General features: G+C 52.3%; 63 protein-coding genes, 5 tRNA genes and 1 pseudogene (1 of these 69 cut by a window edge). 44 read left to right on the top strand and 25 right to left on the bottom strand.

The window, feature by feature from the left end:
• From rplB to oxyR, 29 genes are all read left to right on the top strand, one after another.
• A protein-coding gene (gene rplB / locus RDY34_RS07440) for a 50S ribosomal protein L2 (protein WP_003742892.1) crosses the window boundary here: on the top strand, positions 1-281 show its end. It extends 553 nt beyond the left edge of the window; only the last 281 of its 834 coding nucleotides appear in the window; the start codon falls outside the window, past its left edge; it ends in the stop codon at positions 279-281.
• Positions 282-286: 5 nt separating this feature from the next.
• Entirely contained in the window at positions 287-565 is a 279-nt protein-coding gene (gene rpsS / locus RDY34_RS07435; protein WP_002215422.1) for a 30S ribosomal protein S19, read from the top strand.
• A gap of 8 nt (positions 566-573) precedes the next feature.
• Positions 574-903, top strand: coding sequence for a 50S ribosomal protein L22 (rplV, locus tag RDY34_RS07430; protein ID WP_002215424.1), 330 nt, complete (start codon positions 574-576; stop codon positions 901-903).
• A gap of 9 nt (positions 904-912) precedes the next feature.
• Positions 913-1,605: a 30S ribosomal protein S3 gene (gene rpsC / locus RDY34_RS07425; protein ID WP_003749800.1), complete on the top strand. Its 693-nt coding sequence runs from the start codon at positions 913-915 to the stop codon at positions 1,603-1,605.
• Positions 1,589-2,005, top strand: coding sequence for a 50S ribosomal protein L16 (gene rplP / locus RDY34_RS07420; RefSeq protein ID WP_003749802.1), 417 nt, complete (start codon positions 1,589-1,591; stop codon positions 2,003-2,005). Before rpsC ends, rplP begins: the two co-directional genes overlap by 17 nt.
• The gene (rpmC, locus tag RDY34_RS07415) at positions 2,005-2,196 is read left to right on the top strand and encodes a 50S ribosomal protein L29 (protein WP_002215432.1); all 192 of its coding nucleotides are present in this window, start codon (positions 2,005-2,007) and stop codon (positions 2,194-2,196) included. The genes rplP and rpmC overlap by 1 nt, the downstream gene beginning before the upstream one ends.
• Positions 2,196-2,459 (top strand): 30S ribosomal protein S17, encoded by a 264-nt coding sequence (rpsQ, locus tag RDY34_RS07410; protein WP_002215433.1) that lies wholly within the window; start codon positions 2,196-2,198, stop codon positions 2,457-2,459. Before rpmC ends, rpsQ begins: the two co-directional genes overlap by 1 nt.
• 221 nt (positions 2,460-2,680) lie before the next feature.
• On the top strand, positions 2,681-3,049 hold the full coding sequence (rplN, locus tag RDY34_RS07405) for a 50S ribosomal protein L14 (protein WP_003749804.1): 369 nt from the start codon (positions 2,681-2,683) through the stop codon (positions 3,047-3,049).
• 11 nt (positions 3,050-3,060) lie between these two features.
• Positions 3,061-3,384 (top strand): 50S ribosomal protein L24, encoded by a 324-nt coding sequence (rplX, locus tag RDY34_RS07400; protein ID WP_003749805.1) that lies wholly within the window; start codon positions 3,061-3,063, stop codon positions 3,382-3,384.
• Between the two features lie 9 nt (positions 3,385-3,393).
• A complete protein-coding gene (rplE, locus tag RDY34_RS07395; protein ID WP_003749807.1) occupies positions 3,394-3,933 on the top strand; it encodes a 50S ribosomal protein L5 in 540 nt (179 codons plus the stop codon).
• A gap of 2 nt (positions 3,934-3,935) precedes the next feature.
• Complete coding sequence (rpsN, locus tag RDY34_RS07390) at positions 3,936-4,241, top strand: 30S ribosomal protein S14 (RefSeq protein ID WP_002216244.1); 306 nt, start codon at positions 3,936-3,938, stop codon at positions 4,239-4,241.
• Positions 4,242-4,256: 15 nt separating this feature from the next.
• Entirely contained in the window at positions 4,257-4,649 is a 393-nt protein-coding gene (gene rpsH, locus RDY34_RS07385; RefSeq protein WP_003749810.1) for a 30S ribosomal protein S8, read from the top strand.
• Positions 4,650-4,662: 13 nt separating this feature from the next.
• Entirely contained in the window at positions 4,663-5,196 is a 534-nt protein-coding gene (rplF, locus tag RDY34_RS07380) for a 50S ribosomal protein L6 (protein WP_003749812.1), read from the top strand.
• 13 nt (positions 5,197-5,209) lie between these two features.
• A complete protein-coding gene (rplR, locus tag RDY34_RS07375; protein WP_002215441.1) occupies positions 5,210-5,563 on the top strand; it encodes a 50S ribosomal protein L18 in 354 nt (117 codons plus the stop codon).
• 18 nt (positions 5,564-5,581) lie between these two features.
• Positions 5,582-6,100, top strand: a complete 519-nt coding sequence (gene rpsE, locus RDY34_RS07370) for a 30S ribosomal protein S5 (protein WP_002215445.1) — start codon at positions 5,582-5,584, stop codon at positions 6,098-6,100.
• Positions 6,093-6,278, top strand: coding sequence for a 50S ribosomal protein L30 (rpmD, locus tag RDY34_RS07365; protein ID WP_025456591.1), 186 nt, complete (start codon positions 6,093-6,095; stop codon positions 6,276-6,278). Before rpsE ends, rpmD begins: the two co-directional genes overlap by 8 nt.
• A 1-nt stretch (position 6,279) precedes the next feature.
• Positions 6,280-6,714, top strand: coding sequence for a 50S ribosomal protein L15 (gene rplO, locus RDY34_RS07360; protein WP_003749814.1), 435 nt, complete (start codon positions 6,280-6,282; stop codon positions 6,712-6,714).
• An 11-nt stretch (positions 6,715-6,725) separates the two neighbouring features.
• The gene (gene secY, locus RDY34_RS07355; RefSeq protein ID WP_308073685.1) at positions 6,726-8,036 is read left to right on the top strand and encodes a preprotein translocase subunit SecY; all 1,311 of its coding nucleotides are present in this window, start codon (positions 6,726-6,728) and stop codon (positions 8,034-8,036) included.
• 4 nt (positions 8,037-8,040) lie between these two features.
• A complete protein-coding gene (gene infA / locus RDY34_RS07350) occupies positions 8,041-8,259 on the top strand; it encodes a translation initiation factor IF-1 (protein WP_002215452.1) in 219 nt (72 codons plus the stop codon).
• Positions 8,260-8,279: 20 nt separating this feature from the next.
• A complete protein-coding gene (gene rpmJ / locus RDY34_RS07345) occupies positions 8,280-8,393 on the top strand; it encodes a 50S ribosomal protein L36 (protein WP_003697674.1) in 114 nt (37 codons plus the stop codon).
• Between the two features lie 65 nt (positions 8,394-8,458).
• Positions 8,459-8,821, top strand: coding sequence for a 30S ribosomal protein S13 (gene rpsM / locus RDY34_RS07340; protein WP_002215453.1), 363 nt, complete (start codon positions 8,459-8,461; stop codon positions 8,819-8,821).
• Between the two features lie 19 nt (positions 8,822-8,840).
• Positions 8,841-9,236 (top strand): 30S ribosomal protein S11, encoded by a 396-nt coding sequence (gene rpsK, locus RDY34_RS07335; protein WP_002216249.1) that lies wholly within the window; start codon positions 8,841-8,843, stop codon positions 9,234-9,236.
• 19 nt (positions 9,237-9,255) lie between these two features.
• Positions 9,256-9,876: a 30S ribosomal protein S4 gene (gene rpsD / locus RDY34_RS07330; RefSeq protein WP_003749818.1), complete on the top strand. Its 621-nt coding sequence runs from the start codon at positions 9,256-9,258 to the stop codon at positions 9,874-9,876.
• 25 nt (positions 9,877-9,901) lie between these two features.
• Entirely contained in the window at positions 9,902-10,888 is a 987-nt protein-coding gene (locus RDY34_RS07325; RefSeq protein ID WP_002215457.1) for a DNA-directed RNA polymerase subunit alpha, read from the top strand.
• Between the two features lie 23 nt (positions 10,889-10,911).
• The gene (gene rplQ / locus RDY34_RS07320) at positions 10,912-11,280 is read left to right on the top strand and encodes a 50S ribosomal protein L17 (protein WP_002216251.1); all 369 of its coding nucleotides are present in this window, start codon (positions 10,912-10,914) and stop codon (positions 11,278-11,280) included.
• A 146-nt stretch (positions 11,281-11,426) separates the two neighbouring features.
• Entirely contained in the window at positions 11,427-12,140 is a 714-nt protein-coding gene (minC, locus tag RDY34_RS07315) for a septum site-determining protein MinC (protein WP_025457699.1), read from the top strand.
• Between the two features lie 28 nt (positions 12,141-12,168).
• Positions 12,169-12,984, top strand: coding sequence for a septum site-determining protein MinD (gene minD / locus RDY34_RS07310; protein WP_003690053.1), 816 nt, complete (start codon positions 12,169-12,171; stop codon positions 12,982-12,984).
• 3 nt (positions 12,985-12,987) lie between these two features.
• Positions 12,988-13,251, top strand: coding sequence for a cell division topological specificity factor MinE (gene minE, locus RDY34_RS07305; protein WP_003749826.1), 264 nt, complete (start codon positions 12,988-12,990; stop codon positions 13,249-13,251).
• A gap of 3 nt (positions 13,252-13,254) precedes the next feature.
• Positions 13,255-14,175 (top strand): LysR family transcriptional regulator OxyR, encoded by a 921-nt coding sequence (oxyR, locus tag RDY34_RS07300; protein WP_003749828.1) that lies wholly within the window; start codon positions 13,255-13,257, stop codon positions 14,173-14,175.
• A gap of 90 nt (positions 14,176-14,265) precedes the next feature.
• On the opposite strand, the gene RDY34_RS07295 is transcribed toward oxyR, so the two are convergent.
• The 15 genes from RDY34_RS07295 to RDY34_RS07225 all read right to left on the bottom strand — a co-directional run bounded on the left by RDY34_RS07295 (position 14,266) and on the right by RDY34_RS07225 (position 29,670).
• Positions 14,266-14,730: a hypothetical protein gene (locus RDY34_RS07295; RefSeq protein ID WP_308073680.1), complete on the bottom strand. Its 465-nt coding sequence runs from the start codon at positions 14,728-14,730 to the stop codon at positions 14,266-14,268.
• A gap of 17 nt (positions 14,731-14,747) precedes the next feature.
• A complete protein-coding gene (locus tag RDY34_RS07290) occupies positions 14,748-14,975 on the bottom strand; it encodes an enterochelin ABC transporter (RefSeq protein WP_118846958.1) in 228 nt (75 codons plus the stop codon).
• A gap of 74 nt (positions 14,976-15,049) precedes the next feature.
• A complete protein-coding gene (locus RDY34_RS07285; RefSeq protein ID WP_308184512.1) occupies positions 15,050-17,887 on the bottom strand; it encodes a valine--tRNA ligase in 2,838 nt (945 codons plus the stop codon).
• Positions 17,888-17,987: 100 nt separating this feature from the next.
• Positions 17,988-18,764 (bottom strand): acyl-ACP--UDP-N-acetylglucosamine O-acyltransferase, encoded by a 777-nt coding sequence (gene lpxA, locus RDY34_RS07280; RefSeq protein ID WP_308184509.1) that lies wholly within the window; start codon positions 18,762-18,764, stop codon positions 17,988-17,990.
• A gap of 67 nt (positions 18,765-18,831) precedes the next feature.
• Complete coding sequence (gene fabZ, locus RDY34_RS07275) at positions 18,832-19,281, bottom strand: 3-hydroxyacyl-ACP dehydratase FabZ (protein ID WP_003707203.1); 450 nt, start codon at positions 19,279-19,281, stop codon at positions 18,832-18,834.
• A gap of 34 nt (positions 19,282-19,315) precedes the next feature.
• On the bottom strand, positions 19,316-20,359 hold the full coding sequence (gene lpxD / locus RDY34_RS07270; RefSeq protein ID WP_114935884.1) for a UDP-3-O-(3-hydroxymyristoyl)glucosamine N-acyltransferase: 1,044 nt from the start codon (positions 20,357-20,359) through the stop codon (positions 19,316-19,318).
• 32 nt (positions 20,360-20,391) lie between these two features.
• Positions 20,392-20,892 (bottom strand): OmpH/Skp family outer membrane protein, encoded by a 501-nt coding sequence (locus tag RDY34_RS07265; RefSeq protein ID WP_003707207.1) that lies wholly within the window; start codon positions 20,890-20,892, stop codon positions 20,392-20,394.
• 63 nt (positions 20,893-20,955) lie between these two features.
• Positions 20,956-23,382 carry an outer membrane protein assembly factor BamA gene (bamA, locus tag RDY34_RS07260; RefSeq protein WP_308073676.1) on the bottom strand — a complete coding sequence of 809 codons (2,427 nt, stop codon included), beginning with the start codon at positions 23,380-23,382 and terminating at the stop codon, positions 20,956-20,958.
• Between the two features lie 56 nt (positions 23,383-23,438).
• Positions 23,439-24,779 carry an RIP metalloprotease RseP gene (gene rseP, locus RDY34_RS07255; protein WP_308073674.1) on the bottom strand — a complete coding sequence of 447 codons (1,341 nt, stop codon included), beginning with the start codon at positions 24,777-24,779 and terminating at the stop codon, positions 23,439-23,441.
• A 34-nt stretch (positions 24,780-24,813) separates the two neighbouring features.
• Positions 24,814-26,049 (bottom strand): 1-deoxy-D-xylulose-5-phosphate reductoisomerase, encoded by a 1,236-nt coding sequence (gene ispC / locus RDY34_RS07250; RefSeq protein ID WP_308074730.1) that lies wholly within the window; start codon positions 26,047-26,049, stop codon positions 24,814-24,816.
• Positions 26,050-26,053: 4 nt separating this feature from the next.
• Positions 26,054-26,851, bottom strand: a complete 798-nt coding sequence (locus tag RDY34_RS07245; protein WP_308073670.1) for a phosphatidate cytidylyltransferase — start codon at positions 26,849-26,851, stop codon at positions 26,054-26,056.
• A gap of 2 nt (positions 26,852-26,853) precedes the next feature.
• Entirely contained in the window at positions 26,854-27,600 is a 747-nt protein-coding gene (gene uppS, locus RDY34_RS07240; RefSeq protein ID WP_002242252.1) for an undecaprenyl pyrophosphate synthase, read from the bottom strand.
• A gap of 55 nt (positions 27,601-27,655) precedes the next feature.
• Entirely contained in the window at positions 27,656-28,213 is a 558-nt protein-coding gene (gene frr / locus RDY34_RS07235) for a ribosome recycling factor (RefSeq protein WP_002244379.1), read from the bottom strand.
• A 180-nt stretch (positions 28,214-28,393) separates the two neighbouring features.
• On the bottom strand, positions 28,394-29,521 hold the full coding sequence (locus RDY34_RS07230; protein WP_308074729.1) for an FUSC family protein: 1,128 nt from the start codon (positions 29,519-29,521) through the stop codon (positions 28,394-28,396).
• A 73-nt stretch (positions 29,522-29,594) separates the two neighbouring features.
• A tRNA-Thr gene (locus tag RDY34_RS07225) sits at positions 29,595-29,670 on the bottom strand.
• Positions 29,671-29,774: 104 nt separating this feature from the next.
• Between RDY34_RS07225 and RDY34_RS07220 the strand changes: the two genes are divergently transcribed.
• The 3 genes from RDY34_RS07220 to RDY34_RS07210 all read left to right on the top strand — a co-directional run bounded on the left by RDY34_RS07220 (position 29,775) and on the right by RDY34_RS07210 (position 31,851).
• A complete protein-coding gene (locus tag RDY34_RS07220) occupies positions 29,775-30,260 on the top strand; it encodes a hypothetical protein (protein ID WP_308074728.1) in 486 nt (161 codons plus the stop codon).
• A gap of 95 nt (positions 30,261-30,355) precedes the next feature.
• Positions 30,356-30,979, top strand: a complete 624-nt coding sequence (rsmG, locus tag RDY34_RS07215) for a 16S rRNA (guanine(527)-N(7))-methyltransferase RsmG (RefSeq protein ID WP_308074727.1) — start codon at positions 30,356-30,358, stop codon at positions 30,977-30,979.
• A 98-nt stretch (positions 30,980-31,077) separates the two neighbouring features.
• The gene (locus tag RDY34_RS07210; protein WP_308074726.1) at positions 31,078-31,851 is read left to right on the top strand and encodes a ParA family protein; all 774 of its coding nucleotides are present in this window, start codon (positions 31,078-31,080) and stop codon (positions 31,849-31,851) included.
• Between the two features lie 791 nt (positions 31,852-32,642).
• On the opposite strand, the gene rnhB is transcribed toward RDY34_RS07210, so the two are convergent.
• The 3 genes from rnhB to RDY34_RS07195 all read right to left on the bottom strand — a co-directional run bounded on the left by rnhB (position 32,643) and on the right by RDY34_RS07195 (position 36,791).
• Positions 32,643-33,227, bottom strand: a complete 585-nt coding sequence (gene rnhB, locus RDY34_RS07205; protein ID WP_308074725.1) for a ribonuclease HII — start codon at positions 33,225-33,227, stop codon at positions 32,643-32,645.
• A gap of 68 nt (positions 33,228-33,295) precedes the next feature.
• Positions 33,296-35,191 (bottom strand): tRNA uridine-5-carboxymethylaminomethyl(34) synthesis enzyme MnmG, encoded by a 1,896-nt coding sequence (mnmG, locus tag RDY34_RS07200; protein ID WP_308074732.1) that lies wholly within the window; start codon positions 35,189-35,191, stop codon positions 33,296-33,298.
• 172 nt (positions 35,192-35,363) lie between these two features.
• Positions 35,364-36,791 (bottom strand): alanine/glycine:cation symporter family protein, encoded by a 1,428-nt coding sequence (locus tag RDY34_RS07195; protein WP_013448252.1) that lies wholly within the window; start codon positions 36,789-36,791, stop codon positions 35,364-35,366.
• A gap of 159 nt (positions 36,792-36,950) precedes the next feature.
• Between RDY34_RS07195 and pdxA the strand changes: the two genes are divergently transcribed.
• Positions 36,951-37,940 (top strand): 4-hydroxythreonine-4-phosphate dehydrogenase PdxA, encoded by a 990-nt coding sequence (pdxA, locus tag RDY34_RS07190; protein ID WP_211709669.1) that lies wholly within the window; start codon positions 36,951-36,953, stop codon positions 37,938-37,940.
• A 787-nt stretch (positions 37,941-38,727) separates the two neighbouring features.
• On the opposite strand, the gene RDY34_RS07185 is transcribed toward pdxA, so the two are convergent.
• The gene (locus RDY34_RS07185) at positions 38,728-41,487 is read right to left on the bottom strand and encodes an Rne/Rng family ribonuclease (protein ID WP_308074724.1); all 2,760 of its coding nucleotides are present in this window, start codon (positions 41,485-41,487) and stop codon (positions 38,728-38,730) included.
• A 493-nt stretch (positions 41,488-41,980) separates the two neighbouring features.
• Here RDY34_RS07185 and RDY34_RS07180 point away from each other — a divergent pair, with 493 nt between their 5' ends.
• The 4 genes from RDY34_RS07180 (at position 41,981) to RDY34_RS07165 (ending at position 45,011) form a co-directional block, all read left to right on the top strand.
• The gene (locus tag RDY34_RS07180) at positions 41,981-42,973 is read left to right on the top strand and encodes an RluA family pseudouridine synthase (RefSeq protein WP_308184508.1); all 993 of its coding nucleotides are present in this window, start codon (positions 41,981-41,983) and stop codon (positions 42,971-42,973) included.
• A gap of 200 nt (positions 42,974-43,173) precedes the next feature.
• Positions 43,174-44,346 carry a lipid-A-disaccharide synthase gene (gene lpxB, locus RDY34_RS07175; protein ID WP_308184511.1) on the top strand — a complete coding sequence of 391 codons (1,173 nt, stop codon included), beginning with the start codon at positions 43,174-43,176 and terminating at the stop codon, positions 44,344-44,346.
• Positions 44,347-44,353: 7 nt separating this feature from the next.
• Complete coding sequence (locus RDY34_RS07170) at positions 44,354-44,599, top strand: hypothetical protein (RefSeq protein ID WP_118779547.1); 246 nt, start codon at positions 44,354-44,356, stop codon at positions 44,597-44,599.
• 1 nt (position 44,600) lies between these two features.
• On the top strand, positions 44,601-45,011 hold the full coding sequence (locus tag RDY34_RS07165; protein WP_308184507.1) for a hypothetical protein: 411 nt from the start codon (positions 44,601-44,603) through the stop codon (positions 45,009-45,011).
• Between the two features lie 24 nt (positions 45,012-45,035).
• Here the strand turns inward: RDY34_RS07165 and RDY34_RS07160 are convergent.
• From RDY34_RS07160 to RDY34_RS07150, 3 genes and pseudogenes are all read right to left on the bottom strand, one after another.
• A pseudogene (locus tag RDY34_RS07160) lies at positions 45,036-45,146 on the bottom strand (IS5/IS1182 family transposase); the annotation flags it as partial.
• An 82-nt stretch (positions 45,147-45,228) separates the two neighbouring features.
• Positions 45,229-46,038: a 4-hydroxy-tetrahydrodipicolinate reductase gene (gene dapB, locus RDY34_RS07155; RefSeq protein WP_003749648.1), complete on the bottom strand. Its 810-nt coding sequence runs from the start codon at positions 46,036-46,038 to the stop codon at positions 45,229-45,231.
• 9 nt (positions 46,039-46,047) lie between these two features.
• On the bottom strand, positions 46,048-46,425 hold the full coding sequence (locus RDY34_RS07150) for an outer membrane protein assembly factor BamE (RefSeq protein ID WP_003675993.1): 378 nt from the start codon (positions 46,423-46,425) through the stop codon (positions 46,048-46,050).
• A 157-nt stretch (positions 46,426-46,582) separates the two neighbouring features.
• Between RDY34_RS07150 and fur the strand changes: the two genes are divergently transcribed.
• Both fur and aat read left to right on the top strand, forming a co-directional pair.
• The gene (gene fur / locus RDY34_RS07145; protein WP_003675995.1) at positions 46,583-47,086 is read left to right on the top strand and encodes a ferric iron uptake transcriptional regulator; all 504 of its coding nucleotides are present in this window, start codon (positions 46,583-46,585) and stop codon (positions 47,084-47,086) included.
• 71 nt (positions 47,087-47,157) lie between these two features.
• Positions 47,158-47,886, top strand: a complete 729-nt coding sequence (gene aat / locus RDY34_RS07140) for a leucyl/phenylalanyl-tRNA--protein transferase (RefSeq protein ID WP_308073656.1) — start codon at positions 47,158-47,160, stop codon at positions 47,884-47,886.
• Positions 47,887-47,956: 70 nt separating this feature from the next.
• Here aat and gap read toward each other — a convergent pair whose 3' ends face one another.
• On the bottom strand, positions 47,957-48,988 hold the full coding sequence (gap, locus tag RDY34_RS07135; RefSeq protein WP_003749653.1) for a type I glyceraldehyde-3-phosphate dehydrogenase: 1,032 nt from the start codon (positions 48,986-48,988) through the stop codon (positions 47,957-47,959).
• 199 nt (positions 48,989-49,187) lie between these two features.
• Entirely contained in the window at positions 49,188-50,027 is an 840-nt protein-coding gene (locus tag RDY34_RS07130; RefSeq protein WP_003749654.1) for an RnfABCDGE type electron transport complex subunit B, read from the bottom strand.
• 148 nt (positions 50,028-50,175) lie between these two features.
• Between RDY34_RS07130 and RDY34_RS07125 the strand changes: the two genes are divergently transcribed.
• From RDY34_RS07125 to RDY34_RS07105, 5 genes are all read left to right on the top strand, one after another.
• Positions 50,176-52,158, top strand: a complete 1,983-nt coding sequence (locus RDY34_RS07125; RefSeq protein WP_025456581.1) for a monovalent cation:proton antiporter family protein — start codon at positions 50,176-50,178, stop codon at positions 52,156-52,158.
• 69 nt (positions 52,159-52,227) lie between these two features.
• Positions 52,228-52,303: transfer RNA gene (locus tag RDY34_RS07120), tRNA-Val, on the top strand.
• 32 nt (positions 52,304-52,335) lie between these two features.
• Positions 52,336-52,412: transfer RNA gene (locus RDY34_RS07115), tRNA-Asp, on the top strand.
• A 39-nt stretch (positions 52,413-52,451) separates the two neighbouring features.
• Positions 52,452-52,527 (top strand) — tRNA-Val (locus RDY34_RS07110).
• A 32-nt stretch (positions 52,528-52,559) separates the two neighbouring features.
• Positions 52,560-52,636, top strand: a tRNA-Asp gene (locus RDY34_RS07105).
• A gap of 312 nt (positions 52,637-52,948) precedes the next feature.
• Here the strand turns inward: RDY34_RS07105 and RDY34_RS07100 are convergent.
• Positions 52,949-54,163 carry an MFS transporter gene (locus RDY34_RS07100; RefSeq protein WP_308074721.1) on the bottom strand — a complete coding sequence of 405 codons (1,215 nt, stop codon included), beginning with the start codon at positions 54,161-54,163 and terminating at the stop codon, positions 52,949-52,951.
• Between the last annotated feature and the right edge of the window lie 405 nt (positions 54,164-54,568).

Here is a 54,568-nt window from a genome sequence, read left to right as displayed (position 1 = left end):
ACGTAGATTGCCGTGCAACCATCGGTGAAGTCGGTAACGAAGAGCAAAGCCTGAAGAAAATCGGTAAAGCCGGTGCCAATCGTTGGCGCGGTATTCGTCCGACCGTTCGTGGTGTTGTCATGAACCCCGTCGATCACCCGCATGGTGGTGGTGAAGGCCGTACGGGCGAAGCTCGCGAACCGGTCAGCCCATGGGGTACTCCTGCTAAAGGCTACCGCACTCGTAATAACAAACGCACGGATAATATGATTGTTCGTCGCCGTTACTCAAATAAAGGTTAATTAGTATGGCTCGTTCATTGAAAAAAGGCCCATATGTAGACCTGCATTTGCTGAAAAAAGTAGATGCTGCTCGCGCAAGCAACGACAAACGCCCGATTAAAACTTGGTCTCGTCGTTCTACCATTCTGCCTGATTTTATCGGTCTGACCATTGCCGTGCACAACGGCCGCACCCATGTGCCTGTGTTTATCAGCGACAATATGGTTGGTCATAAATTAGGCGAATTCTCATTGACCCGTACCTTTAAAGGCCACTTGGCCGATAAAAAGGCTAAAAAGAAATAAGGTGAATCATGAGAGTAAATGCACAACATAAAAATGCCCGTATCTCTGCTCAAAAGGCTCGTTTGGTAGCTGATTTGATTCGTGGTAAAGACGTTGCCCAAGCTTTGAATATTTTGGCTTTCAGTCCTAAAAAAGGTGCCGAGCTGATCAAAAAAGTATTGGAGTCAGCTATTGCTAATGCCGAGCACAATAACGGTGCGGACATTGATGAACTGAAAGTGGTAACTATCTTTGTTGACAAAGGCCCAAGCTTGAAACGTTTTCAAGCTCGCGCCAAGGGTCGCGGTAACCGCATCGAAAAACAAACTTGTCATATCAATGTGACAGTGGGTAACTAAGGAAAAGCTATGGGACAAAAGATTAACCCTACAGGCTTTCGCCTGGCGGTAACTAAAGACTGGGCTTCAAAATGGTTTGCTAAAAGCACCGACTTTTCTACTGTTTTGAAGCAGGATATCGATGTTCGCAATTATTTGCGTCAAAAATTGGCCAATGCTTCGGTTGGTCGAGTAGTTATTGAACGCCCTGCAAAATCTGCACGCATTACCATTCACTCCGCTCGTCCGGGTGTGGTTATCGGTAAAAAAGGTGAGGATATCGAAGTTTTGAAACGTGACTTGCAAGCCTTGATGGGTGTGCCTGTTCATGTAAATATTGAAGAGATCCGCCGTCCTGAGTTGGATGCTCAAATTATTGCTGACGGAATTGCCCAGCAGTTGGAAAAACGCGTTCAATTCCGTCGTGCTATGAAACGAGCAATGCAAAATGCAATGCGTTCTGGTGCTAAAGGCATTAAGATTATGACTTCAGGCCGTCTGAATGGTGCGGATATTGCCCGTAGCGAATGGTATCGTGAAGGTCGCGTGCCACTGCATACTTTACGTGCAAATGTAGATTATGCAACCAGCGAAGCGCACACCACATATGGTGTATTGGGTCTGAAAGTTTGGGTTTATACGGAAGGCAATATTAAATCTTCCAAACCTGAACATGAGAGTAAACAAAGAAAGGCAGGTAGACGTAATGCTGCAGCCAACTAGACTGAAATACCGTAAGCAACAAAAGGGTCGTAATACCGGCATCGCTACTCGCGGTAATAAGGTAAGTTTCGGTGAGTTCGGCTTGAAAGCCGTAGGTCGTGGTCGTTTGACTGCCCGTCAAATCGAAGCTGCTCGTCGTACAATGACCCGTCACATCAAACGTGGTGGTCGTATTTGGATTCGTGTATTCCCTGATAAACCGATTACTGAAAAGCCTATTCAAGTTCGTATGGGTGGCGGTAAAGGTAACGTGGAATATTACATTGCCGAAATTAAACCAGGTAAAGTGTTGTATGAAATGGATGGCGTTCCAGAGGAGCTGGCTCGTGAAGCATTCGAGTTGGCTGCTGCCAAATTGCCTATTCCTACAACCTTTGTAGTAAGACAGGTGGGTCAATAATGAAAGCAAATGAATTGAAAGACAAATCCGTTGAGCAGTTGAATGCAGATTTGTTGGACTTGTTGAAAGCTCAGTTTGGCTTACGTATGCAAAACGCTACTGGTCAATTAGGCAAACCAAGTGAATTGAAACGTGTACGTCGCGATATTGCTCGTATTAAAACCGTTTTAACTGAAAAAGGTGCTAAGTAATGAGCGAAACTAAAAATGTTCGTACTTTGCAAGGCAAAGTAGTAAGCGACAAAATGGATAAAACCGTAACAGTATTGGTTGAGCGTAAAGTAAAACATCCGCTGTATGGTAAGATTATTCGATTATCTACTAAAATCCATGCCCATGATGAAAATAATCAATATGGAATTGGTGATGTGGTTGTTATATCGGAATCTCGTCCATTGTCAAAAACTAAATCTTGGGTTGTCAGTGAGCTGGTTGAGAAAGCACGTTCTATTTAAGAATTAAAGCAACGTGCTTGGAATGGGAAACGAAGTATTGCAGCAAATCTAATTTGCGTGTAAACTTCGTTTCCTGTCTTTCAGTTTCTTCTGGAAGTTTCTTCCCTTTCGGGGTCCAAGACTGGTTTACTTGAACCGCAAGGTTTCATTTAATAAGCAGCGGCTTTGCTGTAAGTTATCTGAAAGTGGTAAATTAAGTTGGTTAATTTAAAGGTAATAACATGATTCAAATGCAGACCATCTTAGATGTGGCTGATAACTCTGGTGCGCGTAGAGTAATGTGTATCAAGGTATTGGGTGGGTCTAAGCGTCGCTATGCTTCGGTTGGCGATATTATTAAAGTTGCAATTAAAGATGCGGCTCCGCGTGGTCGTGTCAAGAAGGGCGATGTTTATAATGCTGTCGTTGTTCGTACTGCAAAAGGTGTTCGTCGTCCTGATGGAGCTTTGATTAAGTTTGATAACAATGCTGCTGTGTTGTTGAATAATAAGCTCGAACCTCTGGGTACTCGTATTTTTGGTCCTGTAACTCGTGAGCTGCGTACTGAGCGATTTATGAAAATCGTTTCATTGGCTCCTGAAGTATTGTAAGGGGTGGTGGAATGAATAAGATTGTTAAAGGCGATCAAGTTGTTGTTATCGCAGGTAAAGACAAGGGTAAGCGGGGTCAGGTCATCCGCGTGCTTGGTGGGAAGGTAATTGTTTCTGGTGTAAATGCTGTTAAGCGTCATCAGAAGTCGAATCCAATGCGCGGAGTTGAGGGTGGTATTATTGTAAAAGAAATGCCTTTGGATATTTCTAATGTTGCAATTCTGAATCCCGAGACAAACAAAGCAGACCGTGTTGGTATTAAATTGATTGAAACTGAAGGCAAAATTAAGCGCGTTCGTTTCTTCAAATCTAATGGCTCTATCATTGGAGCATAAGGAGATAACATGGCTCGTTTGAGAGAGTTTTATAAAAGTACTGTTGTCCCTGAGTTGGTTAAACAGTTTGGTTACAAATCGGTTATGGAAGTGCCCCGTATTGAAAAGATTACTTTAAATATGGGTGTTGGCGAAGCGGTTGCTGATAAGAAAGTAATGGAACACGCTGTGTCTGATTTGGAAAAAATTGCCGGTCAGAAACCTGTTGTAACTGTAGCCCGTAAATCTATTGCTGGTTTTAAAATTCGTGACAACTACCCTGTCGGTTGTAAAGTTACTTTGCGCCGTGATCAAATGTTTGAATTTTTGGACCGTTTGATTACTATTGCATTGCCTCGTGTTCGAGATTTTCGTGGTGTAAGCGGTAAGTCATTTGATGGTCGCGGTAATTACAATATGGGTGTTCGCGAACAAATTATTTTTCCGGAAATTGAGTACGATAAAATTGATGCTTTGCGTGGTTTGAATATTACTATTACTACTACAGCAAAAACCGATGAGGAAGCGAAAGCTTTATTGTCATTGTTTAAATTTCCGTTCAAAGGATAATCATGGCTAAGAAAGCACTTATTAATCGTGATCTGAAACGTCAAGCTTTGGCTAAAAAATATGCGGCTAAACGCGCGGCAATTAAAGCGGTAATCAATGATTCGAATGCAACTGAGGAAGAGCGTTTTGAAGCTCGTTTGAGGTTTCAATCCATTCCTCGTAATGCAGCACCTGTGCGTCAACGTCGTCGTTGTGCTTTGACAGGTCGCCCTCGTGGTACTTTCCGTAAATTTGGTTTGGGTCGTATTAAAATCCGTGAAATCGCCATGCGTGGCGAAATTCCGGGTGTTGTTAAAGCCAGCTGGTAATAGGAGTAATTAAGAATGAGTATGCATGATCCTATTTCCGATATGTTGACTCGTATCCGCAATGCGCAACGTGCTAATAAAGCAGCAGTTGCAATGCCTTCTTCAAAATTAAAGTGTGCTATTGCAAAGGTATTGAAAGAAGAGGGATATATTGAGGACTTCACAGTTTCATCTGACGTAAAGTCTATATTGGAAATTCAATTAAAATACTATGCAGGTCGTCCTGTAATTGAACAAATCAAGCGTGTATCTCGCCCTGGTTTGCGTATTTATAAAGCGTCTAGTGAGATTCCAAGTGTTATGAATGGCTTGGGTATTGCTATTGTTAGTACTTCTAAAGGTGTAATGACTGATCGTAAAGCACGTTCTCAAGGTGTTGGTGGTGAGTTGTTATGCATTGTAGCCTAGTGGAGGAAAAGAAATGTCACGTGTCGCAAAAAACCCAGTGACTGTTCCCGCTGGTGTAGAAGTAAAATTTGGAACAGAGGCATTAGTTATTAAGGGTAAGAACGGTGAATTATCTTTTCCTTTGCATTCTGATGTAGCCATTGAATTTAATGATGGCAAATTGACTTTTGTTGCGAATAACAGCAGTAAACAAGCAAATGCAATGTCTGGTACTGCTCGCGCATTAGTCAGCAATATGGTCAAAGGTGTTTCAGAAGGTTTTGAGAAGAAATTACAATTGATAGGCGTAGGTTATCGTGCTCAAGCACAAGGTAAAATCTTGAATCTGTCTTTGGGTTTTTCTCATCCAATCGTATATGAAATGCCTGAAGGTGTCTCCGTTCAAACTCCTAGCCAAACAGAGATTGTTTTAACCGGCTCGGATAAACAAGTTGTTGGTCAAGTTGCTGCTGAGATTCGTGCGTTCCGAGCTCCTGAGCCTTATAAAGGTAAAGGTGTTCGCTATGTAGGCGAAGTAGTGGTAATGAAAGAAGCCAAGAAAAAATAATTGAGGTTCACTAATGGATAAACATACAACCCGACTCCGTCGTGCACGCAAAACCCGTGCTCGTATTGCGGACTTGAAAATGGTAAGATTATGTGTGTTCCGAAGCAATAATCATATTTATGCTCAAGTAATTAGTGCTGAAGGTGATAAAGTATTGGCCCAAGCCTCTACATTGGAAGCTGAGGTGCGCGGTAGTCTGAAATCTGGAAGCAATGTTGAAGCAGCTGCAATAGTTGGTAAACGTATTGCTGAGAAGGCTAAAGCAGCAGGTGTAGAAAAGGTTGCTTTTGATCGTTCAGGTTTCCAATATCACGGTCGTGTGAAGGCTTTGGCTGAAGCTGCTCGTGAAAATGGTTTGAGCTTCTAAATATTTGGAGACTTTCAGATGGCAAAACATGAAATTGAAGAACGCGGTGACGGTCTGATTGAAAAGATGGTCGCAGTTAACCGTGTAACCAAAGTAGTTAAAGGTGGTCGCATTATGGCTTTCTCTGCGCTAACTGTTGTTGGTGATGGAGATGGTCGTATTGGTATGGGTAAAGGTAAGTCAAAAGAGGTGCCTGTTGCAGTCCAAAAGGCGATGGATCAAGCACGACGCTCTATGATTAAGGTACCATTAAAAAATGGTACGATTCATCATGAGGTTATTGGTCGACATGGTGCTACTAAAGTATTTATGCAGCCTGCTAAAGAGGGTAGCGGCGTAAAAGCCGGTGGACCTATGCGTTTGGTTTTTGATGCTATGGGCATTCATAATATCTCCGCCAAAGTGCACGGATCTACTAACCCATATAATATCGTACGTGCAACATTAGATGGTTTGTCTAAGTTGCATACTCCTGCTGATATCGCAGCCAAACGTGGCTTGACAGTGGAAGACATTTTGGGAGTTAACCATGGCTGAACAAAAAAAGATTAGGGTTACATTGGTTAAAAGCCTGATTGGTACAATTGAATCTCATCGTGCATGTGCACGCGGTTTGGGTTTGCGTTGTCGCGAGCATACGGTAGAGGTTTTAGATACCCCCGAAAACCGTGGTATGATTAATAAAATCAGCTACTTGTTGAAAGTGGAGTCTTGATATGTTTTTGAATACAATTCAACCTGCTGTTGGTGCTACGCATGCTGGTCGTCGTGTTGGACGCGGTATTGGTAGTGGTCTTGGCAAAACGGGTGGTCGTGGTCATAAAGGTCAAAAGAGCCGGTCTGGTGGGTTTCATAAGGTGGGTTTCGAGGGTGGTCAAATGCCCTTGCAACGACGTCTCCCTAAAAGAGGTTTTAAATCTTTAACAGCATCAGCTAATGCACAGCTTCGTTTAAGTGAACTGGAATCAATTGCTGTTAATGAGATTGATATTTTGGTCTTAAAGCAAGCAGGTCTGATTGCATCTACAGTCTCTAATGTTAAAGTTATTGCTTCTGGTGAAATTTCTAAGGCAGTTGCTTTGAAGGGTATTAAAGCTACCAAAGGTGCAAGAGCTGCTATCGAGGCTGTTGGTGGTAAGATTGAAATGTAAGGTTTAATATTGTGGCTAATCAACAAACGTCATCAGGTTTATCCAAGTTTGGAGATCTTAAGAAACGTCTTTTGTTTCTATTTGGAGCATTGATTGTTTTTCGAATTGGTGCCCATATACCCGTACCTGGAGTTGATGCTGTTGCTTTAGCTAAATTATACGAAAGCGCTGGAAACGGCATCCTGGGAATGTTGAATATGTTTTCCGGTGGGTCGTTAGAGCGCTTTAGTATATTTGCAATAGGAATCATGCCATATATTTCAGCTTCTATTATTGTGCAGCTCGCTTCTGAAATTTTGCCATCATTGAAGGCTTTAAAAAAAGAAGGGGAGGCTGGTAGAAAGGTAATTACGAAATATACTAGGTATGGTACTGTTTTGTTAGCAATTCTTCAAAGTCTAGGTGTTGCATCTTTCGTATTTCAGCAAGGAGTTGTTGTAACAAGTTCATTTGAGTTTCATGTTTCCACGGTAGTTTCTTTGGTAACGGGAACCATGTTTCTTATGTGGCTTGGGGAGCAAATTACTGAAAGGGGTATCGGGAACGGTATTTCTTTAATCATTACGGCAGGTATTGCTTCAGGTATTCCTTCGGGTATTGCAAAGCTGGTTACACTGACGAACCAAGGTTCTATGAGTATACTTACGGCGTTGCTTGTTGTATTTGGTGCCTTATTATTAATTTATTTGGTTGTATACTTTGAAAGTGCACAGCGGAAGATTCCTATTCATTATGCAAAACGCCAGTTTAATGGCGGGGTGGGTAGTCAAAATACGCATATGCCTTTCAAGTTGAATATGGCTGGTGTTATTCCCCCAATTTTTGCTTCCAGTATTATTCTATTTCCATCTACTCTTTTAGGTTGGTTTGGTTCGGCTGATACAAATAGTGTTTTGCACAAAATAGCTGGATTGTTACAACACGGTCAATTGCTGTATATGGCTTTATTTGCATCGACAGTTATTTTCTTTTGTTATTTTTATACGGCTTTGTTTTTTAGCCCTAAAGAAATGGCAGAGAATTTAAAAAAGAGTGGTGCTTTTGTTCCTGGGATTAGACCTGGTGAGCAGACCTCTAGGTATTTAGAAAAAGTTGTATTACGTTTGACATTGTTTGGAGCTCTTTATATTACAACTATTTGTTTAATTCCAGAGTTCTTAACTACGGTTTTAAATATACCTTTTTATTTGGGTGGCACGTCTTTGTTGATTCTAGTTGTTGTAACGATGGATTTTAGTACACAAATAAATTCGTATAGGCTTACTCAACAGTATGATAAGTTAATGACTCGTTCAGAAATGAAATCATTTTCTCGGAAATAGAATTATGGCGAAAGAAGATACTATCCAAATGCAAGGTGAAATTCTTGAAACTTTACCTAATGCAACATTTAAAGTAAAACTTGAGAATGACCATATTGTATTGGGTCATATTTCTGGGAAGATGCGGATGCATTACATTCGTATTTCTCCGGGAGATAAGGTCACAGTAGAGCTGACACCTTATGATTTAACTAGGGCTCGAATTGTTTTCAGAGCAAGATAAACCAATAAAAGGAAAATAAAATGCGTGTACAACCATCTGTTAAGAAAATTTGCCGAAATTGCAAGATTATTCGTCGAAATCGTGTAGTTCGTGTAATTTGTACTGATCCCCGTCACAAACAGCGTCAAGGTTAATGGAATATTTCTTTTAATGTGATTCTGTGATATAGTGACGCACTTTGCCCTAAAAAGGAAAAAATATGGCTCGTATTGCAGGGGTAAATATCCCTAATAACGCACACATCGTAATTGGTCTTCAGGCTATTTACGGTATTGGTGCTACTCGTGCTAAATTGATTTGTGAGGCTGCAAATATTGCGCCTGATACTAAAGCAAAAGATTTGGACGAGACTCAATTAGATGCTTTGCGTGATCAAGTTGCCAAGTATGAAGTAGAAGGTGATTTGCGTCGTGAAGTAACTATGAGTATCAAGCGATTAATGGACATGGGCTGCTATCGTGGCTTCCGTCATCGTCGCGGCTTACCATGCCGCGGTCAACGCACTCGTACAAATGCGCGTACCCGCAAAGGTCCGCGCAAAGCGATTGCTGGTAAGAAATAAATTTTAAGGAATTTTATTAATGGCTAAAGCAAACACAGCTTCACGTGTACGTAAAAAAGTACGTAAAACCGTGAGTGAGGGTATTGTGCACGTTCATGCATCTTTCAACAATACCATCATTACAATCACTGACCGTCAAGGCAATGCGTTGTCTTGGGCTACCTCTGGCGGCGCTGGTTTTAAAGGTTCTCGTAAAAGTACACCATTTGCAGCACAAGTTGCAGCAGAAGCAGCTGGTAAAGTTGCCCAAGAGTATGGCGTTAAAAATTTAGAGGTTCGTATTAAAGGTCCAGGTCCTGGTCGCGAATCCTCTGTACGTGCTTTGAATGCTCTTGGTTTCAAGATTACCAGCATTACTGACGTTACCCCGTTGCCTCATAACGGTTGCCGTCCGCCTAAAAAACGTCGTATTTAATATTGGAGTGATTTGAAACATGGCACGTTATATTGGCCCTAAATGTAAGTTGGCACGTCGCGAAGGTACGGATTTGTTTTTGAAGAGTGCGCGCCGCTCTTTGGATTCTAAATGTAAAATTGATTCCGCTCCCGGTCAGCATGGTGCAAAAAAACCGCGTCTGTCAGATTATGGTTTGCAGTTGCGTGAAAAACAAAAAATCCGCCGTATTTATGGCGTATTAGAACGTCAGTTCCGTCGTTATTTCGCAGAAGCTGATCGTCGTAAAGGTTCTACTGGCGAGTTGCTGTTGCAATTGCTGGAATCTCGTTTGGATAATGTCGTTTATCGTATGGGTTTCGGTTCTACCCGAGCTGAAGCAAGACAGCTTGTTTCTCATAAGGCGATAGCTGTAAATGGACAAGTTGTCAATATTCCTTCTTTCCAAGTGAAAGCTGGTGATGTTGTCTCAGTTCGTGAAAAAGCCAAAAAACAGGTACGTATTCAAGAAGCATTGGGTTTGGCAACTCAAATCGGCTTGCCGGGTTGGGTTTCTGTAGATGCAGATAAACTTGAGGGTGTGTTCAAAAACATGCCAGATCGCTCGGAATTGACCGGTGATATTAATGAACAGCTGGTGGTAGAGTTCTACTCTAAATAATGCTAGCTCAGTGAGGGACAGTTAAATGCAGAATAGCACAACCGAATTTTTGAAACCTCGTCAAATTGATGTAAATACTTTTTCTGCAACTCGTGCAAAAGTATCTATGCAGCCATTTGAACGTGGTTTCGGTCATACCTTAGGTAATGCTTTGCGCCGTATCTTACTGTCATCCATGAATGGTTTTGCTCCTACTGAAGTAGCTATTGCCGGTGTATTACACGAATATTCTACTGTTGATGGTATTCAGGAAGATGTTGTTGACATTTTACTGAATATTAAAGGTATTGTGTTTAAACTCCATGGTCGTAGCCAAGTTCAACTTGTGTTGAAGAAATCAGGTTCAGGTGTCGTATCTGCCGGTGATATTGAGTTGCCGCATGATGTAGAAATTCTGAATCCTGGTCATGTCATTTGTCATTTGGCTGATAACGGTCAAATTGAGATGGAAATTAAAGTGGAGCAAGGTCGTGGTTATCAATCTGTTTCAGGTCGTCAGGTAGTTCGTGATGAGAACCGTCAGATTGGTGCAATCCAGTTGGATGCGAGTTTTTCGCCCATCAGCCGTGTTAGCTTTGAGGTTGAGCCTGCACGTGTAGAGCAGCGGACGGATCTTGATAAGTTGGTTTTGGATATCGAAACCGACGGTTCTATTGATCCTGAGGAAGCTGTACGCAGTGCGGCACGTATTTTGATTGATCAGATGTCTATTTTTGCTGATTTGCAGGGTACTCCTGTGGAGGAGGTTGAAGAAAAAGCACCTCCTATCGACCCTGTTCTTTTGCGTCCGGTAGATGATCTGGAATTGACAGTACGTTCAGCTAATTGTTTGAAAGCTGAGGATATTTATTATATTGGCGATTTGATTCAACGCACTGAAACCGAGCTTCTTAAAACGCCGAATTTGGGACGTAAATCTTTGAATGAGATTAAGGAAGTATTGGCATCTAAAGGTTTGACACTGGGTTCTAAGTTGGAAGCATGGCCACCTGTAGGCTTGGAAAAGCCTTAATGAAGAATTAAAGGATAATTGATATGCGTCATCGTAATGGCAATCGCAAATTAAACCGTACCAGCAGTCATCGTGCTGCAATGCTGCGTAATATGGCGAATTCATTATTGACTCACGAAACTATTGTAACAACTCTGCCTAAGGCCAAGGAATTGCGCCGTGTAGTAGAGCCGTTGATTACATTGGGTAAAAAACCGTCATTGGCAAACCGCCGTTTGGCATTTGACCGTACTCGCGACCGTGATGTTGTGGTAAAACTGTTTGGCGATTTGGGTCCTCGTTTTACTGCTCGTAACGGTGGTTATGTTCGAGTGTTGAAATACGGATTCCGTAAAGGTGATAATGCACCTCTGGCACTGGTTGAATTGGTTGACAAACCGGCTGCTGAGTAATTTTAGTCGTATAACGCCATCTGCCGAAAAGCAGGTGGCGTTATTTTTGCAATATCTGATAGGTAATAGGGTATTGGCTATTATGTTTAAAATATTAATTGAATAGCTAGGGTTTGCGCGGTAAACTTACATCATTAAAAAATTCTATGATGGTCTATATGATGAATGCCTTCGATATAAAGTCGACAAAGATGGACGTATTGTCTATATCTTTGCATACATCAGACTTGTTTGATTTGGAAGATGTGTTGGTCAAATTGGGCAAGAAGTTTCAAGAGTCTGGTGTTGTTCCATTTGTTCTGGATGTTCAAGAGTTTGATTATCCCGAGTCTTTGGATCTTGCTGCATTGGTTTCGTTGTTTTCAAGGCATGGTATGCAAATTTTGGGTCTGAAGCATTCTAATGAACGTTGGGCTGCTGTGGCTATGAAGTATCATTTGCTGTTTTGTCTGTCTCATTCGGAAAATGTTAAAGAACTGGGTCAGGTTGAGGTGCAGAAAACGGAGGATGGTCAGAAAGCAAGGAAAACAGTATTGATTACATCCCCTGTCCGTACCGGTCAGCAGGTTTATGCCGAAGATGGCGATTTGATTGTTACGGGGGCGGTCAGCCAGGGGGCGGAATTGATTGCGGATGGCAATATACATATTTATGCGCCGATGAGAGGGCGTGCTTTGGCCGGCGCCAAGGGTGATACTTCTGCCCGCATATTTATCCACTCCATGCAGGCAGAACTGGTTTCTGTGGCGGGTATTTACCGTAATTTTGAACAGGATTTGCCGGATCATCTGCACAAGCAGCCGGTACAGATATTGTTGCAGGATAATCGGTTGGTTATCAGTGCAATTGGCTCAGAGTAATTGTTTGATATTTTAAAAAGGAAATATTGTGGCAAAAATTATTGTAGTAACTTCAGGTAAGGGCGGTGTCGGTAAAACGACTACCAGTGCCAGTATTGCGACAGGTTTGGCATTACGCGGATATAAAACGGCGGTAATTGATTTTGATGTGGGTTTGCGCAATCTCGACCTCATTATGGGTTGCGAGCGTCGTGTCGTTTATGACCTGATCAATGTCATTCAGGGTGAGGCGACACTCAACCAGGCTTTGATTAAAGATAAAAATTGTGAAAACCTGTTTATTTTGCCGGCTTCCCAGACTCGGGATAAAGACGCTTTGACACGCGAGGGCGTAGAAAAAGTGATGCAGGAGCTGTCCGGCAAGAAAATGGGCTTTGAGTATATTATTTGCGACTCTCCCGCCGGTATTGAGCAGGGTGCATTGATGGCGTTGTATTTTGCTGATGAAGCCATTGTAACGACCAATCCCGAGGTTTCCAGTGTGCGTGACTCCGACAGGATTTTGGGAATTTTGCAAAGCAAATCCCGTAAGGCAGAGCAAGGCGGTTCGGTTAAAGAACATCTGTTGATTACGCGTTATTCTCCCGAACGTGTGGCAAAAGGCGAAATGCTGTCTGTACAGGATATTTGCGATATTCTGCGTATTCCTTTGTTGGGTGTGATTCCCGAATCCCAAAACGTCTTGCAGGCATCCAATTCCGGAGAACCGGTCATCCATCAGGACAGCGTAGCGGCTTCCGAGGCATATAAGGACGTTATTGCCCGTCTTTTGGGCGAGAACCGTGAAATGCGTTTCTTGGAAGCTGAGAAAAAAAGCTTCTTCAAACGTCTGTTCGGAGGATAAGGTATGTCATTGATCGAACTTTTATTCGGCAGAAAGCAGAAAACGGCAACCGTTGCCCGCGACCGCCTTCAAATCATCATTGCCCAAGAGCGCGCCCAAGAAGGTCAGGCTCCGGATTACCTGCCGACTTTACGTAAAGAGTTGATGGAAGTCCTGTCCAAATATGTGAATGTTTCATTAGACAATATCCGTATTTCCCAAGAAAAGCAGGATGGTATGGATGTGCTTGAGTTGAACATTACTTTGCCGGAACAGAAAAAGGTATAGGACATGACCTTAACCGAATTGCGGTACATCGTCGCAGTCGCCCAAGAACGTCATTTCGGCCGGGCGGCGCGGCGTTGTTTTGTCAGCCAGCCCACTTTGTCTATTGCCATTAAGAAATTGGAAGAAGAGCTTGCCGTCTCTTTGTTTGACCGGAGCAGCAACGATATTATTACGACCGAGGCGGGGGAACGTATCGTTGCACAGGCGCGTAAGGTGTTGGAAGAGGCGGAGCTTATCAGGCATTTGGCAAATGAAGAACAAAACGAGCTGGAGGGTGCGTTCAAACTCGGGCTGATTTTTACGGTTGCGCCGTACCTGCTGCCGAAACTGATTGTCTCGTTGCGCCGTACTGCACCGAAAATGCCTTTGATGTTGGAAGAGAATTACACGCATACTTTGACCGAGTCGCTCAAACGCGGGGACGTTGACGCGATTATCGTTGCCGAACCGTTTCAAGAGCCGGGCATTGTTACCGAACCCTTGTATGACGAACCGTTTTTCGTGATTGTCCCGAAAGGGCATTCATTTGAGGAACTGGATGCCGTTTCGCCTCGGATGCTGGGTGAGGAGCAGGTTTTGCTGCTGACGGAAGGCAACTGTATGCGGGATCAGGTGCTCTCAAGCTGTTCCGAATTGGCGGCGAAACAACGCATACAGGGGCTGACCAATACATTGCAGGGCAGCTCGATCAATACAATCCGCCATATGGTTGCCAGCGGTTTGGCAATCAGCGTGTTGCCGGCAACCGCGCTGACCGAAAACGATCATATGCTGTTCAGCATTATTCCGTTTGAGGGTACGCCGCCAAGCCGGCGGGTCGTATTGGCGTACCGCCGCAATTTTGTCCGTCCGAAGGCGTTGTCGGCGATGAAGGCGGCGATTATGCAGTCGCAGCTTCACGGGGTAAGTTTTATCCACGACTAGGCGCGGGCAATGCCGTCTGAAACGGATTTCAGACGGCATTTGTTATCTCTGCCGTCAATCAGGCAAACCGATTTGACCTGCAATCGTTTTTTATTTCACTTTCGTACATACCTCACGGGAAGTTCCGTCTTCAGACACCAATTTTCCTGTTTTATCCACTTGATATACTTCATCTTTACCGGGTTTGTCCATCTGCGCGACCAATCCGGTGTACATCATGCTTTCCAAGAGTCGTCCATCCTCCGACTTTTCCAACCACGCCAGCGTTTCGGGGCTGTGCTGTCGTGAAACTTCGCTATATTTGATTTGGCTTTCCGTCAAGGCATTGTTTTCAAAACGCCATTTCCCTGAGCCGACAACACGGTATGCCAAGATATTGCCGTCATCATCAATTTTGAGTATAGCATCGCCACGGAAACTGCCGTCCTGAAGATATTCGACTTTTGCATCACCGTGAATGTTTTCATCAGTGCCGATACAATGCCATGTACCGACAATCGGAGAAGCTAAGGCGGTTGTTGCGGATAAAAGTACCGGCAAAATAAAGAGTTTCATCGTATTTCCTTTGACGTTCAAGAAATATAAATCACGAGGCCGGCAATCAGCACCAGCTGGACACCCAGCTTCATCAGCGCGGTACGGCTGACGAAGTAGATAAACCAAGTGCCGGTCAGAATCAACAGTAGAATAATCAGCCACGGTCGCCATTTGTTGAGGTGGACGGCTTCGGTAAAGCAGGTATGAATATGAAGTACGACGATGGCGACGACGAGCAATATAGACACGATGAAGTCCATCATTTGATTTCCTTTTGATGAGGCCGTCTGAAAACCCCGGTTTCAGGTTTTCAGACGGCCTTGTTTATTCAATCAAATCAGTCTTTCAACTTCGCCAACTGATTTTGAACTTTCGACATTTTGTCTTCCAATTCCGCCAAATCGGCTTTGTCTTTTTCCACCAGATGCGCGGGGGCTTTTTCGGTGTAGCCGGGTTTGGAGAGTTTGGCGTTGAGTTTGTCCCAGGCTTTTTGCAGCTTCTCGGCTTCTTTGCCCAAACGGGCGGTTTCGGCGGCTTTGTCGATTTCGACTTTCAGCATCAGGCGCGCGCCGTTGCAGACGGCGACGGGCGCGTCTTCGCTTTCGGGCAGGGCGGCGACTTGCCGTGCTTCGGTCAGGCGGGTCATCATCGGCAGGTATTTGAGGTAGTCCGCCAAGTCGTCCGCGCTTTCGACAAACAGCGGGGCTTTGACATTAGGCTGGATGCCCATTTCGCCGCGCAGGTTGCGGACGGTGCCGATCAAATCCTGCAACACGGTCATTTGCTCGAATGCCGTCTGAACAATATCGCCGCCGTCGGCTTCGGGGAAGCGGGCGAGCATGATGCTGTCGGCGGTTTTCGCGTCGCACATAGGAGCGACGGTTTGCCACAGTTCTTCTGTGATGAACGGGATAATCGGATGCAGCAGGCGCAGGGCGGCTTCGAGTACGCGCAACAAGGTATGGCGTGTGGCGCGCTGGCGGCTGGCGCAACCGGTTTGAAGCTGCACTTTGGCGAGTTCCAAATACCAGTCGCAATAGTCGTTCCACACGAAGCTGTACAGGGTTTCCGCCGCCAAATCAAAGCGGTAGGTTTCGTAGGCTTGCGTAACCTGCTCGATGGTCTGATTCAGACGGCCTACAATCCACATATCGGGGAAGGAATAGCCGCGTGGTTCGGTGGCGGTTGCACCGTAGCCGCAGTCTTGGTTTTCGGTGTTCATCAGCACAAAATTGGTGGCGTTCCAGATTTTGTTGCAGAAGTTGCGGTAGCCTTCGGCGCGCTTGAAGTCGAAGTTGACGCTGCGCCCCAAGCTGGCGTAGCTCGCCATGGTAAAGCGCAATGCGTCCGCGCCCATGCTCGGAATGCCTTCGGGGAAGAGTTTTTTCGTGGCTTCTTCCACTTTCGGCGCAGTTTCGGGTTTGCGCAGGCCGGTTGTGCGTTTTACCAGCAGTTTTTCCAAGTCGATACCGTCGATCAAATCGACGGGGTCGATGACGTTGCCTTCGGATTTGGACATTTTTTTGCCTTCGTGGTCACGCACGATGCCGTGGATGTACACGTCTTTAAATGGTACTTTGCCGGTGAAGTGGGTGGTCATCATAATCATGCGCGCCACCCAGAAGAAGATGATTTCGTAGCCGGTGACCAAGACATTGGACGGTAGGAAGGCTTTGAGTTCGTCGGTTTCAGACGGCCAGCCGAGGGTGGAAAACGGCACGAGCGCGGAGGAGAACCATGTATCCAATACGTCTTCTTCGCGGGTCAAGCCTGTTTTGCCGGCTTGTTTTTCGGCTTCTTCCTGATTGCGGGCAACGTACACATTGCCTTCGTTGTCGTACCATGCAGGGATTTGATGACCCCACCACAGTTGGCGCGAGATGCACCAGTCTTGGATGTTGTTCATCCATTGGTTGTAGGTATTGACCCAGTTTTCGGGGATAAAGCGTACCGCGCCGCTGTCGACGGCTTTTTTGGCTTTGTCGGCGAGGCTTAAGCCTTTGAATTCGCTGTCAGGTTCGCCGCCGTTTGGCGTGGCGGACATGGCGACAAACCATTGGCTGGTCAGCATCGGCTCAATCACCGAACCTGTGCGGTCGCCTTTCGGCGTCATCAGCGTGTGCGCTTTGATTTCGACCAACAGGCCTTGTTCCTGCAAATCGGCAACCATTTGTTTGCGCGCGGCAAAGCGGTCCAAGCCTGCGTATTTTTCAGGCAGGGCAAAGCCTTGTTGCGCTTCGCCTTTGAAGTTGAACACTTCGGCGTTTGCCAGCACTTTGGCTTCCAAGTCGAACACATTAATCAGGCGCGTGTCGTGGCGTTTGCCGACTTCGTAGTCGTTGAAGTCGTGCGCAGGCGTGATTTTTACGCAGCCGGTGCCGAAATCTTTTTCGACGTATTCGTCGGCGATAACGGGGATGGTACGGCCGGTCAGCGGCAGGATTAACTCTTTGCCGATTAAGTGGGTATAACGTTCGTCTTCGGGATTGACGGCAACGGCCACGTCGCCCAGCAGCGTTTCGGGACGGGTAGTCGCCACGATAACGGCTTTGGCAGGATTGTCGGCCAGAGGATAGCGGATGTGCCACATAGAGCCTTGTTCTTCCACGCTTTCCACTTCCAAATCCGATACCGCCGTGCCAAGCACGGGATCCCAGTTCACCAAGCGTTTGCCGCGGTAAATCAAGCCTTGCTCAAACAGGCGCACGAACACTTCGGTTACGGTTTCGGCACGCACGTCGTCCATCGTGAAATACTCGCGCGTCCAGTCGGCAGAACAACCCACGCGGCGCATTTGTTGGGTAATCGTACCGCCGGAAACTTCTTTCCACTCCCACACTTTCTCCAAAAATTTTTCGCGCCCCAAGTCATGACGGGACACGTTTTGCGCGGCAAGCTGACGCTCGACCACGATTTGCGTGGCGATGCCCGCGTGGTCTGTGCCGGGAATCCAGGCGGTGTTGCAGCCTTTCATGCGGTAGTAGCGGGTCAGGCCGTCCATGATGGTTTGGTTGAAGGCATGGCCCATGTGCAGCGTGCCGGTTACATTCGGCGGCGGCAGTTGGATGGAGAAAGACGGTTTGGTTAAATCCATATCGGGCTGGAAATAACCTTGGGTTTCCCAGTTTTGATAGTGTTTGGATTCGATTTCGGCGGGATTGTATTTGTCTAACATATGAAGCCCTGAGAAATAAGATGATTTGATGGTTTGAATTATAGCGCAAATGCCGTCTGAAACGCTTTTGGAGGTTTCAGACGGCATCAAAAGGGTACGGTCAGCGGATGATGCCGCGCGTCGATTGTGCGAAAAAGTCTCGGAATACGGCAAGCTCGGCTTGGGTTTCGGCGCGGCGGAGAATGTCTGCCTTGGCCTCTTCAAACGGAATGCCGCGATGGTAGAGGGTTTTGTATACGTCTTTGACGGCGGAAATCTGTTCTGCGGTAAAACCGTTGCGGCGCATGCCTTCGCTGTTGAGCCCCGCCGGTTCGGCGCGGTAGCCCGATGCCATGAAGTAGGGCGGTACGTCTTTGTGTACGCCTGCGGCGAAGGCGGTCATGGCGTAGTCACCGATGCGGCAGAATTGGAAAACCAGCGTGTAGCCGCCCAAAACGACGTAGTCGCCAATGGTAACGTGTCCGGCAAGCGAGGCGTTGTTGGCGAAAATGGTGTGGTTGCCGACCACGCAGTCGTGCGCGAGGTGGCAGTACGCCATAATCCAGTTGCCGTCGCCGATGCGGGTTTCGCCGATGCCGGTTACCGTGCCTAAATTAAAGGTGGTGAATTCGCGGATGGTGTTGCCGTTGCCGATAATCAGCTTGGTCGGCTCGTCGCGGTATTTTTTGTCCTGCGGAATTTCGCCGAGGCTGGCAAATTGGAAAATGCGGTTGTTTTCGCCGATGCTGGTGTGGCCGTTGATGACGGCGTGCGGGCCGATTTCGGTATTCGCACCGATTTGGACGTTGGGGCCGATAACGGTGTACGCGCCGACTTTGACGCTGGAGTCGAGTTCGGCTTTGGGGTCGATGACGGCGGTCGGGTGGATGAGGGGCATATTTTGTTCCTTCGGATGGGTATGCCGTCTGAAGGCCTGTGAGGATGTTCAGACGGCATCATGTGCATCAAACCACGCGTTTGGCGCACATAATCACGGCTTCGACGGCGACTTGGCCGTCTACTTTGGCAACGGCGTTGAATTTGCCGATGCCGCGCCGGCTGGTCAGCAGCCCGACTTCAAAGACGAGTTGGTCGCCGGGGATGACTTGGCGTTTGAAGCGGGCTTCGTCTATGCCGGCGAAGAAGAAGAATTCGTTTTCTTTGCGTCCGCCTTCGCTCAAAATCGCCAACGTGCCGCACGCCTGCGCCATCGCTTCGATGATGAGTACGCCGGGCATCACGGGCAGGTCGGGAAAATGGCCTTGGAACTGCGGCTCGTTTATGCTGACGTTTTTAATCGCGGTCAGGGTTTTCATCGGCTCGAAGGCGGTGATGCGGTCGAGCTGGAGAAACGGGTAGCGGTGGGGGATGAGTTTTTGGATGTCTTTGGCTTCGATGGGGAGTTGAACGTCCATGTTTTTTGTGTTCCTTGGAAAAATCGGTTTGGATTTATTGCGTGTCTTTGCCGTCTGAAAGCTGCTGTTCCAGCGTTTTGAGGCGTTTGTTCATTTCGCTTAAGCGGTGGATGTAAACGGCGTTGCGCGCCCATTCTTTATGCTCGGACATCGGGAAGATGCCGGCAAGGTGTTTGCCGCTTTCGGTAATGCTGTGGGTGACGGACGTGCCGCCGCCAATGGTGGTTTTGTCAGCGATTTCGATGTGTCCGACCGTACCGACGCCGCCGCCGATGATGCAGTAGCTGCCTATGGTTACGCTGCCGGAAATGCCGGTTTTGGCGGCGATGACGGTGTGCGAACCGATTTTGCAGTTGTGTCCGATTTGGACTTGGTTGTCGATTTTGGTGCCGTTGCCGACGGTGGTGTCGCTCATCGCGCCCCGGTCGATGTTGGTGTTCGAGCCGATTTCCACGTCGTCGCCCAGCGTTACCGCGCCGGTTTGCGGGATTTTAAACCACGAATCGCCGGCGAAGGCGAGTCCGAATCCGTCCGCGCCGATGACCGCGCCGCTGTGGATTTCGACGCGTCTGCCCAGTGTGCAGCCGTAATAAACGACGGCGTTGGGATGTAAAACAACTTCATCACCTAAACGGCAATCGTGTTGGACGACGGCGTTTGCCAAGATGCGGCAGCCTTCGCCGAGCACGGTGTTTGCGCCGATGTAGGCGTTCGCGCCGATTTCGCAGCTTGCGGGAACGGTCGCACTCTCTTCGACGACGGCGGTCGGATGGATGCCGCCGCGCGCTTTGACGACGGGTGAAAACAGGCGCGCGACTTTGGCGAAATAGAGGTAGGGGTCGTCGGCGACAATTAGGTTGCGCCCTTCAAATCCGTCTGCCGCTTTGGCGGAAACGATGACCGCGCCCGCGCTGCTGTCGTGAACTTCGGCTTTGTATTTCGGGTTGGCGAGGAAGCTGATGTGTTCCGCCTGCGCGTCTGCGAGCGGGCGCACGGCGGTGATGGAAATGTCCTCGCCGCGCCATTCGCCGCCGAGCCGCGCGGTGATTTGGGACAGGGTGTAGGTGGCCGGAATCATGGTTTTCCTGTTCGGTATGCCGTCTGAAAGGATCAGCGGGCGTTCATTTCTTTAATGACGCTGTCGGTAACGTCGTATTGGGTGTTGACGTAAATCACGTCCTGCAAAATGACATCGTAACCTTCCTGTTTGGCGATTTTGACGATGACGCGGTTGGCGTTTTGCTGGAGGGAGGCAAACTCTTCGTTGCGGCGGAGGTTGTAGTCTTCTTCAAACTGCGCCTGTTTTTTGCGGAACGCTGCGACCAGCCCGCGCCATTTTTCTTCGGCTTGCGCCTTTTTTGCGTCTTTGAGTTTGCCTTCGGCAAGCTGCCTTTCCAAATCCAGGCCTTCGCGTTGCAGTTTTTGCAATTCGTCCTGGCGGGCGGAAAATTCGCCGTCCAGCGTTTTTTGGATGTCGCGCGCCTGCTTGGATTCGAGGTAGATGCGTTCGGTGTTGATAAAGCCGATTTTTTGGAAGGTGTCGGCGTGCGCGCCTGCGGTGCAGCACAAACCGATCAGGGCGGCGGCAAGCGCGCGGGTCAGACGGGTCATGGTAAAACTCCTTCGGATGTTGCCGCAAATGCCGTCTGAAGCCTTCAGACGGCATTTGCGGGATTAGAACGTCGTGCCGAGTTGGAATTGGAAGCGTTGGATTTCGTCTTCCGTTTTTTTCTTCAGCGGGTAGGCGTAGCTGAATTTCATCGGGCCCAAAGGCGAGAGCCAGGTAACCGCGCCGCCGGCGGAATAGCGCAATTCGTTGGCGAAGGTCGATTTGTGGATATTGCCGGGGCCGTAAACGTTTTGAACCCTGCCGCCGGTCGTGCCGGCAGCGCCGGTGCCGGTACCGCCGGTTGCGGAACTGCTGTTGTCGTCGTAGGTTTTGCCGTCCCACACGCTGCCTGCGTCGGCAAACAGGCTCAGGCGGACGGTGCGCGCGTCTTTCGCGCCCGGCATCGGGAAGAGCAGCTCGGCGGAGACGTTGGCTTTTTTGTTGCCGCCGTAGCTGATTTTTTCGCCGTATTCGTCATACACTTTCGGGCCGAGCGTGCCGCTTTCGTAGCCGCGCACCGAGCCCAGTCCGCCGCCGTAGAAGTTTTCAAAGAAAGGGATTTCTTTGGTTTTGCCGTAGCCGCCGGCATAGCCGGCTTCGCCGCCGAGCATCAGCGTGAAGGTTTTGCTCAGGGGGAAGAACCAGGTTTGGTTGTGGGTGGCGGAGTAGTATTGCAGTTTGCTGCCGGGCAGGGCGATTTCGGCATTGACGCCTGCCAGGTAGCCGCGTGTCGGCCACAGGGCATTGTCGGTTTTGTTGCGTCCCCAGCCAACGGTACCTTTGTACAGCCAGCCTTTGAAGCTGCCGTCTGCGCCGTTGGTTTTGCCGTATTGTTTGATAAAGTCGGCATAGCGTTTGGGTGCTTTGTTGTAGGTGTTGACGGTCAGGTGTTCTGCCGCCAAACCGAAATTCACGCGGTCGTATTCGGTAACGGGGATACCCATCCTTACGCCGCCGCCGGCGGTGGTGGTTTTATATTGTTTCACGCCGGAGGACGATTTGCGCGGGTCGAAGGCTTTTCCGTAAATATCGTAGCCCAGGCTGACCCCGTCTGCCGTGAAGTACGGGTCGGTAAACGACAGCGAGCCGTTAAGCGTGGTTTTGCTCCTGGAGGCGCGCAGGGCGGCCGACTTGCCCGTACCGAACAGGTTGTCTTGCGATACGCCTGCGGACATGACCAACCCGGTATCTTGAACCCAACCCGCGCTCAAATCCAGGGAACCGGTGGAACGTTCGGTCAGGCTCATGTTCAAATCGACTTTGTCGGGCGTGTTGGCAAGCGGGACAGCATCAAACTGGACATTGTCGAAGTAGCCTAAAAGCTCGACGCGCTCTTTGGAGCGTTGCAGCTTGGAGGTGTCGTAAGGCGCGGATTCCATTTGGCGCAATTCGCGGCGGACGACTTCGTCGCGGGTTTTGTTGTTGCCGGTGATGTAGATTTCGTTGACGTAGATTTTCCGGCCCGGTTCGATGTGCAGGGCGAAATCGACGGTTTTGGTTTCGGCGTTCGGCAGCGGCTGTACGCTGATTTCGCTGTATGCGTAGCCTGCCGAGCCCATGCGGTTCTGAATCTCACCCAAAACGGCGGTCATCTGCTGGCGTTCGTACCATTTGCCGGGCTTCATGGTCAGCAGTTTTTCCAGTTCGGCTTTGGGGACTTCGTTGGTGTCGCCTTCGATGGAGACTTTACCCCAACGGAAACGTTCGCCTTCGTGGACGGTGATTTTGATGGTCTGCTTGGTTTTGTCTTCGTTGGTTTGGATGTCGGTATCGAGGATGCGGAAATCGAAGTAGCCGTTGTTCTGGTAGAAGTCGGTTACTTTTTCCATGTCTTGGGCAAATTTCTGCTCGTTGAATTGGTTGCTTCGTGTCAGCCATGTCCAAATGCCGCCTTCGGTCAGCGACATCTGCCGCATCAGTTTGCGGTCGGAATAGACTTGGTTGCCTTCAAATTCGATGTCGGTGATTTTGGCGGATTTGCCCTCGTCAATCGTGATGTCGATGTCGACGCGGTTGCGGGCGAGTTTGGTTACTTTGGGCGTGATTTGGATATTGAGTTTGCCGCGCCCGAGGTATTCTTCTTTCAGACCGGCGACTGCCTGATTGAGTGTCGCCTGATTAAAGTATTGCGACTGCGCCAGCCCGAACGATTCGAGATTTTTCTTAATGGCGTCGTTTTGCAGCATTTTTGCGCCGGTGATGTTGAGCGAGCCGATGGTGGGGCGTTCGATGACGGTCAGCAGGAGCTGCCCGTCCGCAGTCTCGACGCGTACGTCGTCAAAGAAACCAGTGGCGTACAGGCTTTTGATGATGGCACTGCCGTGTGTGTCGTTGTAGGTGTCGCCGACTTTGACGGGCAGGTAGTTGAATACGGTACTCGGCTCGGTACGCTGCAAGCCTTCGACGCGGATGTCTTGGATGGTGAAGTCGGCAAGTGCCAAAGGCGATATGCCCAACATCATCAGTGCGGAAGCAATCTGTTTCAGTTTCATTGTCAGTTCCTTGTGGTACGGAATGCGGTTTCAGACGGCATTCCGAAACGTAAAATCTAACCGAGCAGCCGGGTAACGTCGTTGAAGAAGGCGACCGCCATCATCAGCATCATGAGGGCAAGCCCGAAGCGCAAACCGATGTTTTGGAGGCGTTCGCCCAAAGGTTTGCCGCGTATCCATTCGGCAGTATAAAACACGAGGTGGCCGCCGTCCAAAACGGGGACGGGCAGCAGGTTCAGCACGCCGAGGCTGATGCTGACCAACGCTAAAAATTCCAAATAACTTTGCAAGCCGAGTTCGGCGGACTGTCCGGCAATGTCGGCAATGGTCAGCGGCCCGGAAATATGGCTGACGGAGGCGTTGCCGCTGATTAGTTTGCCGAAAAATTTGAGGGTTGTCCACGAGTGGGAAACGGTTTTTTCCCAGCCCATGCCGAATGCGCGGACAACAGACGGACGGTAGTTGCGGCGGATTTGCGCGTCCCACGCCCTGTCCGGCTGCGGACGGAGGCCGACGCGCCCGATCAGGGTGTGGTCGGACTGTTCGACAGTATCGGGGCGGATGTCGGCGGTATGGGTTTGTCCGGCGCGTTCGTAGGTCAGGGTGATTTTTTTGCCGGGGCTTTGGCGGGTAAGGTTTGCCCATTCTTGCCATGAGGTAATGGGTTTGCCGTCGGCGGCAGTCAGCTTGTCGCCTGTTTTTAAGCCTGCTTTGTCGGCGGGGCTGCCTTTTTCTACTCCGCCGATAACGGTAGTGATTTTAAATGGCATCAGGCCGATGTAGCCTTGGTTTTTCGCAATTTTACCTGCTTCTTCCGTGCCTGCGGCGTCGATGGTGCGGACGGTTTGTGCACCTGATGCCGTCTGAACGGCGACGGCGACTTTGCCTGCCTCAAGGTTGAGGGCGATTTCGGTTTGCGCGCTGCCCCAATCTGCAACGGGTGTGCTGTTGACGGATTGTATCCTGTCGCCGCTTTGGAAGCCGGCACGGGCGGCAATGGTGTCGGGTTCGACTGTGCCGACATAGGGGCGGATTTCGGTAACGCCGAAGGAAAAACTTAAGCCGTAAAGCAAAACCGCCAGTGCGAGGTTGGTCAGCGGGCCGGCGGCGACGATGGCGATGCGTTTGGCGGGGTGTTGTTTGTCAAAAGCGTAGGGTAAATCGGCTTCTGATACTTCGCCTTCGCGCGTATCGACCATTTTGACGTAGCCGCCCAACGGAATCGGGGCGAGGCACCATTCGGTGTCGCCACGCTTTTTGCTGAAAAACGGTTTGCCGAAGCCGACGGAAAAACGCACAACCTTGACGCCGCACAATCTGGCGACGATGTAGTGTCCGAATTCGTGCAGGCTGACCAAAATCAGGATGGCGAAGATAAAAGCTAGAAGGGTGTGCAAATGGTTTTCCTTTGATAACGGTGTTCAGACGGCATCAGCGCAGTGTGCCGATAAATGCCCGCGCTTGTGCGCGTGTCTGGGCATCTTGCGCCAAGAGCCCCCCTATATCGCCTATGCCGTCTGACAAGTCTTGTGCGAGACAATGGGCGACGGTTTTGGCAATGTCGGTAAACTTAATCTGTCCGTCCAAAAAGGCGGCGACGGCGGCTTCGTTGGCGGCGTTCAATACGCAGGGCGCGGCTCCGCCCGCGTTCATGGCTTCATAGGCGAGCTTCAGGCAGGGGAAGCGGCCAAAGTCGGGCTTTTGGAAGGTCAACGCAGACAATGCGTCGAAATCCAGGTCGCCGACACCCGAATCAATGCGCTCGGGCAAGCCCAAACAATAAGCGATGGGCGTACGCATATCGGGATTGCCCAGTTGTGCCAACACGGAGCCGTCGCGGTAGCGCACCATGCTGTGTATCACGGACTGCGGATGGATGACGACTTCGAGCTTGTCAGGCGGGCAGTTGAACAGCCAATGCGCTTCAATCAGCTCCAAACCTTTGTTCATCATGGTGGCGGAATCGACGGAGATTTTGCGCCCCATACGCCAATTGGGGTGCTTGACTGCCTGGGCGGGCGTAATGCGGTCGAACGTGCCTAAATCGGTCGTTAAAAACGGGCCGCCGGAAGCGGTCAGGATAATCGAACGGATGCCGTGTTCGTTCAGACGGCCTGTGTAATCGCGCGGCAAAACTTGGAAAATGGCGTTGTGTTCGCTGTCGATGGGCAACACTGCCGCGCCGTTTGCACGGGCGGTTTCCATAAACAACGCGCCGGAAACCACCAACGTCTCTTTGTTCGCCAGATAAATGGTTTTGCCTTTTTGCGCCGCCGCCAGCGCGGAAGACAGCCCCGCCGCACCGACGATGGCGCACATGACACCACTGACTTTGTCGGCAGACGCAACGTCAACCAATGCCTGCGCGCCGTGTAAAACCTGAGTCGCCGTGCCGTTGCGTTTCAACAGGGCTTCAAGCCGGGCGGCGTGTTCCGCATCGGCAACGACGGCATATTCGGGGCGAAACGTTTGACATTGCGCCGCCAGTTTCTCGACCTGCTTATGCCCTGCCAGCGCGAATACGCGGAATTTTTCGGGGTGGCGGGAGACAACGTCCAGCGTGCTTTCGCCTATGCTGCCGGTACTGCCTAATATGGTCAGGACTTGTGGTGTCATAATGAGGATAACTTTATACCGGATGCCGTCTGAAGCGTTTTCAGACGGCATAGAATCAATTTAAAACCGACATCATCGCCGCATAGACGCTGATAACGGCAATCAGGCTGTCGGTGCGGTCGAACACGCCGCCGTGTCCGGGCAGCAGGTTGCTGCTGTCTTTGATGCCTGCCGCGCGCTTGAGCCAGCTTTCCAACAGGTCGCCGCATATGCTGACGACGGTCAGCACCAAACCGATTAACACGGTATCGAACCAGCCTGTATCGAATGCCAGCCAGCTGGCACTTCGTACGGCAGTCATGTACACGGCCACGCAAACCGCGCCGCCGATTGCACCTTCCCAGCTCTTGCCGGGGCTGATTGCCGGTGCGATTTTGTGTTTGCCGAACGCCTTGCCGCTAAAATACGCGCAAACGTCGGCAACCCAGACCAGACCCATGACGGCGAGCAGCGGCAGGGCATTATCGGGATGCGGGCGCAGGGATACGAGCGCGAACCAAAACGGCATGACCAGAAGCCAGCCGACGGCATAAACCTGCCAACCGCCGTTGAGCCTCCATTTGAATCTCAACCATAAAGGCATGATGGCGAGCCAAAATGCCAAAACAACATACCAAACCAAATTAGGCAGCATCCAGCCGCCCGCATAGGCAACCACGCCGAAAACCAAGGTTGCGGCGAGGTAATGGTTGGTTTTGATTTTGCACAAACCGCCCATACGGGCATATTCCCACAAGGCAATCAGGGCAATCAGCCCGCAAAATGCAGCCCACAACCATTGCGGCGCGTAAAACAGCATGCCCAGCATCAGCGGCAGCAGCCACATGGCGGTCATTACCCGTTGTTTCAGCATATTCAGTTCCTTTGCTGTTCGATAGGCAGTTGCTCGGAGGTGCGTCCGAACCGCCGTTCGCGTTTTTGGAACGAAGCGACGGCATCGTCCAAAGCCTTGCCGTCAAAATCTGGCCACAAAATATCGGTGAAATACAGTTCTGCATATGCCATCTGCCAGAGCAGGAAATTGCTGATGCGCGTTTCGCCGCCGGTGCGGATGAACAAATCCGGCTCGGGCGCATCGCCCAGCATCAGGTATTTCGCCAGCGTGTCTTCCGTAATCTCGGATACGCCTTCGGCAATCAGTTTGTTTGCCGCCTGCAAAATGTCCCAACGTCCGCCGTAATCGGCGGCAATGCTCAGGGTCAGACCGGTATTGTTTGCCGTCAAGGCTTCCGCCTCTTCGATGCCTTGCAGAATCTGCCGATTAAAGCGTTCGCGGCTGCCCAGTATTTTCAGGCGCATATTGTTTTCGTGCAGGCGGCGTACCTGTTTTTGCAAAGCCTGTAAAAACAGCCCCATCAGGAACGAAACTTCGTCTTCGGGGCGGCGCCAGTTTTCGGTTGAAAAGGCAAACACGGTCAGATATTGCACACCCAGTTTGGCGCAATGCTTCACCATATTTTCCAATGCGTCCAAACCGCGTTTGTGTCCCATTATGCGCGGGAGGAAACGTTTTTTCGCCCAACGGCCGTTGCCGTCCATAATCACGGCGATGTGCTTGGGGATGGCGGTGTGTTCTAAAACGGCCTGCGTGCTGCTTTTCATGTCTGCCTTTCGCGGTTCGGCGTTCAAATGCCGTCTGAACGCCGAACCGTGCAGGTTAAATTGCCATCAAATCTTCTTCTTTGGCAGTCAGGAGTTTGTCGGCTTCGGTAATGTATTTGTCGGTCAGTTTTTGAACCGCTTCTTCGCCGCGACGTGCCTCGTCTTCGGAAATTTCTTTGTCTTTGAGGAGTTTTTTGATGTGGTCGTTGGCATCGCGGCGCACGTTGCGGATGGAGACGCGGCCTTCTTCCGCTTCGCCGCGTACGACTTTAATCAGGTCTTTGCGGCGTTCCTCGGTCAGCATGGGCATCGGCACGCGGATCAGGTCGCCGACAGCTGCCGGGTTCAGTCCCAAGTTTGAATCGCGGATGGCTTTCTCGACTTTGGCCGCCATATTGCTTTCAAACGGTTTCACGCCGATGGTGCGAGCGTCCAGAAGCGTTACGTTGGCAACTTGGCTGACGGGGACCATGCTGCCCCAGTATTCGACTTCCACTTGATCGAGCAGGCCGGTATGCGCGCGGCCGGTACGCACTTTCGCCAGATTTTCTTTCAGTACTTCGACCGAACGCTGCATCTTGCCTTCGGCTGTTTTTTGAATATCGTTGATCATATTGTTCTTTCGGTAAGATAAGGTAAGCGGGCAGCCGTCTGAAACGTGCTTCAAACCTTTCAGACGGCATGAAAACTGTTAACTGCGAATAGTACCGTTATTCGGGCATAACGACAAGGCAGGCGGATTGGGGATGCCGTCTGAAGCGGCAGGCGTTTCAGACGGCATCGTGTTTGACCGTCAACTGTGTTCCCGTGTTTCAAGCAGGCTTTGGCGCAGGTGTTGGCGTTCGTGGGCATCCAGCCATTTGCGGCGGGTGCGTTGCAGCAGGATGACGAGGGCGGAAATTTCCTGACGCATATTGGTGCTGAGCCAGAGGAAGCCCTGCCATTGGTAGTGGAGGTGCTCGGCGAGGGCTTCCAGTTCGGGGTTGATGGCGGTGTCGATGCGGATGCGGCGGGCGTGTCTGCCGTTGATAAGGGCGACGGTTTGTTGCAGGTCGGTTTGGAGCAGTGTGAAGTGGCGGTCGAGCAGCCGGATTTCGCTGCCGTTGAGTTTGGGAGATTGCAGCTTGGCGGCGGTGGTCAGGAGCAGCTCGGTGGTGTTGACAATTTTACGGTGGGCGTGCTGCATGGCTTCCATCATAGCGGGGCTGATGCGGCTTTCGCCCGATGTGGCGGCGAGATGGCTGCGGCTTTTGACCATGCGTGCGTTGATTTGGCGCATTTTCGCCATGTTCTCCTCGAGGCGTTCGCGGGTCATGCGTCTGCCGTTGCTGATTTCGGCAATCATTTTGCTGCAGTCGGTCAGGTTGTCGGCAAGCATGAAACGCCACATCAGTGTGGATTTCAGCGGCAGCAGTTTGGCGGCGGCGATGGCGATGGCCGCGCCGATGAGGACGTTCATCGCGCGCATGAGTCCGCTGTCGAGCCATTCGTTGCCGTTGTCGCCGATGAGCATGCACATGGTCAGTCCGGCCAGCATGGGGACGTAGCCGTTTTTGCCGACCGCCGCCCAACCGGCCAGTGCGCTTGCCGTGCCGACGGTAAGGTAGAAGAGGAGATTGTCGTGGAAATAATGCTGGTTCAGCCATAAAACGCCCAAACCCGCGCCCAGTCCGATGACTGTGCCGAGCATGCGTTCCACCGCCTTGGAGTAAATTGCCCCTTGAAACTGGAGCATGCCGAGGACGACGAAGACGGTCATGCCTATCCATTCGCCGTGTTGGAGGTGGAACAGCCGGGCGGAGGCGGTGGCGAACAGGACGGCCCCGCCGAGCCGGACGGAGTGGATGAGGCGGCGGTGGCGGTAGCGTTCGTAGGAGTTGAGCCAGCGGCCGGAAAGGCGTTTGCGTTGCGAGGTGTTCATATCGGTTGCCGTCTGAAGCGGAAATGTGAAAAAGCACAGGCTTCCCAGGGTAGGGAGGGTCTGTGCTTGGTATTGGTGCCGGAGAAGGGAATCGAACCCCCGACCTTCGCGTTACGAATGCGCTGCTCTACCGACTGAGCTACACCGGCTTTTTTCGTTATGATATATATGAACGGTTGTTTCTGCAACTTTTCGGGCGGCTGCACGGGTTTTGCACGGTATAATGCGGTTTGCTTCGTGAGGAGGGTCGGTGATGTATGTGAACGAGAAATATCCCTATGCGGCTTTGTTTGCGGGGTTGGTGTTTTTGACGCTGCCGTTCGCACTGTCGGTGCATGATGCCTTTGCGCTTGCGTTCGGACGGGCAGGGCTGCTGGTGTCGGTGTCGGCCGGCGGATTCGGCCGGCGTGGCGGTTGGGACGGCACTGTTTGGTTTGTGTTCGGTGTGTTTGCGTTTTTGAATGTGGTCGTGTCGGCGGGTCTGACGAAGCTGGCGTATAAGAAGATGATGCGGCGGCATTCGCGTTACGCGCTGTTTCTGTCGGGCGTGGCGGCTTGCGCGGCTGCGGCGGTGGCTTGGATTTTCGAGCTGTTGTTGGGTAGTGCCGCCTTGGGCGGGCTGCGCGGGGAGGCGGTGTTGGAATATGCGTTTGCCGTGTGGCTGGTGTCTATGCTGACGCTGCCCAAATGCCTGACGCGCGCGCCGGTGCAGCCGGTGGTGTTCCACAGGAAAAAATAGGACGGAACGGGAAATGCCGTCTGAAACCCGATACGCGGTTTCAGACGGCATGTTTTTCCGCTAACATTACGCCTGAATATGGACAGGAAGCAGATATGGAACGCAAAGAACGCCTGCGTGCAGGCATTGCCGCGATGGGGCTGGATATTTCGGAAACGGCGCAGGACAGGCTTTTGGCCTATGTGGATTTGTTGAAAAAGTGGAACAAAACCTACAATCTGACCGCCCTGCGCGACGAGGAAAAAATGATTGTCCATCATCTTTTGGACAGCCTGACGCTGCTGCCCCATATCGAGGGTGTGCAAACGATGTTGGATGTCGGTTCGGGCGGAGGACAGCCCGGCATTCCGGCGGCGGTGTGCCGTCCGGATGTGCAGATAACCCTTTTGGATGCGAATACGAAGAAAACGGCTTTTTTACAGCAGGCGGTTATCGAGTTGGGATTGGACAATGTGCGCGTGGTATCCGGACGTGTGGAGGCGGTTTCGGACGTGCGTGCCGACGTGATTACCAGCCGTGCGTTTGCGGAACTGGCGGATTTTGTATCGTGGACGGGGCATCTGTTGAAAGACGGCGGCTACTGGGCGGCGATGAAGGGTGTGTATCCGCAGGGGGAAATCGGCCGCCTGCCGCAGGATGTGTGCGTCGAAAAAGTCCAAAGGCTCGACGTGCCGGGCTTGGATGCGGAACGCCATATCGTCATCCTGAGCAAGCGTTGAGCGCGCTTCAGACGGCATGAATACCTTTTTTGTGCGGATAAAGGTAAAATTCCGCACTGTTTTTCTTTTTTCAACATCAGACGGGACACGGGTGGGACATGAGTGCGAACATCCTTGCCATCGCCAATCAGAAGGGCGGTGTGGGCAAAACGACGACGACGGTAAATTTGGCGGCTTCGCTGGCATCGCGCGGCAAACGCGTGCTGGTGGTCGATTTGGATCCGCAGGGCAATGCGACGACGGGCAGCGGCATCGACAAGGCGAGTTTGCAGTCCGGCGTTTATCAGGTCTTATTGGGCGATGCGGACGTGAAATCGGCGGCGGTACGCAGCAAAGAGGGCAGATACGCTGTGCTGGGTGCGAACCGCGCGCTGGCCGGTGCGGAAATCGAGTTGGTGCAGGAAATCGCCCGGGAAGTGCGTTTGAAAAACGCGCTCAAGGCGGTGGCGGAAGATTACGACTTTATCCTGATCGACTGCCCGCCTTCGCTGACGCTGTTGACGCTTAACGGGCTGGTGGCAGCCGGCGGCGTGATTGTGCCGATGTTGTGCGAATATTACGCGCTGGAAGGGATTTCCGATTTGATTGCCACTGTGCGCAAAATCCGTCAGGCGGTCAATCCCGATTTGGACATCACGGGCATCGTGCGTACGATGTACGACAGCCGCAGCAGGCTGGTTGCCGAAGTCAGCGAACAGTTGCGCAGCCATTTCGGGGATTTGCTTTTTGAAACCGTCATCCCGCGCAATATTCGCCTTGCGGAAGCGCCGAGCCACGGTATGCCGGTGATGGCTTATGATGCGCAGGCAAAGGGTGCCAAGGCGTATCTTGCCTTGGCGGACGAGCTGGCGGCGAGGGTGTCGGGGAAATAGGTCAATCCAAATCGGGCTGCCCGTGCCTTTATGCTGTTTGGCCGGGTGCGTTAATATGGCGGATTAAAATAAAAATACTTATATCGTCATTTATAGTGGATTAACAAAAACCAGTACGGCGTTGCCTCGCCTTAGCTCAAAGAGAACGATTCTCTAAGGTGCTGAAGCACCAAGTGAATCGGTTCCGTACTATAGTGGATTAAATTTAAACCAGTACGGCGTTGTCTCGCCTTGCCGTACTATTTGTACTGTCTGCGGCTTCGTCGCCTTGTCCTGATTTTTGTTAATCCACTATATCGTCATTCCCGCGCAGGCGGGAATCTAGGTCTGTCGGTACGGAAACTTATCGGGAAAAACGGTTTTTCCAACCCTGAGACTCCGGATTCCTGTTTTCGCGGGAATCCGGTTTTTTGAGTTTCAGTTATTTTGATAAATTCTTGCAGCTTTGGGTTTCTAGATTCCCGCCTGCGCGGGAATGACGAAATTTCAGTTTTTGATTTTTTGTTTTTGCGGGAATGACGGTTTGGAAGTTACCTGAAATTCAAAAAAAAAAAACGGAAACTGGACGGATTGGATTCCCGCCTGCGCGGGAATGACGGATTTTAGGTTTTTTTTGATTTTCTATTTTTCTCGGGAATGACGGTTGGGAAGTTTCCCGAAACTTAAAAACAACTGAAACCCAAAAAACTAAATTACCGCCTGCGCGGGAATGACGGTTTGGGTTCTTTCTCTTTGAAGTTGCGATGCTGGAAATGCCGTCTGAAGGCTTCAGACGGCATTTTCGTGCCGGTTTAAAACAAGGCCTGCTGCGAGAGCAGGTTTCTGACGGGGGCGAAGTCGCGGCGGTGTTCGGGCAGCACGCCGTATTGTTTGAGGGCTTCCAGATGCTGCTTCGTGCCGTAACCTTTGTGTTTGTCGAAACCGTATTGGGGATGGCGTTGCGCCAGTGCGTACATTTCTGCATCGCGTGCGGTCTTTGCCAAAACGGATGCAGCGGATATTTCGATGATTTTGCTGTCGCCTTTGACAACGGCTTCGGCAGGGATGTTCAAATGTTCGGGAATGCGGTTGCCGTCGATGAATATTTTTTCGGGACGCACAGCCAAACCGTCAACGGCGCGTTTCATGGCGAGCATGGTGGCGTGCAGGATGTTGAGGCCGGCGATTTCTTCGGGCCCGGCGGCGGCGACGTGCCACGCGGCCGCCTGATCTTTAATCATTTCGGCAAGCGTGTCGCGTTTTTTCTCGCTGAGTTTTTTGGAGTCGGTCAGTCCGGGCAGGTCGAATGTTTCCGGAAGGATGACGGCGGCGGCAAACACGCTGCCGACTAAAGGTCCGCGTCCTGCCTCGTCCACGCCGGCGGTCAGTATGTGCATGATGTTTCCTGTTGGGATAGTAGGAATGCCGTCTGAAAATGGTTTCAGACGGCATCGTACCGATGTGTTTATTTCGCGTCTTTAAACCCGCGCTTCAAATGCACCATCAGCAATGCCACTGCCGCAGGGGTTACACCGGAAATGCGGCTTGCCTGCCCGACGGTTTCGGGTTTGTGCTGGTTGAGCTTTTGCTGCACTTCTGCCGACAAGCCTTTGACTTTGCCGTAATCGATGCCGTCGGGCAGTTTTAAGGTTTCGATGTCGCGGCGGCTGTCGATTTCTTCGTTTTGGCGGTCGATATAGCCTTGGTATTTGACTTGGATTTCGACTTGTTCGACCACTTCGGCGGAGAGGCGTTCAGACGGCATCGCGCCTTCGAGCGTCATCAGCGCGGCGTAGTCGAGGTTTGGGCGGCGTAACAAATCGTGCAGGTTGGCTTCGCGGCTGAGTTTTTGTCCGAACACACGGATTTGTTCGTCTTCGGCGAGTTTTTGCGGCGTGTACCACGTTGTTTTCAAACGTTGGATTTCGCGTTCGACGGCTTCGCGTTTTTCGTTGAACATGCGCCATTGTTCTTCACCCACCAAGCCGATTTTGTAGCCGTCTTCGGTCAGGCGCATATCGGCGTTGTCTTCCCTGAGTTGCAGGCGGTATTCGGCGCGACTGGTAAACATTCGGTAAGGTTCGTTCACGCCTTTGGTGATGAGGTCGTCGACCAATACGCCGAGGTAGGCCTGTTCGCGGCGCAGCAGGAGCGGGTCTTGTCCGCGCACATATTGCACGGCGTTCGTGCCTGCCAATAAACCTTGCGCGGCGGCTTCTTCGTAGCCGGTCGTGCCGTTGATTTGCCCGGCGAAAAACAGTCCCTTAATGGTTTTGGTTTCGAGGCTTGCTTTGAGGTTGCGCGGATCGAAGTAGTCGTATTCGATGGCGTAACCGGGGCGCAGGATATGGGCGTTTTCCAAACCTTTCATACTGCGGACGAGCGCGATTTGAATGTCGAAGGGCAGGCTGGTGGAGATACCGTTGGGGTAGTATTCGTGCGTGGTCAGACCTTCGGGTTCGAGGAAAATCTGGTGGCTGTCTTTATCGGCGAAGCGGTTGATTTTGTCTTCGATAGACGGACAATAACGCGGACCCACGCCTTCGATTTTGCCGGTAAACATCGGGCTGCGGTCGAAGCCCGAGCGGATGATGTCGTGGGTTTGCGTGTTGGTATGCGTAATCCAGCAGGACACTTGGCGCGGATGCATTTCGGCGTTGCCGCGCACGGACATGACGGGAACGGGTGTGTCGCCGGGCTGTTCGGTGAGTTGGGAGAAATCAATCGTGCGTCCGTCGATGCGCGGCGGCGTGCCGGTTTTCAGACGGCCTTGCGGCAGCTTCAATTCGCGTAAACGTCCGCCCAGCGATTTGGCAGCGGGGTCGCCGGCGCGTCCGCCTTCGTAGTTTTCCAAACCGATGTGGATTTTGCCGGACAAAAACGTGCCGGCGGTCAGCACCACGGCGCGTGCTTTAAATTCCACGCCCATTGCGGTGATCACGCCGCTGATGCGTTCGCCGTCGAGTATGACGTCTTCGACGGCCTGTTGGAACAGTTCTAAGTTCGCTTGGTTTTCCAACATATCGCGGATGGCGGCTTTATACAAAATGCGGTCGGCCTGCGCGCGCGTGGCCCGTACTGCCGCGCCTTTGCTGGCGTTCAGGCGGCGGAACTGGATGCCGGATTTGTCGGTTGCCAACGCCATTGCGCCGCCGAGCGCGTCGAGTTCGCGTACCAAATGCCCTTTGCCGATGCCGCCGATAGAGGGGTTGCACGACATTTGTCCGAGCGTTTCGATATTGTGTGTGAGCAAAAGCGTCTGCGCGCCCATACGGGCAGCGGCGAGTGCGGCTTCCGTGCCTGCGTGGCCGCCGCCGACGACAATCACGTCGTAGGTTTTGGGGTAAATCATGTGGGTCATGTGTGTATTGCCTGACGGTTTTTCAGACGGCATTCCAAGCAGGATGCCGTCTGAAAAACGAAATGGATTCAAAAGTAAAGGGTTGGGATTGTACGCTTGTTCGCCCTGTTTTTACAGTGCGCGGAAAGAGAAAAGCCGCTTCGCGGGGAAGCGGCTCCGGTAAGGGCGGGATTTACCAAACGTCGGATTTGATGCGGCGTTTCAGGCCCGGATGTTCGGAAAGTTTGAACTCGGGGTCTTTGCCCATTTTCAGCTTGGCAGTGTAATCGCGCAGCAGCATAAACGCCAGTGGCGAGAGCAGCAGGATGGCGACAAGGTTGATCCACGCCATAATGCCCATCGCCATATCCGCCATATCCCATACCAAAGGCACATTGGCAACCGCGCCGAAATAGACCCACGCCAAAACCAGCATACGGAAGACGGCGGTAATCAGCCAATGGCTTTTGATGAATTGGACGTTGGACTCGGCATAGGCATAGTTGCCGATAACGGTGGAAAAGGCAAACATAAACAGGATGACGGCGAGGAAGCCCGCGCCCCATTGCCCCACTTGGCTGACGATTGCCGCCTGCGTCAACGCCGCGCCGCTCAAGTCGCCGTAAGGCTGTTGGTAAATCAAGATGATGAAGGCGGTGCAAGAACAAACGATGATGGTATCGACGAACACGCCCAGCATTTGAATCATACCTTGCGAAACAGGGTGTTTCACTTCGGCTGCTGCTGCGGCGTTCGGCGCGGAACCCATACCTGCTTCGTTGGAATACAGACCGCGTTTGATGCCCATCATCATCGTTTGCGAAATCAGACCGCCGAGGAAGCCGCCTGCCGCCGCGTCGAATTTGAACGCGCCCGAAAAAATCTGACCGAACACGTCCGGAATCATCGGAATATTGGTCAAAATGATGAAAAGCGCGATAAAGAGGTACAAAACCGCCATCAGGGGGACGACGATTTCCGCCGCTTTAGATACGCGCCTGATGCCGCCGAAGATAATCGGCGCGGTTAAAATCACCAGGGCAACGCCGACATAATGAGGCTCCCAGCCCCACGCCGCTTTGACGGTATCGGCGATGGTATTGGTCTGAACCGCTTCAAACACAAAGCCGAAACAGAAAATCAGGCTCAGGGCGAACAACACGCCCAGCCATTTCTGCCCCAGCCCTTGAGTGATGTAGTAGGCGGGGCCGCCCCGGAAATGGTGGTTGTCGTAGTCGCGGACTTTAAAGAGCTGCGCCAGCGAAGATTCGACAAACGCCGAACTCATACCGATTAAGGCGGTTACCCACATCCAAAACACCGCGCCCGGCCCGCCGACTTTGATGGCGATTGCCACGCCCGCGATATTGCCCACGCCCACGCGGCTGGCAAGACCGGTTACAAATGCCTGAAACGGCGTGATGCCGTGAGGGTCGTTCCCCTGTTTGCGGCCGCCGAGCATTTCTTTGATGCTGCGCCCGAACAGGCGGAATTGGACAAAGCCCGTGGTTACGGTGAAGAAAAGCCCCGTACCCAAAAGCATATAAACCAAGTATGACCACATCGGATCGTTGATGGCGCCGACCCAGCCGTGCAGCCATTCGGTAAAGTTCTCGTTCATATCGCTTCCTTAAAGTTGAAACCCGCACATATTGGCGGTATGTAAGCAGGGTTTAAATTTTGTAAACGCCCATTCTAGCAGATTGTCAACAAAATCAGAAAAATTTACATCGCCGCGCGGCTGCGGCGTTAGAATCGCATTTTGTTTGGAGCAAACACGATGAAACAGCCTGTTTTTGCCGTTACTTCCGGCGAGCCTGCCGGCATCGGCCCCGATATTTGTTTGGACTTGGCATTTGCCCGCCTGCCCTGCCGCTGCGCGGTATTGGGCGACAAAAACCTGTTGCGCGCGCGCGCCGAAGCCTTGGGCAAAAGCATCGTCCTGCGCGACTTCGATCCGGAATCAGGCGGCGCGGCATACGGCGAGCTGGAAGTGCTGCACATCCCTGCCGCCGAAGCGGTTGAGGCGGGCAAACTCAATCCCGCCAACGCCGCCTATGTGCTGCAACTTTTGGACACCGCGCTCGCAGGCATTTCAGACGGCATTTTCGACGGCATCGTTACCGCGCCGCTGCACAAAGGCATCATCAACGACGCGCACGCAAGCACAGGTTTTTTCAGCGGACACACCGAATATCTGGCGGAAAAAAGCGGCACGGGGCAGGTCGTGATGATGCTTGCCGGCAAAGGCCTGCGCGTCGCCCTCGTAACGACCCACCTGCCGCTGAAAGACGTTGCCGCCGCCATCACGCAACCGCTGATTGAAAGCGTCGCACGCATTTTGCATCACGACTTAAAACACAAATTCGGCATCAAAAATCCCAAAATCCTGGTCGCCGGACTCAACCCCCACGCCGGCGAAGGCGGACACCTCGGACACGAAGAAACCGACACCATTATCCCCGCATTGGAAAACCTGCGCCGCGAAGGGATAAACCTCGCCGGCCCGTATCCGGCGGATACCTTGTTCCAACCGTTTATGCTCGAAGGTGCGGATGCCGTATTGGCGATGTACCACGACCAAGGGCTGCCCGTGTTGAAATACCACAGCTTCGGACAGGGCGTGAACATCACGCTCGGACTGCCCTTTATCCGCACCTCCGTCGATCACGGCACCGCGCTTGATTTGGCGGCAACCGGCAGGGCGGACTCCGGCAGCCTGATAACTGCCGTGGAGACCGCCGTCGAGATGGCGCGCGGCAGCCTTTAAAGATGATAAAAGACCCGTCATTCCCGCGCAGGCGGGAATCCAGACCTTCGGGCAGCGGCAATATTCAAAGATTATCTGAAAGTTTGAGGTTCTAGATTCCCGTTTTCACGGGAATGACGGAATGTTGCGGGAATCCGGTTTGTTCGGTTTCGGTTTTTTTTGAGGTTTCGGGCAACTTCTAAACCGTCATTCCCGCGCAGGTGGGAATCTAGACCTTTGGGCGGCGGCAATATTTAAAGATCATCTGAAAGTTTGAGGTTCTAGATTCCCGTTTTCACGGGAATGACGAAAGGTTACGGGAATCCGGCTTGTTCGGTTTCGGTTTTTTTTGAGGTTTCGGGCAACTTCTAAACCGTCATTCCCGCGCAGGCGGGAATCCAGACCTTTGGGCGACGGCAATATTCAAAGATTATCTGAAAGTTTGGGGTTCTATATTCCCGTTTTCACGGGGATGACGGAATGTTGCGGGAATCATGGGAATGACGGAAGGTTGCGGGAATCATGGGCATGGCGAAAGGTTGCGGGAATGACGGGAATGGCGAAGTTTCAGACGGCATCGTCCACTCTCTGCCGTCATTCCCGCGCAGGCGGGAATCCAGACCTTAAGGCAGTGGCAATATTCAAAGATTATCTGAAAGTTTAGAGGTTCTAGATTCCCGTTTTCACGGGAATGACGGAATGTTTCGGTAATCACGGGAATTGCGAAGTTTCAGACGGCATTGCAGGTATCCGAAACCATGTAAAAAAGAGGTTCTGCGAAACAGAACCTCTTTTTGCCGCCGTCGGTTCAGCTTTGCCGGGTTTCGACTTGGATCATTTCTTCGGCAGGGACGGTTGCGGCTTCAGACGGCTTGGGCTGTTCGGAACGGCGCAAACCGCGTCCGGCTTGGACTTCGGGTTGAGCCACCCATGCCTTCAATGCGGCAGGGTCGGTTTCGATCAGGACGAGTCCGCCGGTTTGTGCGGTTTCCCGTGCCTGTTCCGCCGCAGCCGTAAAGGTTGCGGTTTCAGACGGCATTTCCTGTGTTTCGGCTTTCGGTGCTACGCCTTCGGGAAGGATGGCGGCAACGGCCTGACGGATTTTTTCTGCCGCATCATAAACCAGTGCGTCGTTGTTTGAAACGGCGGGAGATGCTGTCGGAACGTCCCTTTCTGCAACTGGTTCGGCAATGCTGACGGTAATCGGAGCATTTGCATCGTTTTCCCCGAAAACATGGGCGACAGCGGAACGGACTTTGTCGGCGGTATCGTGAATATTCAGGTACTGTTCGATTTTGGCGGCAGACGGGATATTGCGTTTTTTGCCGTTTTGACGGCGGTCGCGCTGATTGTTGCGCTCGCGGCGTTCTTTGGCATCTCGGCTGTCGCGTTCGCGGCGGTTGCGTTCGGATTTGGGCTTGCTGCCTTTGTCTTCTGCGGTATGCGGTTCGGACGGCGTGCTTTCCGCTGTCTGAACGGCTGTTTCGGCAACGGCGGCGGTTTCCGGCGCGGTTTGGCTGCGTTCGCTGCGGCTGCCGTTGCGGCGGCGTTTGCCGGTTTGCACTTCAGTTTCGGACGGTGCGGCATCTGCAACGGTTGCGGCAGGCTGTACGTTGCGGCCTTGGATTTCCGCTTCGTTGGCGCGTTCGGCGGCACGGTCGCCGCGTTCGCTGCGGCGGCGGTTGCCGTTGTTGCGCGTTTCGGCTTTGTCGGCGCGCGCTTCCTGTCCGGCAGTTTTGCCTGCCACTTCGCGGACTTCTACTTTGCTGCCTTCGCGTTTGCTGCGGCGCGGGTTTTGGCGGCGGTTGTTGGCGCGGCTGCCGCTGCGGTTTGCCGTGCTGCGTTTTTCGGAGGTTTCGGCAGCGGGCGCGGCTTGGGTTTCGCTGCCGCCGAAAATGCGTTTGAGCCATGCTTTGAAGCTGTCCCACCAGGAGGTTTTTTTCTCGGGGGCGGCAGTCGGGGCGGGGCTGGTGTGGCGCACGCCTTTGACGGCGGGTTCGGGACGGGCGGCTTTGGCCCTTTCGCTGCCGAACGGTTTGGCGGATTCGTCTTCTTCCGGCTCGGCAACGCGCTTGTAGCTCGGTTCGCCGTCTTCTTCTACGTCGTCGGTGCGGATGCGGTTGATTTCGTAGTGCGGATTTTCGAGGTGGATGTTCGGAATCAGGACGACGTTGACATCCAAACGCTCTTCCATCGCAAACAGCTCGGCGCGTTTTTCGTTCAGCAGGAAGGTGGCAACATCGACAGGCACTTGTGCGCGTACTTCGCCGGTGTTGTCTTTCATTGCTTCTTCTTGAATGATGCGCAAAACGTGCAAGGCGGTGGATTCGATGCCGCGGATGACGCCGGTACCGGCACAGCGCGGACACGCAACATGGCTGCTTTCGCCCAAAGCGGGTTTCAAACGTTGGCGGCTCAATTCCAAAAGGCCGAAGCGGGACAGTTTGCCCATTTGCACGCGGGCGCGGTCTTTTTTGAGCGCGTCGCGCAGGACGTTTTCAACATCGCGCTGGTGTTTCGGATTTTCCATGTCGATGAAGTCGATGACGACCAAACCGCCCAAGTCGCGCAGGCGCATTTGTCGGGCGACTTCTTCGGCGGCTTCCATATTGGTTTTGAACGCGGTGTCTTCGATGTCCGCGCCGCGTGTGGCGCGTGCGGAGTTCACGTCGATGGAAACCAGGGCTTCGGTGTGGTCGATCACAATCGCGCCGCCGGAAGGCAGGCTGACGCTGCGCGAAAACGCGCTTTCGATTTGATGTTCGATTTGGAAGCGGGAAAACAGCGGCGTGTGGTCTTCGTAGAGTTTCAGACGGCCTATATTGCCCGGCATGACGTAGCTCATAAACTCGGCAACTTGGTCGTAAACTTCTTGATTGTCCACCAGAATTTCGCCGATGTCGGGGCGGAAATAGTCGCGGATGGCGCGGATGAGCAGCGAGCTTTCCATAAAGAGCAGGTAAGGGTCGTGATGCGCTTTTCCTGCTTCTTCAATCGCCTGCCAGAGTTGTTTGAGGTAGTTCAAATCCCATTCCAACTCTTCCGCGCTGCGGCCGATGCCGGCGGTACGGGCGATGATGCTCATGCCGTTCGGAATGTCGAGTTCCGCCATGGCGGCTTTCAACTCTTGACGCTCTTCGCCTTCGATACGGCGGGATACGCCGCCGCCGCGCGGGTTGTTCGGCATCAATACCAGATAGCGTCCGGCGAGGCTGATGAAGGTGGTCAGCGCCGCGCCTTTGTTGCCGCGCTCGTCTTTTTCGACTTGGACGATGACTTCCATGCCTTCTTTGAGCACGTCTTGGATGCGCGCGCGTCCGCCTTCGTAGTCTTGGAAGTATGAGCGGGAGACTTCTTTAAACGGCAAGAAGCCGTGGCGGTCGGTTCCGTAATCCACGAAACACGCTTCCAGCGACGGCTCGATGCGGGTAATGATGCCTTTGTAGATATTGCCTTTGCGCTGTTCTTTGCCCAGCGTTTCGATGTCCAAATCCAGCAGGTTTTGTCCGTCGACGATGGCAACGCGCAGCTCTTCGGCCTGCGTTGCGTTAAATAACATTCTTTTCATGATCACCTCGTGGGCAGGCGGCGTTCAGACGGCACATGCCCGGTTCGGCACTCCGGAATGCTGGGTTTTCCGATGTTCTCGGATGGAACCGGTAATCAGTTTTTGAGTTGAAAATCCGCAGGGATGCACGTTCCGAGGAACCGTGTGCGGAAGGGTCGGATAAAGAAGGCTATAAAGATCGATGCGGCGGTCTGTCTGCCGCGTTCCGAACGCTGCGGTCGGAAAAATGGGTGCCGGCTTCTTCTTGTTATCGTGATGCCTGTGTTTTCGGGCGGTTTGCGTTTGGGACTTGAGCCCGGCTGCCGTCTTACTTCCGCGCCGAAACGGCAAAATCAATTCAAACTTGACTACGTTCTGCGCCTGCCGGCTTGGAACAGGCGCAGGGAAAATGCTTTGCGGAGTGCGTTTTTAATATAAAATTCCGTTTTAAAGTAAACCGTTTCAGGGGGCGCGGCGGGCGCGCTTTCTGCTGAAACGGACGTTCGGATTATAGATGAAAACGCACGAAATAAGCAAAGGTTCGGTCAGCCTGATAGCGGTTGCCGAACACGAGGCGGGGCAACGCCTTGATAACTATCTGATAAAAATCCTCAAGGGCGTGCCCAAGAGCCATATCCACCGCATTATCCGCGCCGGCGAGGTGCGGTTGAACAAGAAACGCTGCAAACCCGACAGTCGTATTGCGGAGGGAGATACGGTGCGGATTCCGCCTGTGCGCGTGGCGGAGAAGGAAATGCCGTCTGAAAGGCGTGCCGCCGTACCTGCGCGTGTGTTTGAGGCGGTGTATGAGGACGATGCGCTGCTGGTGGTCAATAAGCCTTCCGGCGTGGCGGTACACGGCGGCAGCGGCGTGAGTTTCGGCGTTATCGAACAGTTGCGCCGCACCCGTCCGGAGGCGAAGTATTTGGAGTTGGTCCACCGTTTGGACAAGGATACGAGCGGCTTGTTGATGGTGGCGAAGAAACGCAGCGCGCTCGTCAAACTTCACGAAGCCATCCGTAACGACCACCCCAAAAAAATCTACCTTGCGCTGGGGGTGGGCAAACTGCCGGACGACAATTTCCATGTCAAACTGCCCCTGTTCAAATATACCGGCGCACAAGGCGAAAAGATGGTACGCGTCAGCGAGGACGGGCAGTCGGCGCACACGGTGTTCCGTGTGTTAAGCCGTTTTTCAGACGGCATTTTGCACGGTGTCGGGCTGTCGCACCTGACTTTGGTGCGGGCAACGCTGAAAACGGGTCGTACGCACCAAATCCGCGTCCACCTGCAATCTCAAGGCTGTCCGATTGCGGGCGACGAACGCTACGGCGATTATCAGGCGAACCGGCGTTTGCAGAAGTTGGGTTTGAAGCGGATGTTTTTGCATGCGTCCGAGTTGCACTTGAACCATCCGCTCACAGGTGAGCCGCTGGTGTTGAAGGCGGAGCTGCCGCCGGACTTGGCGCAGTTTGCGGTGATGTTGGAAAACGGGACGAAAATGTGAACCCCGATGCCGTCTGAAGGCTTCAGACGGCATCGGGACGTGAAAGTATAGTGGATTAACAAAAATCAGGACAAGGCGACGAAGCCGCAGACAGTACAAATAGTACGGAACCGATTCACTTGGTGCTTCAGCACCTTAGAGAATCGTTCTCTTTGAGCTAAGGCGAGGCAACGCCGTACTGGTTTTTGTTAATCCACTATATGTGGGGACAGACGAATATGGTTGATAAAAAAAGCCCTTTGATTGCTGTTAGTGTCGGCGAAGCGTCGGGCGACCTGTTGGGGGCGCACCTGATACGCGCCATCCGAAAGCGTTGCCCGCAGGCGCGGTTTACCGGCATCGGCGGGGAACTGATGAAGGCGGAAGGTTTCGAGAGCCTTTATGATCAGGAGAGGCTGGCGGTGCGCGGCTTTGTCGAAGTGGTCAGGCGGCTGCCGGAAATTTTACGGATACGCAGGGGGCTGGTACGGGATTTGCTGGCTTTGCAGCCCGATGTGTTTGTCGGTATCGATGCGCCCGATTTCAATCTGGGTGTGGCGGAAAAGCTGAAACGGGCGGGCATTCCGACCGTGCATTATGTCAGTCCGTCGGTTTGGGCGTGGCGGCGGGAACGCGTGGGCAAAATCGTGCATCAGGTCAACCGCGTGCTGTGCCTGTTTCCGATGGAGCCGCAGCTTTATCTTGATGCGGGCGGACGTGCGGAGTTTGTCGGTCATCCGATGGCGCAGCTTATGCCCTTGGAAGACGACCGTGAAACGGCGCGGCAAACTTTGGGCGTGGATGCCGGTATCCCCGTATTCGCCCTGCTGCCCGGCAGCCGCGTCAGCGAAATCGACTATATGGCGCCGGTGTTTTTTCAGACGGCATTATTGTTGTTGAAACGCTATCCCGCCGCACGCTTCCTGCTGCCTGCCGCAACTGAGGCGACGAAGCGGCGTTTGGCGGAAGTTTTGCAGCGTCCGGAGTTTGCCGGATTGCCGCTGACGGTAATCGACAGACAGTCTGAAACGGTGTGCAGGGCGGCGGATGCGGTGCTGGTAACGAGCGGTACGGCGACTTTGGAGGTGGCGCTGTGCAAGCGTCCGATGGTCATCAGCTACAAGATTTCGCCGCTGACCTATGCTTATGTGAAACGCAAAATCAAAGTGCCGCATGTCGGCCTGCCGAATATCCTGTTGGGTAAGGAGGCTGTGCCGGAATTATTGCAATCTGAAGCAAAACCGGAAAAACTGGCGGCGGCGTTGGTGGACTGGTACGAACACCCCGATAAGGTTGCCGCGCTGCAACAGGATTTCAGGGTGTTGCACCTGCTGTTGAAAAAAGATACGGCGGATTTGGCCGCGCGCGCGGTTTTGGAAGAGGCGGGATGTTGAGCGGTTAATGGATTATCTTCTTGAAGCAGCACGTATTACAAAAAAAGGGGGAGAAATTGTGATTAATGGCACATCAAACAATAAGTATTTAAGAGGAATTCCAAATGAAGCAGAACTGGCCCGAATGGGATTAAGGTTAAAATATAATCGGCCGTTAAAGGAAGAGTTTAAACAACTGAAATTTCATCAGAGTAATGGAAAAGACTTGAGATCAACTGATTATAAAACCATTGTTTTTGAAAAGGTAAAATAATATGAAAACTTATACTATTCCAAGAAAAGATTATCAATTTCTGTATATATTTGAAGGTGCTCTATTAAACTATACTTTGAAAAATGATGAATTCCATATCATTGTCAATTGTGTGGATTATCCGGACTTACCTCAAGAAATCCCTATGCCTAATTATTCAGACTGGGTAAAAATTAAATTCAAGCAGTTCAGCTATCTGAAATTTATCTATGTATACGCTACGAAGAGCCAAGATAAAAAGATCAAAAATGTATTGGAGCTTGGCGAATTAAAGCAGGATGATGAAATCTTGGATTATGGAGGTACGCTGGAATTGATAGGCGGTAGGTATGATCTTCCGACCGGTTTTAGCATATATATAGTTTGCCGGGAAATAGAGTTAGAATTTTTAGATCAGGAGAGTTTCAATTAAACGAGCCGTAGCTTTCATGCTACGCAAGTATAGTGGATTAAATTTAAACCAGTACGGCGTTACCTCGCCTTGCCGTACTATCTGTACTGTCTGCGGCTTCGTCGCCTTGTCCTGATTTAAATTTAATCCACTATAACTTTATTGATATGCCGATACGGAGCCTGTCGGCAAAATGCCGTCTGAACAATATCTTTTCAGACGGCATTTTGTATGGGGGTTAACGGTTGTTCAGCCCGAGTACGTCCTGCATATCGTACAAACCCGTTTTGCCGTTGACCCAAACTGCGGCGCGGACGGCGCCGGCGGCAAAGGTCATGCGGCTGCTGGCTTTGTGGGTGATTTCCACGCGCTCGCCGTCGGTGGCGAAGAGGGCGGTGTGGTCGCCGACTATGTCGCCTGCGCGGACGGTGGCAAAGCCGATGGTGGACGGATCGCGCGGACCGGTGTGGCCTTCGCGGCCGTAAACGGCGCATTGTTTGAGGTCGCGGCCGAGCGCGCCGGCGATGACTTCGCCCATGCGTAATGCGGTGCCGCTGGGGGCATCGACTTTGTGGCGGTGGTGGCCTTCAATGATTTCGATGTCGTAGCCTTCATTTAATACGCGGGCGATGGTGTCGAGGATGTGGAAGGTGAGGTTGACGCCGACGCTGAAGTTGGCGGCGAAAACGATGCCTGTTTTTTCGGCGGCAGCGCGGATGGCGGCTTTGCCCGCATCGTCGAAGCCTGTTGTGCCGATGATGATGTTGACTTGTTTTTCAACGCATTTTTGCAGGTGTTTGAGGGTCGGCTCGGGGCGGGTAAAGTCGATGAGTACGTCGCTTTGTGCGAGAACGGTGTCAACGTCGTCTGAAATGGCGATGCCGGTTTTGAGTCCGACGGCGTAGCCTGCGTCCAGCCCGAGGGCTTCTGAGCCTGAGTGTTCGAGCGCACCGGAAAGGACGGTGTCGGGATGGTTGTTGACGGCTTCAACCAATACGCGCCCCATGCGACCGTTGACGCCGGCGATGGCGATTTTGAGCGGTGTCATGTGTGTTCCTTATTGTTTGTCTGCGTTTTGTTTCGCACGGAGGGCTTCGGCGGCATTTTGGAGGGCGTCGCCTTCGGCGCGGACGAGCACGCCGTTTTCAAAATAGACGGTCAGATTGCTGCGTTCTTTGATGATGCCGTTGCGGGAGGTGTTGAAGGTATAGTCCCAGCGGTCGGTATGGAATGCGTTGTGCAACATGGGGCTGCCGAGCAGTAGTAGGACTTGGTCTTTGGTCATGCCGGCGCGGAGGGAGGCGACGGCGCGGGGTTCGAGTTCGTTGCCCTGTATGATTTTGAGTTTGTACGAGGGGAACAGTGAAACGCGTTCGACGCTGCACGCGGTCAGGCTGAACAGGGCGGAAAGGACGAGTATGAGGGTTTTGTTCATGGGAGAACCTTTCTGTGCAAATCGGGATGTCTAGTGTAGCACTGCTTGAATATTTTATAAAAGCGAACGATAATCATACGCTTAAGCGGTATTTCACCCTGTCTGTGTCCGACTGCCCGTCCGCCGTTGCAGTTTTGCTATTGCAAACTGCTATGGTGTGATAGTGGGCAAGCAGGCTGAAATTGCGTATTATAGCGTCTATTATTTTACAGGGATATTGAATATTATGGAAAAATTCAGCAACATTGCGCAACTGAAAGACAGTGGACTGAAAGTTACCGGCCCGCGTTTGAAGATTTTGGATTTGTTCGAGACTCATGCGGAAGAGCATTTGAGTGCCGAGGATGTGTACCGTATTTTGTTGGAAGAGGGTGTGGAAATCGGTGTGGCGACGATTTACCGCGTGCTGACCCAATTCGAGCAGGCGGGTATTCTGCAACGCCATCATTTTGAAACGGGCAAAGCGGTTTACGAATTGGACAAGGGCGACCACCATGACCATATCGTCTGTGTGAAATGCGGCGAGGTAACGGAATTCCACAATCCCGAAATCGAAGCCCTGCAAGACAAAATCGCGGAAGAAAACGGCTACCGCATCGTCGATCACGCGCTGTATATGTACGGTGTGTGCAGCGGTTGCCAGACTAAGGGCAAACGTTAAATCCGGACGGTTTGTTTTTTCAGACGGCATTCGTCATTTCGAATGCCGTCTGTGTTTTATGGAGGACTGACATGGGTATTCCGTTGCTTGCGCCCGGAGATTATGCATTCCCCGATCCTGCCCGTGCATTGTCGGAGTACGAAGGGCTGGTCGGTGTGAGCAGGGATTTGGATGCGGGGAGGCTGCTCGAGGCGTATCGGAATGGCGTGTTTCCGTGGTTTTCTCGGGACGGGTGGTTTTTTTGGTATGTGGTCGGGCCGCGTGCGGTGATTGTTCCCGAACGTCTGCACGTTCCGCGCTCGCTGGCGAAAACGCTGCGCAACAGAGCATATAGGGTTACGGCAAACGACTGTTTTGAACGCGTTGTGGCGCAGTGTGCGGAAATGGTGAGACCCGGGCAGGATGGTACTTGGATTGCGCCTGAGTTTCAGACGGCATATTTGAAGCTGCACGAAATGGGACACGCGCATTCTTTCGAGTGCCATTATCCCGATGAAAACGGTAAAACGAGGTTGGCAGGAGGGTTTTACGGCGTTCAGATCGGCAGGGTGTTTTACGGCGAATCGATGTTCGCATTACAACCGGATGCGTCGAAAATCGCGTTTGCCTGCGCCGTGCCGTTTCTCGCTTCTTTGGGTGTGGAACTGATAGACTGCCAGCAGGACACGGAACATATGCGCCGTTTCGGATCGGAATTGCTGCCGTTTGCGGATTTTGCCGCCCGGCTCCGAAGCCTGAATGCCGTACCTTTGAAAGAGGCGGTAGGCTGCTGCGAAGTGGCGTGCAACAGGTTGGGATAGCGGTTCTTGTGTGAAAATGCCGTCTGAAACTTGAAAACATCAGGTTTCAGACGGCATTTTGTTTGACGGGTTATTTGAGCGGGCGTACTTCGAGTCCGAACATGCGGCGTGCGGTGTTCAGCATTTGACAGCTGAATCCCCATTCGTTGTCATACCATGCGAAGACTTTGACCATGTTGCCGTCGACGACTTTGGTCAGCGTTGAGTCGAAGTGGCTGGCTTCGGTGGTGTGGTTGAAGTCCATGGAAACAAGCGGCAGGGTGTTGTAACCCAAAACACCTTTGAGCTCGCCTTCTTCGGAGGCGGCTTTCAGCAGTGCGTTGATTTCTTCGGCTGTCGTGTCGCGTTCGGCCTGGAAGCTTAAATCGACCAGGGAAACGTTGACGGTCGGTACGCGGATGGCAAGCCCGTCGAGTTTGCCTTTCAATTCGGGCAGTACCAGTCCGACGGCTTTTGCCGCGCCGGTTTTGGTCGGAATCATGTTCTCTATGCCGCTGCGTGCCCGGCGGAGGTCTTTGTGGCGTACGTCGGTTACGGTCTGGTCGTTGGTCAGGGCATGGATGGTCGTCATCGCGCCTTTGACGATGCCGATGCTTGCGCTCAATACTTTGGCGACGGGGGCGAGGCAGTTGGTGGTGCAGGAGGCGTTGGAAACGACGGTCATGTCGTCGGTCAGGACGCCGTCGTTTACGCCGTAAACAACGGTCGCATCGATATCATCGCCGCCCGGTGCGGAAATGAGGACTTTTTTCGCGCCGCTTTCCAGATGTATTTTGGCTTTTTCTTTGCTGGTAAACGCGCCGGTACATTCCATGACCAAATCTACACCTAGTTCTTTCCACGGCAGTTCGGCGGGATTTCGGGTGGAGAAGTAGGGAATTTTGTCGCCGTTGATGATGAGGTGGCTGCCGTCATGGGATACGTCGGCGTCAAAGCGGCCGTGCACAGTGTCGAATTTGGTGAGGTGGGCGTTGGTTTCAAGGCTGCCGCTGGCGTTGACGGCGACGATTTGGAGTTGGTCTTGAATCTGATAGTCGTAGATGGCGCGCAAAACCTGGCGGCCGATGCGTCCGTAGCCGTTGATGGCGACTTTGATGCCCATGGTTTGTTCCTTTGTCGAGGGGTTGGGTAGATTTTCGGGGCGGATTATAGCAAATTTGTAGTGGCGTGTAATTAATATTTTATTGAAAACGGCGCGACTGGAAGGGTGGGCGGTAAGATGCGGACGGCACGGGTGCGGCGGACGGAGAGCTTGATAAAATGCCGTCTGAAGCGGCTTCAGACGGCATGTCGGGGAAGGGTCAGGAGGCGGTATTCTGTGCGGCTTCCTGTTTGGCTTTGTATTGTTTGAGGTATTCGAGGGCGGCGGCTTTTTCGCTGTCGCTGCCGTATTTCATATCGCGTTGGGCGCGGCGCAACTCGGCGCGTTCGCGGGCTTGGGCTATCTGTTTCGCCTGATAGTCTTTGCGGTTGTCGGCGGCGGCGAGGCGGTCTTGTCGGGTTTGCGCTTTTGCCATGGCTTTGGCGATGAGGTCGGCAGGGTTAAACGCCGGTTTTTTCGGTGTGTCGGGTGTTTGCGGACGCGCGTTGCGGACGGCGGCTTCGCGTTCGGCAAGCATGGCCTTGCGTTCGTCGGCTTCGCGCTGTTTGCGTTCGTTGCGTTTGAGGTAGCGCGCACGCGCGTGTTCGGCGGCGGCAAAACGGCTGTCGGCGGACAGGCTGAAGCGGCGCGCGCGGGGCAGGACGGTGTCGGCAACGGGCTGCATATGGATGCAGTCGACGGGGCAGGGGGCGACGCAGAGTCCGCAGCCGGTGCATTCGTCGGCGATGACGGTGTGCATAAGTTTGCCCGCACCCATAATGGCATCGGCAGGGCAGGCGCGGATGCAGGCGGTGCAGCCGATGCAGGCGGTTTCGTCTATCCGGGCGAGTGCTTTGGCTTGGGTTTTGGCAGGTGCGGCAAGGGGTTTGCCGAGCAGGGCGGCAAGGTCGCGGACGACGGCTTCTCCGCCCGGGGCGCAGAGGTTGTACGCTTCGCCTGTTGCGACTGCCTGTGCGTAGGGCAGGCAGCCATCGTAGCCGCATTCGCGGCATTGGGTTTGGGGAAGCAGGCGGTCTATGGCGGCGGCTGTGGCGGTCATGTCGGTGTGCGGCTCAAAATCGAAAGGGCGTATTTTAGCAGAATTGTATGCCGCGCCCGTTTCGGATGGTGCGCGGTGTTTTGTTATAATACGGCGGCGTATGCCGTTTCAGACGGCATTTTTCTGTATTTTCCTGTTCGGACGGCCTATGAACGAATTTTCGCTTGCCCCTATTGTGGTTGTTTTGCTGGTGTCGGTCATTACGGTGATCCTGTGCCGCAAGTTCAACATTCCCTCCATGCTGGGCTACCTGCTGGTGGGCTTTTTGGCGGGGCCCGGTATGCTCAGCCTGATTCCGAAAAGCCATGCGACGGATTATTTGGGCGAAATCGGGATTGTGTTCCTGATGTTCAGCATCGGTTTGGAGTTCTCACTGCCCAAGTTGAGGGCGATGAGGCGGCTGGTGTTCGGGCTGGGCGGTTTGCAGGTCGGCGTTACGATGCTGTCGGTAATGGGCATACTGATGCTGACGGGCGTGCCGTTCAATTGGGCGTTTGCCGTGTCGGGCGCGTTGGCGATGTCGTCCACGGCGATTGTGAGCCGGATTTTGTCGGAAAAGACGGAATTGGGGCAGCCGCACGGTCAGATGGCGATGGGCGTGCTGCTGATGCAGGACATCGCCGTCGTGCCGCTGATGATTCTGATTCCTGCGTTGTCGGGGAATGGCGGGGAAGGCAGCCTGTGGGCGGCACTCGGCCTTGCCGGATTGAAAATGCTGATTACGCTGGGCGTATTATTCGTCGTCGGCAGCAAAGTCATGTCGCGCTGGTTCAGGCTGGTTGCCAAACGCAAATCGTCCGAACTCTTTATGATCAATGTGCTGCTGGTAACGCTGGGCGTGTCTTATCTGACGGCGTTGGAAGGGCTGTCGATGGCGTTGGGCGCGTTTGTGGCGGGGATGCTGCTTTCGGAAACGGAATACCGTTTCCAAGTCGAAGACGACATCCGCCCGTTCCGCGATATTTTGCTCGGTTTCTTTTTTATTACGGTCGGTATGAAGCTGGATGTGCAGGCCTTGATCGGCGGCTGGCGGCAGGTATTGATGCTGTTGGCAATACTGCTGGTGTTGAAGGCACTGGTTGTGTTTGCCATTGCCTTCAAAATGAAACATTCGGTCGGCGACAGCCTCAAAACGGCTTTGTATCTCGCGCAAGGCGGCGAGTTCGGCTTCGTGATGCTGGCCATTGCCGGGCAGCTTGATATGGTTTCGCCCGAATTGGAACAGGCGGCGACGGCGGCGGTTCTGCTGTCGATGATTATCGCGCCCTTCCTCTTGGGCGGCAGCGATGCACTGGTCGGGCGTTTGGTCAAGTCAAGCTGGGACATGAAGTCGCTCGATCTGCACAGTATGCTGGTAGAAACCATGAGCAAGTCCGACCATGTGCTGATTGTCGGCTTCGGCAGGGGCGGGCAGACGGTCGGACGCGTCCTTGCCCAAGAGGATATTCCGTATTTCGCGCTCGACTTGGACATTGCGCGGGTGCAGGTTGCCAGAAGTGCGGGCGAACCGGTGTCGTTCGGCGATGCGAAACGCAGGGAAGTATTGGAAGCCGCCGGTCTGGGACGGGCGAAAATGGTGGTGGTTACACTCAACAATATGCACGAAACGCAACACGTTTTAGACAATGTGCTGTCCATGTATCCCAATATGCCCGTATATGTGCGCGCCACCAATGACGATTATGTGAAAACGTTTACCGATATGGGCGCGGAAGAAGCCGTGTCGGACACCAAAGAAACCAGTCTGGTGCTGGCAGGCTATGCGATGTTGGGTAACGGCGCGTCGTACCGGCACGTCTATCAGACGATGGCAAATATCCGCCACAGTCGTTATGCCGCATTGGAGGGACTGTTTGTCGGCAGCGACGACGAAGCGGGATTCGGTGAAAACGGCGAAACGGTTTGCCGCCATGCTTTTTCTTTGGCGCAAGAGGCTTATGCCGTCGGAAAAACAATCGGCGCACTGCCTTTGGACAGGCACGGCATCAAACTGCTGTTCGTCCGCCGCCGTACCGCGAGGATTGAAAATCCCGTTCCTTCCTTCGTTTTGGAAGGCGGAGACATATTGGTCGTCGTCGGCAAAAAGGATGAAATTATTTTGTTTGAAAACTGGAGTTTGCAAGGCGATTGAATAGACCGGTCAAATAATGCTTGCATGAAGGCCGATTATTTGGTTTAATAGCGTTTTCGCAAATTGCAAGGGTGATTAGCTCAGTTGGTAGAGCGTCTGCCTTACAAGCAGAATGTCGGCGGTTCGACTCCGTCATCACCCACCAAGTTTCCTTTCATTGTTGCAAACAATGGATGCGCGGTGGTAGCTCAGTTGGTTAGAGTACCGGCCTGTCACGCCGGGGGTCGCGGGTTCGAGCCCCGTCCGCCGCGCCAAGTTTTAAAATACTGACTCTGTCGGTATTTTTTATACACGGGTGATTAGCTCAGTTGGTAGAGCGTCTGCCTTACAAGCAGAATGTCGGCGGTTCGACTCCGTCATCACCCACCAAGTTTCCTTTCATTGTTGCAAACAATGGATGCGCGGTGGTAGCTCAGTTGGTTAGAGTACCGGCCTGTCACGCCGGGGGTCGCGGGTTCGAGCCCCGTCCGCCGCGCCAAGTATTGAAAATACCGACCTTAGGGTCGGTATTTTTTCATCTGCCCGATTTGATGGGTTTGTCTGTTTTGGGTCTGTTTCGCCCGGATATTGCTGTTTTAATCCGGTTTTTTATCATTGGATGGTATTTTCGATACGGATTCGGACAGTTGTTGCGTGCTGTTCTGATGTTGCTTACCTGTCGTATCAATGGGCAGGAGGATGCTTGCGGATTTTATGGCTTTCCTTCTTGCCGTTTTTTGGGTTGAAATGTCGGCGGATATGTCGGATATTTTTGAAAATGCCGTCTGAAGGTTTTCAGACGGCATTTTTGTCAGGCGGTTTCGGGTTCGCGGACGGGCAGGACAAGCAGGGCTGCCGTGCCGGCGAGTACGGCATCGGCGTACCACATCCAGCCGTAGTCGCCGAATTGTGTGATGACGATGCCGCCGATGTACGAGCCGAGGAAGCCGCCGATTTGGTGGGTGAGCATCACCAGTCCGAACAGGGTGGCGAGGTAGCGCGTGCCGAAGAGTTTGCCGGTAACGGCGGCAGTCGGGGCGACGGTGGCGAGCCATGTGAATCCGAGTGCGGCGGCGAAAATGTAGAAGTTGAAGTCGGTTTTGGGTGAGAAGATGTAAATCAGCACCATGGCGACGCGTGAGGCGTAGAGTCCGAACAGGACGTGTTTTCCTTTGAAGCGTCCGGTGCACCAGCCTGAGAACATGCAACCGGCGATGTTTGCCAGTCCGATGATGGCGATGGATGTTGAGGCGACGGTGGCGGGCAGTCCGCACAGGGCGACTTCCGTGGGTAGGTGGGTTACGAGAAAGGCGATGTGGAAGCCGCAGGCGAAAAAGCTCAGGTGCAGCAGGATGTAGCTTGGGGTTTTGAAGGCGGTTTTGACTGATTCTCCGAGGCTTTGTCCGTGTGTGGCTTGGGCGTGTTGGGTGTGGGCGGCGTTGTTGCCGCCGGCAAGCCACCATGAGACGGGCAGAATCAGCAGGGCGATTGCGCCCCAAACGTAAAATGTGCCCGTCCAGCCGACTTCGGGCAGGACGACGAGTCCCTGAACCAGCGGTGCGAACAGGAATTGTCCTGCCGAACCGCCTGCGTTGACCAGTCCGGATGCCAAGCCGCGTTTGTGTGTGGGGACTTGGGCGGCGACCTGTCCCATAATGATGGAAAACCCGCCGGAACCGGTGCCGAATGCGAGCAGCAGCCCGACGGCAATCATCAGCCCCCAATAAGTCGGGATGTTGGGGGCAATCAGGCAGGCGCAGACGAGCAGGACGGTGCCGCCGCTTAATACCCTGAACGCGCCGAAACGGTCGGCAAGCGCGCCGGACAATGGTTGCGATACGCCCCACATCAGTTGGAAAACGGCGATGATGAGGCTGAATTGGGCAATGCTCAATTCGGTGGTGTTGACGACGGGTTGGACGAACAGTCCGAGCGTCATCCTCATGCCGATGGTAATCAGCAGGATGAATGCGGCGGCGGTGATGATCAGCCAAAGTTTGGGTGTTTTCGATGCGGTGTGCGTCATAATGTGTATTTTGAGTCGGTTAAGTTTGCGGATTTTAACAACCCGGATGATTCGGGCTAAATAATTCCTGATTCTTTGGATATAGCCAACGGTATGCCTGCCGATGCCGTCTGAAAGGGCTTGATGGGTGTTTACGGTTCGGGTTAATATTTGTGCCGTATTTGTTAATTCCGGTTAGTATAGTGGATTAACAAAAACCAGTACGGCGTTGCCTCGCCTTAGCTCAAAGAGAACGATTCTCTAAGGTGCTGAAGCACCAAGTGAATCGGTTCCGTACTATTTGTACTGTCTGCGGCTTCGTCGCCTTGTCCTGATTTTTGTTAATCCACTATATTTTTGCCCGACGGGGTGAAAAATACAGTTGCTACGACCCACCCTACGTCCTCCCCTACACAACACCTGACG

This window comes from Neisseria polysaccharea, from assembly GCF_963392925.1.
Classification (GTDB): domain Bacteria; phylum Pseudomonadota; class Gammaproteobacteria; order Burkholderiales; family Neisseriaceae; genus Neisseria; species Neisseria polysaccharea.
This window is presented reverse-complemented; position numbering and strand designations above follow the sequence as displayed.

Coding starts and splice junctions, on each gene's coding strand:
- lpxA (WP_308184509.1), bottom strand. CDS start 18,764: ATGCCCCTCATCCACCCGACCGCCGTCATCGACCCCAAAGCCGAACTC.
- rplF (WP_003749812.1), top strand. CDS start 4,663: ATGTCACGTGTCGCAAAAAACCCAGTGACTGTTCCCGCTGGTGTAGAA.
- RDY34_RS07150 (WP_003675993.1), bottom strand. CDS start 46,425: ATGAACAAAACCCTCATACTCGTCCTTTCCGCCCTGTTCAGCCTGACC.
- RDY34_RS07185 (WP_308074724.1), bottom strand. CDS start 41,487: ATGAAAAGAATGTTATTTAACGCAACGCAGGCCGAAGAGCTGCGCGTT.
- fabZ (WP_003707203.1), bottom strand. CDS start 19,281: ATGGACGTTCAACTCCCCATCGAAGCCAAAGACATCCAAAAACTCATC.
- RDY34_RS07180 (WP_308184508.1), top strand. CDS start 41,981: ATGAAAACGCACGAAATAAGCAAAGGTTCGGTCAGCCTGATAGCGGTT.
- RDY34_RS07195 (WP_013448252.1), bottom strand. CDS start 36,791: ATGAACGAGAACTTTACCGAATGGCTGCACGGCTGGGTCGGCGCCATC.
- rplO (WP_003749814.1), top strand. CDS start 6,280: ATGTTTTTGAATACAATTCAACCTGCTGTTGGTGCTACGCATGCTGGT.
- dapB (WP_003749648.1), bottom strand. CDS start 46,038: ATGACACCGCTCAAAATCGCCATCGCCGGCGTCAACGGTCGCATGGGG.
- rpsN (WP_002216244.1), top strand. CDS start 3,936: ATGGCTAAGAAAGCACTTATTAATCGTGATCTGAAACGTCAAGCTTTG.
- rplV (WP_002215424.1), top strand. CDS start 574: ATGAGAGTAAATGCACAACATAAAAATGCCCGTATCTCTGCTCAAAAG.
- rpsM (WP_002215453.1), top strand. CDS start 8,459: ATGGCTCGTATTGCAGGGGTAAATATCCCTAATAACGCACACATCGTA.
- rpsD (WP_003749818.1), top strand. CDS start 9,256: ATGGCACGTTATATTGGCCCTAAATGTAAGTTGGCACGTCGCGAAGGT.
- RDY34_RS07125 (WP_025456581.1), top strand. CDS start 50,176: ATGAACGAATTTTCGCTTGCCCCTATTGTGGTTGTTTTGCTGGTGTCG.
- pdxA (WP_211709669.1), top strand. CDS start 36,951: ATGAAACAGCCTGTTTTTGCCGTTACTTCCGGCGAGCCTGCCGGCATC.
- rpsE (WP_002215445.1), top strand. CDS start 5,582: ATGGCAAAACATGAAATTGAAGAACGCGGTGACGGTCTGATTGAAAAG.
- RDY34_RS07165 (WP_308184507.1), top strand. CDS start 44,601: ATGAAAACTTATACTATTCCAAGAAAAGATTATCAATTTCTGTATATA.
- RDY34_RS07295 (WP_308073680.1), bottom strand. CDS start 14,730: ATGAAACTCTTTATTTTGCCGGTACTTTTATCCGCAACAACCGCCTTA.
- rplQ (WP_002216251.1), top strand. CDS start 10,912: ATGCGTCATCGTAATGGCAATCGCAAATTAAACCGTACCAGCAGTCAT.
- rsmG (WP_308074727.1), top strand. CDS start 30,356: ATGGAACGCAAAGAACGCCTGCGTGCAGGCATTGCCGCGATGGGGCTG.
- rpsK (WP_002216249.1), top strand. CDS start 8,841: ATGGCTAAAGCAAACACAGCTTCACGTGTACGTAAAAAAGTACGTAAA.
- RDY34_RS07290 (WP_118846958.1), bottom strand. CDS start 14,975: ATGATGGACTTCATCGTGTCTATATTGCTCGTCGTCGCCATCGTCGTA.
- bamA (WP_308073676.1), bottom strand. CDS start 23,382: ATGAAACTGAAACAGATTGCTTCCGCACTGATGATGTTGGGCATATCG.
- RDY34_RS07220 (WP_308074728.1), top strand. CDS start 29,775: ATGTATGTGAACGAGAAATATCCCTATGCGGCTTTGTTTGCGGGGTTG.
- rpsC (WP_003749800.1), top strand. CDS start 913: ATGGGACAAAAGATTAACCCTACAGGCTTTCGCCTGGCGGTAACTAAA.
- RDY34_RS07245 (WP_308073670.1), bottom strand. CDS start 26,851: ATGCTGAAACAACGGGTAATGACCGCCATGTGGCTGCTGCCGCTGATG.
- infA (WP_002215452.1), top strand. CDS start 8,041: ATGGCGAAAGAAGATACTATCCAAATGCAAGGTGAAATTCTTGAAACT.
- RDY34_RS07325 (WP_002215457.1), top strand. CDS start 9,902: ATGCAGAATAGCACAACCGAATTTTTGAAACCTCGTCAAATTGATGTA.
- lpxD (WP_114935884.1), bottom strand. CDS start 20,359: ATGATTCCGGCCACCTACACCCTGTCCCAAATCACCGCGCGGCTCGGC.
- uppS (WP_002242252.1), bottom strand. CDS start 27,600: ATGAAAAGCAGCACGCAGGCCGTTTTAGAACACACCGCCATCCCCAAG.
- rplN (WP_003749804.1), top strand. CDS start 2,681: ATGATTCAAATGCAGACCATCTTAGATGTGGCTGATAACTCTGGTGCG.
- rplR (WP_002215441.1), top strand. CDS start 5,210: ATGGATAAACATACAACCCGACTCCGTCGTGCACGCAAAACCCGTGCT.
- lpxB (WP_308184511.1), top strand. CDS start 43,174: ATGTGGGGACAGACGAATATGGTTGATAAAAAAAGCCCTTTGATTGCT.
- RDY34_RS07130 (WP_003749654.1), bottom strand. CDS start 50,027: ATGACCGCCACAGCCGCCGCCATAGACCGCCTGCTTCCCCAAACCCAA.
- gap (WP_003749653.1), bottom strand. CDS start 48,988: ATGGGCATCAAAGTCGCCATCAACGGCTACGGACGCATCGGCCGCCAG.
- rpmC (WP_002215432.1), top strand. CDS start 2,005: ATGAAAGCAAATGAATTGAAAGACAAATCCGTTGAGCAGTTGAATGCA.
- rplP (WP_003749802.1), top strand. CDS start 1,589: ATGCTGCAGCCAACTAGACTGAAATACCGTAAGCAACAAAAGGGTCGT.
- rpsH (WP_003749810.1), top strand. CDS start 4,257: ATGAGTATGCATGATCCTATTTCCGATATGTTGACTCGTATCCGCAAT.
- rpmJ (WP_003697674.1), top strand. CDS start 8,280: ATGCGTGTACAACCATCTGTTAAGAAAATTTGCCGAAATTGCAAGATT.
- rpmD (WP_025456591.1), top strand. CDS start 6,093: ATGGCTGAACAAAAAAAGATTAGGGTTACATTGGTTAAAAGCCTGATT.
- rpsS (WP_002215422.1), top strand. CDS start 287: ATGGCTCGTTCATTGAAAAAAGGCCCATATGTAGACCTGCATTTGCTG.
- frr (WP_002244379.1), bottom strand. CDS start 28,213: ATGATCAACGATATTCAAAAAACAGCCGAAGGCAAGATGCAGCGTTCG.
- RDY34_RS07210 (WP_308074726.1), top strand. CDS start 31,078: ATGAGTGCGAACATCCTTGCCATCGCCAATCAGAAGGGCGGTGTGGGC.
- RDY34_RS07100 (WP_308074721.1), bottom strand. CDS start 54,163: ATGACGCACACCGCATCGAAAACACCCAAACTTTGGCTGATCATCACC.
- minC (WP_025457699.1), top strand. CDS start 11,427: ATGATGGTCTATATGATGAATGCCTTCGATATAAAGTCGACAAAGATG.
- rplE (WP_003749807.1), top strand. CDS start 3,394: ATGGCTCGTTTGAGAGAGTTTTATAAAAGTACTGTTGTCCCTGAGTTG.
- minE (WP_003749826.1), top strand. CDS start 12,988: ATGTCATTGATCGAACTTTTATTCGGCAGAAAGCAGAAAACGGCAACC.
- oxyR (WP_003749828.1), top strand. CDS start 13,255: ATGACCTTAACCGAATTGCGGTACATCGTCGCAGTCGCCCAAGAACGT.
- aat (WP_308073656.1), top strand. CDS start 47,158: ATGGGTATTCCGTTGCTTGCGCCCGGAGATTATGCATTCCCCGATCCT.
- RDY34_RS07285 (WP_308184512.1), bottom strand. CDS start 17,887: ATGTTAGACAAATACAATCCCGCCGAAATCGAATCCAAACACTATCAA.
- rnhB (WP_308074725.1), bottom strand. CDS start 33,227: ATGCACATACTGACCGCCGGCGTGGACGAGGCAGGACGCGGACCTTTA.
- RDY34_RS07230 (WP_308074729.1), bottom strand. CDS start 29,521: ATGAACACCTCGCAACGCAAACGCCTTTCCGGCCGCTGGCTCAACTCC.
- RDY34_RS07265 (WP_003707207.1), bottom strand. CDS start 20,892: ATGACCCGTCTGACCCGCGCGCTTGCCGCCGCCCTGATCGGTTTGTGC.
- rplX (WP_003749805.1), top strand. CDS start 3,061: ATGAATAAGATTGTTAAAGGCGATCAAGTTGTTGTTATCGCAGGTAAA.
- mnmG (WP_308074732.1), bottom strand. CDS start 35,191: ATGACCCACATGATTTACCCCAAAACCTACGACGTGATTGTCGTCGGC.
- rpsQ (WP_002215433.1), top strand. CDS start 2,196: ATGAGCGAAACTAAAAATGTTCGTACTTTGCAAGGCAAAGTAGTAAGC.
- RDY34_RS07170 (WP_118779547.1), top strand. CDS start 44,354: ATGGATTATCTTCTTGAAGCAGCACGTATTACAAAAAAAGGGGGAGAA.
- ispC (WP_308074730.1), bottom strand. CDS start 26,049: ATGCCGTCTGAAAACGCTTCAGACGGCATCCGGTATAAAGTTATCCTC.